A 55,862-nucleotide genomic window follows, 5' to 3' on the forward strand; every position below is an offset into this window, starting at 1 on the left:
GGCCTATCGGCGCTTTTTCGCACGCTTCATTACCGAGCGTGAGCGCATCAATTTCTATCGCGTATTGAACGAGCGGGTCGCGCAGGCATCGGCAGCCGGGGTGGAACTCGACGCCCGTTCTGCACCGATCACTGACGCACCGTTCGTCCACCTGCGCCGGCAATGCCTCGCCAAGATCAGGGATGACGCCAAGGTGCTCGCTGTGCCCACCGATGTCGAAGATGACGAAGACCGCGAAGCGCGTATGCAGGGCTACAAAGAGCTGGGTTTGAATGTGCTGAACGTGGCGGGGGCGTTCGTGCCTGTGCTTGGCGAAGTGCTGCTGGTGGCAAACGCGGTTCAGATTGCTGACGAAGTTTATGAAGGGTATGAAGATTGGCGCATGGGTGACCGCGAAGGGGCGTTGAACCACCTGTTCAACGTTGCCGAAAACGTCGTGGTCGGCGGGATGATCGCAGCCGGCAGCCAAGTGGCCGTGCGTGCCCTTGAGCGTCTGGCCTTCGTGGATGACTTGGCACCGGTGTGCAACTCCGCAGGCAAGGTCAGGCTCATGGCCACGGATCTGCCCGGTTACGATGCCCAACCGTTGCGTGGTGCTGGCGCACAGGAATGGTTATGGCACCTCGATGAGGGGCGTTATCGGGTGATGGAGGATCCGCAGGATGGTCGCTCCAGGATCCTGCACCCTGGTCGTCCCAGGGCCTACCGGCCGGCGATAGAGCAGAATGGCGCCGGTGGCTGGCGCCATGAACTCGAAACTCCACAGTACTGGGAAGGGCGGGCCAACCTGGTGCGCCGCCTGAGTACGCCCCTGGCAGAGCTACCGGAACCGACATGCGACTACCTGCTCCAGGTGACAGGGCTGAGTGAAGCGCAGATTCGCCGTTTACACGTTGAGCACATGGGCGCACCTGCACGGTTGCTCGACGCCCTGGAGCTTTATCAGGCACATGAATTACACCCGGACTTCAGCGCGCCGCGACTGGCGCAGTACGTTGCTGATCGGCAAGTGCAGCCCAATGGCATCGAGCGGATATTGCGGCGCACTTTCCCCGGCCTGTCGGCTCGCTGTACTCGTGAGCTGCTTCAGCAATGCAGCGGTGCGCAGCTCGATACACTCAGCACCGCGCAGCGGATCCCTTTGGCAGTGGCCGAGCGTGCACGATGGTCGCTGCGCGAAAGCCGTCTGGACAGGGCCTGTGCCGGTTTGCGCCTGCCGCGTTGCGTCAATCCGGACACCGAACGCCTGGCTTTGGGCTTGCTCGAGCGTCAGCTGAAATGGCCGGACACCCTGCGCATCGAACTGCGCGAAGGTAGCCCGAGTGGCCGGTATCTGGCCGGTATCGGCGCAGAGTCTGCGCAGGATGTACGGTGTATCGTGCGCCGCGGCGACGGCTATCGCTACGTCGGTCAAGGTACATCCGGCCCCTACCTGGCGGCACTGTTGGCTGCGCTGGACGAGACGCAGACAGCCGATCTCGGCGATGCCGCTGTCAGTCCAGGCGCCCTGGGCTCGTTGCTGATCGAGGCCGCTGCCGGTGATCGTACCCAAGCGGCTGAGCTCTGTGGCATGCCGCGTCTGGGCGTTGGCCTGCGACCCCCGACCCGTTTCGGGGATGGGCGTATCGGGTATGCCTTGAGTGGGCGAGGCGAGAGCAGTCGGCGTGCCATAGGGCGTGGTATTCACCAAGTGTTTCCGACGATGACAGACGGGGAGCTACAAGCCTATCTGCTTGACCTCATGGAGCGGCGAGTAGGGTTGTGGGAGCACTACAGCCAGCTCACGGGGCAGTTGGCGCGCCTGCGTCAGAGCCTGCGCCAGTGGCGAAGGGATGCCAGTAACCCACTGGACGCCCTACGCCGCCGTCGGGTCGCTACTGCCGTACGGCGAAGCTGGCGGCGCAAGATAACCGACGAGGCCGGGGACTACGCGCTGATCATCAGCGGAGAGCGTATCGGGAGTCTGCCCGAATTACCGGAGGGGGTGAGCTTTGATCATGTGCGACGGCTGATCCTCAGTGACCTGGGCCTTGGTGAAATCAATGCGGACTTTCTTCGCCGTTTTCCCAACCTGATTGAACTCGACCTGTCCGGCAATCGCCTGACTGCGATCCCTCACGGCATTGAACATATGCCCCGCCTGCGGCAGCTAAACCTGCGCCGCAACAGCGTGATAATGGATGAGGCCGGTGAATTGCGTCTTGCCGGGATGAGCGCGCTGCGGTACCTGGACCTCAGCCACAACCCGTTGGGAAGGGCGCCGGTACTGACGCGCCTGGGCAATTTGCGTGAAGTCAACTTGCGCTCTGCTGGCCTTGAGGCGTTGCCTGAGCGGATTTCATTTCGTGCCCACATAGACTTGCGAAACAACAACATTCGCACGCTGCGCCGAGAGTTGCAGCAGCTGCGCCTGCAGGTGCACCAGTTGTCCTTGCACGATAATCCACTTGGCGAAGCTGACGCATTACTGCTTGATGAGGCTCGAGGTGTAACCCCAGGACAGTGGGGGTCAGCGTCCGCACGCCATCGCGCCATTGACAGTGACCTGTTCAATACCTGGGCCAACAGCACAGCCGACGCTGAACGTGATCGCCAGCAGGCCATATGGACAGCGCTGCTTGAGGAGCCGCACTCAGATGGAATGTTCCGCTTTCTGGCAGACTTCGTCCACGGCGAGGACTTTGAACAGCACCCTGGGCATTACCGCAGCCGAATCTGGCGGATTCTGGAAACGTGTGAGCAGCACGAGCAGTTGCGTCATCAATTGTTTCTCGAGGCATCTGGCCGGCGCAGTTGTGAGGATCGCCTGCTGCTGTTGCTGGAGCAGATGGAAATTGGGGTTCTGGTGCTGCGCGCCGTCGAAGATGCTCATGGCAGCCGGATGGAAGCTCGTTTGCTAAGCCTGGCGCGTGGTTTGTTTCGCCTGGACGAGGTCGACCGCCACGCGACGTTGCACGTGCAACGCATGCATGCCGAGCACGCCCCACATATCGATGAAATCGAGACAAGGCTTTTTTACCGACAGCGGCTTGCGCGTCCGTTGGGCTTGCCGATCGAGCTCGACGAAATGCACTACCCAAGTTTTGCAAACGTAACCACCAGCGACCTGCTGCGGGTCCAGGACGCGGTTCTGCAAACTGAGTCGACGGATGCCCTGATTGCCTCGTTGGCACAGCGGCCTTTCTGGGAGCAATACGCGCGCGAGTTTCATGCGCAGCGATTTGAAGACCTGGTACAGCCACTGCACCAGCGGATGGAGGCCCTGCAGGCTCAGGTAGATGAGCAAGTGATCAGCGAAAACGAGTTTCTGCAACGCTGTGAAGCACTGAAGGCTGATTTCGATCGCAGCGAGCGGGCATTGCTGGCGCGGTTGGCGCGTGAAGCCTACGAGCGTTGGGCGAATACGCCCCCTTGACGGATCAAGAGGGCTTCACCGTCGGTATCAGGCTGCGCGGCTATTCGCGCGCACCTTGCGGGCTTGCTGCAGATACGCCTCCAGGGCCATCTGCTCCTGTGCAGTCAGCGACAGGCCCAGCTTGGTGCGACGCCAGATAATGTCAGCGGTTTGCTCTGCCCATTCCTCTTCCAGCAGGTAGTCCACCTCGCGGGTGAACAGCCCGGCCCCGATAGCCTGCCCGAGGTCTTCGGGGCCGTGAACGCCATCGAGCAGTCGCCACACACGGCTGCCATAGGTGAGCACCCAGCGTTTGGCCAGGTCTACAGGCAACCAGCCGCAACGTGCCAGTACGGCATCGATCAGCGCCTGTACCGTTGTCATGCCCTCTGCGCCCGGCAGTGGCGCACTGGCGGTCCAGGGGCCGCGCATCTGGGTGAAGAAGGGCTTGAGTTCAGCCATGGCCGATTCGGCCAGCTTGCGGTAGGTGGTGAGCTTGCCACCGAACACCGACAGCAGCGGTGCCTGGCCAGCTTCTGCCGAAAGGGCGAGTGTGTAGTCCCGGGTCACCGCCGAAGGGTTGTCCGACTCGTCGTTGCACAGCGGCCGAACGCCGGAGTAGGTATGCAGGATGTCGGCTTGGCTCAGTTGGTGGTTGAAGTGCTCGTTGACGACCTTCAACAGGTAATGTGTTTCCTGCTCGGTAATGGCGACCGCGGCCGGGTCGCCGCTGTATTCCCGGTCAGTGGTGCCGATCAGGGTAAAGCGGTCCAGGTACGGGATGCAGAAGACGATGCGCTGGTCTTCATTCTGCAGAATGTAGGCATGTTCACCTTCATACAGGCGCGGCACGATAATGTGGCTGCCCTGGATCAGGCGGATGCCGTAAGGCGCATCGAGCTTGAGGTCGTCCTTGATGAAGCTGGCTACCCACGGGCCGGCGGCGTTGACCAGCGCGCGGGTATGGATCGTCTGGAGGCTACCGTCGGCGTGCTGCAGTTCTACCTGCCACAAGCCCTCTACACGTTCGGCGCGCAAGCAGCGGGTGCGGGTGTGGATGTGTGCGCCCAGCTCACGGGCCGCCATGGCGTTGAGTACTACCAGGCGGGCGTCATCGACAGCGCAGTCGGCGTATTCGAAGCCGTGGGTGATTGCCGGCTTCAGCGGGTAGCCCGGGCCGAAGCGCAGGCTACGCGAGGCGCCCAGGCGCTTGCGCTTGCCCAGGTGGTCGTAGAGGAACAGGCCGGCGCGGATCATCCATGCAGGGCGCAGGTGCGGGCGGTGCGGAAGCACGAAGCGCATAGGTTTGACGATGTGCGGGGCCTTGGCCAGCAGCACTTCGCGTTCAGCCAAGGCCTCGCGTACGAGGCGAAACTCGTAGTGCTCCAGGTAGCGCAGGCCACCGTGAATCAGTTTGCTGCTGGCTGATGACGTGTGTTGGGCCAGGTCGTCTTTTTCGCAAAGGAAGACCTTCAAGCCGCGACCAGCGGCGTCGGCAGCGATGCCCACGCCATTGATGCCACCGCCGATCACGACAAGGTCATAGCAGTCGGCTGTTGGGGGCTGGGACGAAACTGGCTGGGACACGGGCAAGGCCTCCTGGGGCTGTTCACATCGAATATGAACATTGATGTTCGTTTGCGAAAATATTAGCGCAACAGAAAGCCGGTCGCCAGTCAGTCTCTATAGAAAAAACTGATCAAATGACAACGAAGTGAACATTTCCGAAAATTTAGGGGGTGGCTTTGGTTATGGGGGGGCGCTGTCTCAGGCATAACTGGCCCGAAACCGATGCAGGCGCGAGCCACGCTCGCGATGCGCCGCGCGGGCCGCACTTGATCTCACGGCCGCCACACATCTGGCGGCATGCACCCACCAGCCCTCAAACCACCTCAAGCCTGATCTTGTTCTGGTTCAACAATTGGGTAAGGGTTGGGGTTGGTGTCTGATCGGTCACCAGGCAGTCGACCAGGTCGATCGAGCCCAGACGCACCATGGCATTGCGCCCGAACTTGCTGGAATCGGCCGCGAGGATCACTTGCCGGGCATTGGCGATGATGGCTTGCGACACCCGCACTTCCTGATAGTCGAAATCGAGCAGGCTGCCATCCTCGTCGATACCGCTGATGCCCACCAGGGCGAAGTCGACCTTGAACTGGTTAATGAAATCGACACTGGCCTGGCCGACGACACCACCATCACGGCGTACCGTGCCACCCGCCACCAGCACTTCGAAATCGTCCTTGGCGGCCAGGATCGCCGCCACGTGCAAGTTGTTGGTGATGACTTTCAGGTGGTTGTGGTTGAGCAGCGCCCGTGCGATCGATTCGGTGGTGGTGCCGATGTTGATGAACAGCGACGCATGGTCGGGAATCTGCCGGGCTACGGCGTCGGCAATGCGCTGCTTTTCGTCGCGCATCTGGTCGGCACGCATGGCGTAGGCGGTGTTCTCGATGCTCGAATCGTAAGCCGCGCCGCCGTGATAACGACGCAGCAGGTTGAGCTCGGCAAGCTGGTTGATGTCGCGTCGGATGGTCTGGGGAGTGACAACGAACAGCTGCGCCATTTCCTCGATACTGACATAGCCGCGTTCGCGTACCAGTTCGAGGATTTGTTGTTGGCGAGGGGGCAGATTCATGGGCGGTCCTTTGGGGCTGCCGGACAAATTCTGCAATGATGCCGTAGGAAGGGGATGACGGCCAGTGGACGATTGGGGCCGCATGGCGGCCCCAACAGCTATCATGCCTCGTGATCTTCCCAGTCACGGGTACGCTCGACCGCCTTCTTCCAGCCGGCATACAGCTTTTCTTTCTGCGTTTCGTCCAACTGCGGGCTGAACTCACGCTCGATGATCGCCTTGTCGCGCAGCTCGTCCAGGCCACTCCAGAAGCCACAGGCCAGGCCTGCCAGATAGGCGGCGCCCAGCGCCGTGGTTTCGCGCATCTGCGGCCGCTCGACGCAGGTGCCGAGGATGTCGGCCTGGAACTGCATGAGGAAGTTGTTGGCCACTGCACCACCGTCCACGCGCAGCTCGGACAAGCGCTGGCCACAGTCCTGCTGCATGGCGTCGAGGACATCGCGGGTCTGGTAGGCGATGGACTCCAGTGCGGCGCGAATGATGTGGTCCACCTTTACACCACGTGTCAGGCCGAACAACGCACCGCGGGCATACGGGTCCCAGTACGGGGCGCCCAGGCCGGTAAAGGCGGGCACCAGGTACACGCCGTTGCTGTCCTTGACCTTGCTGGCGAAGTACTCGGTATCCAGGGCGTCGTTGACGATCTTCAGTTCGTCACGCAGCCATTGCACGGTAGAGCCGCCATTGAATACCGCACCTTCCAGTGCATAGGCCACCTCACCACGCGGGCCGCAGGCAATGGTCGTGAGCAGGCCGTGGGACGACTTCACCGCCTGGTCGCCCGTGTTCATCAACAGGAAGCAGCCGGTGCCGTAGGTATTCTTGGCTTGACCCGGCTCAACGCACATCTGGCCGAACAGTGCCGACTGCTGGTCGCCGGCGATACCGGCAATGGCAATGCCGCTCTTGGTGTGGCCGTACACTTCCGAAGATGGGCGCACCTCAGGCAGCATTTGCCGCGGGATGCCCAGGATTTGCAGCAGCTTGTCGTCCCACTGCAGGCTGTGGATGTTGAACATCAGCGTGCGCGAGGCGTTGGTGTAGTCGGTGACGTGAACCTTGCCACCCGTAAACTTCCAGATCAGCCACGTGTCGATGGTGCCGAACAGCAGTTCGCCACGCTCGGCGCGTTCACGGGCGCCGTCGACATTGTCGAGGATCCACTTCAGCTTGGTGCCGGAGAAATACGGGTCGGTGACCAGGCCGGTGGTTTCACGAATGTAGCCTTCATGGCCGTCACGCTTGAGCTGGGCACAGATTTCGGTGCTGCGGCGGCACTGCCAGACAATGGCGTTGTACACCGGGCGCCCGGTTTCCTTGTCCCACACCACCGTGGTTTCGCGCTGGTTGGTAATGCCCAGCGCGGCGACCTGGGCGTGGCTGATACCCGCCTGGGCCAGGGCCTCGACCATGGTCGCGCTTTGTGTGGCGAAAATCTCCATCGGGTCATGCTCGACCCAGCCCGCCTGCGGGTAATGCTGTGCGAACTCGCGCTGGGAGGTACCTACAACATTGGCGTCACGGTCGAAAATGATCGCCCGTGAGCTGGTGGTACCCTGGTCCAGGGCGATGATGTAGTTCTTATCCTGGGTGTCTGTCATGGTCGTAGGCCTTGCAAGAATAGGGGGTCAGGGCTGTGCGTGATGGCGGCATCAATTGGCTTGAGTATCGCCCTGGCGAATGTCATTTGTCTCAGGGGTCGCGGCAGGCGCCATTGGCAGGTTGCGTGCAATCAGGCCGCGATAGCTCGCTGCACCCAAGCAGGCGCCAAGGATCGGTGCAAATACCGGAACCAGGAAATAGGGAATATCCCGCCCGCCAGTGAAGGCGATTTCGCCCCAACCGGCCAGGAAGGTCATGAGTTTTGGCCCGAAATCGCGGGCCGGGTTCATCGCAAAACCCGTCAATGGGCCCATGGCGCTGCCAATCACTGCAATCAGCAGGCCGATCAGCAGCGGGGCCATGGCGCCGCGCGGCAGGCCGTTGTTGTCGTCGGTCAGGGCCATGATTACGGCCATCAGAATGGCAGTGATCACCACTTCGACCAGAAACGCCTGGCTGGTGGACAGCGACGGGTGCGGGTAGGTGGAGAACACCGAGGCCAGCTCCAGGCTGCCTTCGCTACCGCGCAGCATGGCGTGGGCTTGTTCGAAATCGAAGAACAGGTTGCTGTACAGCGTGTAGACCAGTGCTGCGCCACAGAATGCACCGCATACCTGGGCCAGCATGTAGAAGGGCAGCTTGCGCTTGTCGAACCCTGCGAACAGTGTGAGGGCGATACTCACGGCTGGGTTCAGGTGCGCACCGGAAATACCGGCGGTGAGGTAGATGGCCATGCTGACGCCCACACCCCAGATGATACTGATTTCCCAAAGCCCGAAGCTGGCGCCGGCAACCTTGAGCGCGGCAACGCAGCCGGTGCCGAAGAAGATGAGCAGGGCGGTGCCGAGAAACTCGGCCAGGCATTGGCTGGACAGTGTGGGTTGGCGCAGAGCAGTCGTCATGTATGACCTCGTTTTTTTTGTTGTGAGGCGCGTGGCGCTCGACAGCAAAACCCGGTGTCTATCCCCATTGACCCCGGGTGATGTAGGAAATGCACCTTAAAAGGGCATCGTTTATTCAGAAACGAAAAAATATAGACAAGAAACGCTGATGTCAAAGGTCGAAAGTGAACGGTCAGTCACGATATGGTCGCTAGAATCAGCTGCTGATCCCTGTACTAGACGCGCGCGATTGCGGTGCGGTGGCTGGGATGTGGGAATTGTCCTAAAGTAGCCGCCGAGTCGTCCCTGACTGGAGCCCTTGCATGACCCCCGCCCTAGACTTGTTGAAGAAGCACCGTGCCGAGCATCGTGTGCACAGTTATGAACATGACCCGAAGTCGGCGTCGTATGGCCTGGAGGCGGCAGAAAAGCTCGGGCTCGACCCGCAACAGGTGTTCAAGACGTTGCTGGCAAGCAGCGAGAAAGGGGAATTGCTGGTAGCGGTTGTGCCTGTGGTAGGTACCCTGGACCTCAAGGCCCTGGCCCATGCTGCCGGCGTGAAGAAGTGCGAGATGGCCGACCCGGCGGCGGCGCAGCGGGCGACCGGTTACCTGGTGGGCGGCATCAGCCCGCTGGGGCAGAAGAAGCGCCTGCGGACCTTCATTGATGACTCGGCGCAGAATTTTGCAACTATCCATGTCAGCGCCGGCAGGCGTGGCCTGGAAGTGGAGTTGGCTGCGGCGGTGCTGGCGGAGTATACGCAGGGCACGTTTGCCGGGATTGGTCGAGGCTGAGAGCAGGGGGCCGCCAAGCGGCCCTCTGGTTCTGAAGTCAAGTCGCCGAACTGTATCGACGCACGCCATTCTCCTGGCGTGGCAACTGTGCCGCAACGCTACCCGGTACCGGGAATAGCACGAGGTGATCGGCCTTCACTGCAATCTCCACATTCTCACCGATCTCGTGGTCGTTATGGCTAGGGAAGATCGCTTCGAGCTGGCTACCGGTGGGCAACTGCAGGCGGTAGAGCGTGGATGCCCCAAGGAAACTCTTGCCCACGATGTTCGCCATGAGCGCGCTGCCAGGTGCATGCACGATATCATCCGGGCGCAGCAGTACATCCACCGAGCTGCCCGGCGCCATGATGTAGGCGCGGTTACCGCGCAGCTCACCCACTTCGGTATTGACCGCCTCGTGGCTGCTCATTTGCCCACGGATGAAGTACCCCTGGCCGATGAAACTCGCCACGAATGGCGTCTGCGGTTCGTGGTAAAGGTTGTAGGGCGTATCCCACTGTTCCAGGCGGCCTTCCTTGAAGACGCCAACCTGGTCGCTGACGGCAAAGGCTTCTTCCTGGTCATGGGTGACCAGAATGGCGCTGGTACCGCGGCTTTTGAGAATATCGCGAACCTCATGGCTCAGGCGCCGGCGCAGCTCCACGTCGAGGTTGGAGAATGGCTCGTCAAGCAGCAGCAGTTGCGGCTCGGGCGCCAGCGCCCGGGCCAGGGCAACACGTTGCTGCTGGCCGCCGGACAGCTCATGCGGGTAACGCCCGCCCAGCCCGCCGAGTTTGACCAGCTCCAGCATCTCTTCGATGACGGCGGCCTGGCGTGGGTGTTTGGCGATACCAAAGGCAATGTTCTGCGCCACCGTCAGGTGCGGGAACAGCGCGTAGTCCTGAAATACCATGCCGATGCGGCGCTTTTCCGGGGCCAGGGTGAACCCAGCCCGGGAAATGACCTCACCGGCCAGGTGGATTTCACCTTCGTGCACCGGCTCGAAACCGGCGATGGCACGCAGGGTGGTGGTCTTGCCACAACCGGATGAACCCAGCAGGCAACCGATGTCGCCTGCGTTCAGGTGCAGGTTGAGGTTCTGGACGATGCGCTGGTCGCCATAGCCGCAGGCGAGGTTGCGCAGGTTGAGCAGTAGGGGTTGACTCATGCGTGGTGGTAAGCCGGTTCTACAAGGAATTCGAGAAGCGCCTTCTGTGCATGCAAGCGGTTTTCAGCCTCGTCCCAGGCGACCGAACGTGGGTCGTCGAGCAGGTCCTGGCTGATTTCCTCGCCACGGTGGGCGGGCAGGCAGTGCATGAAGAGGACATCGGGTGCAGCCAGGTCGAGCAGTTCGCGGGTGACCTGGTAAGGCGCGAAATGCGCCAGGCGCCGTGCAGTTTCCTCCTCCTGACCCATGGAAGTCCAGACATCGGTGACCACCAGGTGTGCATCACGCACAGCTTCCCTGGCATCCCGGATGATCTGCACGCGGTCACCGCCCAGTGCCATGAAGCGTTGATCCGGCTCATAGCCTTCGGGGCAGGCGATGCGCAGCTGGAAATCGAACTGCCTGGCGGCTTCGATATAGGAGTTGCACATGTTGAAGCCATCGCCGATCCAGGTCACGGTCTTGCCCTGAATCGAGCCGCGGTGTTCAACGAAGGTCTGCATGTCGGCCAGCAGTTGGCACGGGTGCGATTCGTCGGACAGGCCGTTGATCACGGGCACACGCGACTTGGCGGCGAACTCGGTCAGGGTGCTGTGGGCGTGGGTCCGGATCATCACCACATCAACCATGCTCGACAGCACGATGGCGCTGTCACCAATCGGCTCGCCGCGGCCCAGCTGGGTGTCGCGGGGCGACAGGAAGATGGCCTGGCCGCCGAGCTGGATCATGCCGGCCTCGAACGACACGCGGGTACGGGTCGAGGACTTTTCGAAGATCATGCCCAGCACACGGTTCTTCAGCGGTTCGAACAGCACGCCTCGCTTGCGCAGGTCCTTCAGCTCGATGCCGCGGCGGATCACCCCGAGCAATTCGTCGGTGGTGAAGTCCAGCAGGGAGAGAAAGTGCCTAGCGCTCATGAGTGACTACCTTATCTGCAACGGTATGCAGGTCGACCGTATGGTTTTTTTGACAACGGGGGTGACCTGCGGCGTAAGCCGCACGGGGCGGACGAAATAGGGAAAGGCGCAATACTATAAGTAAATGTCGCCTGAAGCCAAGGGGGGAAAAGCGGGGTGATCGCAAAGGGTATTGCAAAGGGTGTCTTTACCCGTTGGCCCGTGCTGTTCTTTATTTGCTACAGACGGTTGTACACGGCTTGCTGGCAATTTGGCAAATGGCTGTCGTAAATCGTGCGCCTGATGTCGGTGGATTCACGCGGCGAAGCGCACTGGCCGCGGGGCGGGGGGCGGGCGCATAGTCACTGTTCGACAACAACAAGGCAGAGGCGGCCATGACCAAGACCCTGCATCACCGTGCCTGTCACCTGTGCGAAGCGATCTGCGGGCTCAACATCGAAGTCAGCCATGAGGAAGACGGGCGGGCCCTGATCAGCTCGATCAAGGGCGACCCCATGGACCCGTTCAGCCGTGGCCATGTCTGCCCCAAGGCCGTGGCGTTGCAGGACATTCAGAACGACCCGGATCGCCTGCGCCAGCCCCATAAGCGAGTCGGTGAGCATTGGCAGGCCATTGGTTGGGATGAGGCCTTCGCACTGGCTGCCGAAAAATTGTGGGCGGTTCAGCTAGCCCATGGGCGCAATGCCGTGGCGGTCTACCAAGGCAACCCGAGCGTGCACAATTACGGCTTGATGACCCACAGCAACTATTTCCTGGGCCTGCTCAAGACCCGTAACCGTTTCTCTGCCACGTCCGTGGACCAGTTGCCCCAACACCTGGTCAGCCACTTGATGTATGGGCATGGGCTGCTGCTGCCGATTCCGGACATCGACCACACGGGGTTCATGCTGATTCTTGGCGGCAACCCGCTGGCCTCCAATGGCAGCATCATGACTGTTCCGGACGTGGAGAAGCGCCTGAAGGCCCTGCGGGCGCGTGGTGGGCGCCTGGTGGTGGTTGACCCGCGGCGTAGCGAAACGGCGGCAATGGCTGACAGCCATTTGTTCATACGCCCCGGTGGTGATGCAGCCCTGTTGTGCGGCTTGCTCAACACATTGTTCGAAGAAGGCCTGGCACGGGGCTCGCACTTGCCGGTCAACGGCCTGCAGCAGGTGCGCGAGGCCATTGCGCCGTTCAGTGCCGAGGCCGTGAGCGCCCAATGTGGTATTGCTGCAGCGGATATTCGCCAGCTGGCACGCGACTTCGCCGCTGCCGGGCAGGCCGTGTGCTACGGCCGCATGGGCGTCTCGACCCAAGCATTCGGTACCCTTTGCCACTGGCTGGTGCAACTTGTGAACCTGGTGACCGGCAACCTCGACCGCACAGGCGGCGCGTTGTGCACGGAGCCTGCCGTCGACCTGGTGGCAACCACCTCGGGCGGCCATTTCAACGCCTGGCAGAGCCGTGTGTCGGGTTTGCCCGAGTACGGCGGCGAGCTGCCGGTGGCTGCCCTTGCCGAGGAAATGCAAACACCGGGCGAAGGGCAGGTGCGCGCCCTGGTGACCGTTGCCGGCAACCCTGTGTTGTCCACGCCTAACGGCCGCCAGCTGGATACGGCGCTGGAGGGTTTGGAGTTCATGCTCAGTATCGATCTCTACATCAACGAAACCACCCGCCATGCCGACTTGATCCTGCCCTCCACCTCAGCGCTGGAGAACGACCATTACGACAGCACCTTCAACTTGCTGGCAGTGCGCAATGTCACGCGCTTCAACCGGGCGATCCTTGCCAAGCCGGAGGGGGCACTGCATGACTGGGAGATCTTCGTCGGCCTGGCCCAGGCGTTTGCCAAGCGTGCCGAGTTGGCGTTGAAGCCGACCTGGTCGCCTGCGCAGATGATTGATCAAGCCCTGCGCAAAGGGCGCTATGGTGAAGCAACGCCTTGGCAGCTCTCCCTGGCAACACTGGACGATCACCCGCACGGGCTTGACCTGGGGCCTTTACGCAGCAACCTCGCTGGGCGTTTGACGACCGTCAGCAAGGCTGTCGAAGCAGCCCCTCAGGTCTTGCTGGACGACTTGCACCGCCTGGCGCAAATGACGTCCCCAGTGCCGGGCGAGCTGCTGCTGATCGGGCGCCGCCATGTGCGCAGCAACAACTCGTGGATGCACAACTTCCATCGCCTGGTGAAAGGCAAGCCACGGCATCAGTTGTTGATGCACCCGCAAGATTTGCAGCAGCGGCAACTGCAGGATGGCCAGCGCGTGCGCATCCGTTCGCGTACTGGCTCACTGGAGGTCGAGGTGCAGGCCTGCGAGGACATGATGCCCGGTGTGGTCAGCTTGCCCCATGGCTATGGTCATGGTCGTCAGGGCGTGCACCTGCAGATCGCCCAGGCGCAACCCGGCGTGAGTGCCAATGACCTGACCGATGAGCGCTTTCGGGACCAGGTTTCCGGGAACGCTGCGCTCAATGGCGTACCCGTGCAGGTCGAGGCCGCTTGAGGAACGGCAAGGCCGAGCACGGCGCTCGGCTTTCCGATACAATGCGACACCGTGCCGACGACTGTGTCGGATAGTTCAGCCGAGGTGCTACATGGATATCATCGAAACGATCAAAGAGCAGATTGCCAACAACACCATTCTGCTTTACATGAAAGGCTCGCCGAATGCCCCGCAGTGCGGCTTCTCTGCGCGTGCATCGCAGGCCGTGATGGGTTGTGGCGAAAAGTTCGCCTACGTCGACATCCTGCAGAACCCGGAAATTCGCGCCAACCTGCCAAAATACGCCAACTGGCCGACCTTCCCGCAACTGTGGGTAGCCGGTGAGCTGGTTGGCGGCAGCGACATCATGCTGGAAATGTTCGAGAAGGGTGAGCTGCAAACCCTGATCAAGGAAGCGGCTGCCAAGGCCAAGGCTTCTGAAGCCTGATCTTCCGGCAAGCATAAAAAAACCCGCGATCAGCGGGTTTTTTTATGGGGCGAATAGTTACTCTTCGCCCATCTGCGACTGCAGGTAGTTCTCGATACCGATCTTGTCGATCAGCCCCAGTTGGGTTTCCAGCCAGTCGATGTGTTCTTCCTCGGACTCGAGGATATCTTCGAGCACGTCACGCGAGCCGAAGTCGCCAGCGGTTTCACAATGGGCGATGGCGGCCTTCAGGTCGACCAGGCCTTGCTGTTCAATCTTCAGGTCACACTCGAGCATTTCCTTGGTGTGCTCGCCGATCAGCAGTTTGCCCAGGTCCTGAACGTTAGGAATACCTTCGAGGAACAAAATACGCTTGATCAGTTTGTCAGCGTGCTTCATTTCATCGATGGATTCTTTGTACTCGTGCTTGCCGAGTTTGTTCAGCCCCCAATCTTCGTACATGCGTGCGTGCAGGAAGTACTGGTTGATCGCGACCAGCTCGTTTCCGAGGATCTTGTTGAGATGCTGGATGACGCTTACGTCGCCTTTCATGTCGGGTTCCTGCCCTGTAGAAGTGTGTCAATCCACTGAAGTTTGAGCCCGATACTTAGGTGTGTCAAACCTAAGTTCTTGAATACTAAGTGAAAATTAATAGGAATAAGAATGTTTGTGAACCGCGTTGCAACGCTAACTTGTTGAATTGCGGGCATAAAAAAACCGGACACCAGGTCCGGTTCTTGAAATTCTGCGTTCAGGCAGCGGTAAATTCGACGGGGTAGGGCAAGGCCGCCTGGCTGACCTGAAGCTCGGTCAGGGTCTCGCGGACCACCTGCTTGGCCACGCAGGCGCATTTCCCACACTGGCTGGCGACATTGGTGGCGGCTCGCACTTCCTTGTAACTGCAGCATCCTTCATAGATCGCATCGCGGATCTGTCCGTCGGTAACGCCGACACAAAGACACACATACATAAGGGCTGACCATCGCTGGTTGGGTCGATGGGTTGGAGCTTAATGTTAATGAGAATGCTTGTCAAAGATCTTTCTGAGGGTGCTGTGCTTGAGCGACCGGTGGTCGCTTTGTCGACGGAGTCGGCCTGTCATGAGAAGCCGTGTATGATGGTCGGCCTTTGTTGGATGTCGGGCAAGCCCGTCTGGCCCGGCAAACGGTTTTTCACCCTCATCAGGAGATTACAATGAGCGTACTCGTTGGTAAGAAAGCCCCCGATTTCACCGTTCCGGCCGTGCTGGGCAATGGCGAGATCGTCGATAGCTTCAACCTGGCCTCGGCCATCAAGGGCAAGTACGGCCTGGTGTTCTTCTACCCGCTGGACTTCACCTTCGTCTGCCCGTCCGAGCTGATCGCCCTGGACAACCGCATCCCTGACTTCCAGGCGCGCAACGTGGAAGTGATCGGCGTGTCGATCGACTCGCACTTCACCCACAACGCCTGGCGTAACACCCCGGTCAACAACGGCGGCATCGGTCAGGTGAAGTACACCCTGGCTGCCGACATGACCCACGAAATCTGCAAAGCCTACGACGTCGAGTCCGAAGGCGGCGTGGCCTTCCGTGGTGCCTTCCTGATCGATACCAACGGTGTTGTCCGTTCGCAGATCGTCAACGACCTGCCACTGGGTCGTAACATGGACGAGCTGCTGCGTCTGGTTGACGCTCTGCAGTTCCACGAAGAGCACGGCGAAGTCTGCCCTGCCAACTGGAAAAAAGGCGACAAGGGCATGAACGCTTCGCCTGAAGGCGTTGCTGCCTACCTGAGCGAGAACGCTGGCAAGCTGTAATTGCTGCGTGTATGAAAAAACCGGCCTTCGTGGCCGGTTTTTTTATGCCTTCCTGTGCCGGCCTCTTCGCGGGCGCGCCCGCGAATGCCTTTGGCAGATCAATCGTTGAAATCGCGCCAGCCGCCCATTTCTTTCCAGCGGTTGACGATGCCGCAGAACAGCTCAGCGGTTTTCTCGGTGTCATAACGTGCCGAGTGCGCCTCACGCCCGTCGAAGTCGATGTCGGCGCTCTGGCAGGCCCGCGCCAGCACGGTCTGGCCATACGCCAGGCCCGCCAGGGTGGCGGTGTCGAAGCTGGAGAACGGGTGGAACGGGTTGCGCTTCAGGTCATTGCGCGCCACTGCTGCATTGAGGAAACCCAGGTCGAAACTGCTGTTGTGGCCGACCAGAATCGCCCGCTTGCAGCCGTTGGCCTTGAGTGCCTTGCGCACGCCACGGAAGATGTCGGTCATCGCGCTTTCCTCGCTGACCGCCATGCGCAGCGGGTGGTCCAGCTTGATCCCGGTGAACTCAAGTGCGGCCGGCTCGATGTTGGCGCCCTCGAACGGCTCCACTCGGTGGAAGTAGGTATGTTCGGGGAACAGGAAGCCTTTCTCGTCCATGCCGATGGTGACGGCGGCAATTTCCAGCAATGCATCGGTAGCGCTGTTGAAACCACCGGTTTCAACATCCACCACGACCGGCAGATAGCCGCGGAAGCGCTCGGCCATCGGATGGCGAGGACCGCTGCTGCCTTGGGTGTCCAGGTCGTCTTCGTAAAGGTCTTCGCTCACGCGTTTTTCTCCAGCAGGCGCCAGCGCAGTTTTTCGCCAGCGCGCAGCGGGACTACGGTTTGCTCGCCAAATGGCAGGCTTTCCGGAGCGGTCCATTCTTCGCGGACCAGGGTAATGGTGTCGGTGTTCGCCGGCAGGCCATAGAAGGCCGGGCCGTGCAGGCTGGCGAAGCCTTCCAGCTTGTCCAGCGCGTTACGCTGCTCGAACGCTTCGGCGTACATCTCGATGGCCGCATAGGCGGTGTAGCAACCCGCGCAACCGCAGGCTGCTTCCTTGGCGTGACGGGCATGAGGTGCCGAGTCGGTGCCGAGGAAGAACTTCGGATTGCCGCTGGTGGCTGCGTCCAGCAAGGCCACCTGGTGGGTGTTGCGCTTGAGGATCGGCAGGCAGTAGAAGTGCGGGCGAATGCCGCCGACCAGCATGTGGTTGCGGTTGTACAGCAGGTGCTGGGCGGTGATGGTCGCACCGACGTTGGCCGGGGCCTCGGTGACGAACTGCGCGGCGTCGCTGGTGGTGATGTGTTCGAACACCACTTTCAGCGTTGGGAAGCGCTCGACCACACGGCGCATGTGCTCGTCGATGAAGCGCTTCTCGCGGTCGAACACGTCGATCTCGCTGCGGGTCACTTCGCCATGCACCAGCAGCGGCATGCCCACTTCCGCCATTGCCTCTATGGCCGGGAAGATGTTGTCGATGCTGGTCACGCCGGAATCGGAGTTGGTGGTGGCGCCGGCCGGGTACAACTTGGCGGCGTACACGAAACCGCTGGCCTTGGCCGCGCGGATGTCCTCGGGGCTGATGTTGTCGGTGAGGTACAGCACCATCAGCGGCTCGAAGCGGCTGCCGGCCGGGCGGGCAGCCAGAATGCGCTCACGGTAGGCGCCGGCCTCGGCGGCATTGCGCACCGGCGGAACCAGGTTGGGCATGATGATGGCACGGGCGAAGGTACGCGCCACGTCGCCAACGGTGTGGGGCAGGACGGCACCATCGCGCAGATGGATGTGCCAGTCGTCGGGGCGCAGGAGGGTCAGGCGATCGGACATTGGGGATTCCAGGCGGGTCGAACTCAAGCCCCAATCCTACCGGAAAACCCCGGGGCGAGCACGGCTATCAAGTTTTCCGGACAGCGTCCGATAGCCTGCAGGTAAGCCGTCAGAATTTGTGGAGCCGCCCGTGCGCCAGCGTTACCTAGCCCTGTTGACCCTGTTCGCCAGCCTGCCGGCCGGCGCACTGACTTTCCAGACGCGCATGGAGAACATTGCCTGGAAGGTCGAGGGTGACCAGTTCGAGTGCCGTCTGAGCCAGGCGATCGAAGGTTTCGGCAGCGGTACGTTCGTGCGTCGGGCAGGCGAGCAGCCGGTGTTTCAGCTGCGGTCGGACAGCAACGTACTGGGTGCCGGCACCGCCAGCCTGCTGGCTGCGGCAGCGCCGTGGCAACCTGGGCGTGGCGATATCAACCTGGGCAATGTGCGTATGGCCCGCAGTGGCGTGCTGTTCAGCTCCTCCCAAGGGCAGGCCAGCCGGCTGATCAACGGCTTGCTCGACGGGCGTAGCACCGTCGTGCGCAACTACACCGGTGAGGCGGGCAGGCCGATGGAGGTGCGTGTGCTGCCGGTCAGCTTCGCCAAAGCCTACAATGACTATCAGGTCTGTGCTGGCAAGCTGTTGCCGATGAACTACGACCAGGTGCGCCAGACCCAGGTGGGTTTCCCCGGGGGCGGTATCGAGCTGGATGCAGCAGCCAAGGCGCGGCTGGACGTGATCCTCGATTACATGAAAGCCGACCCGACGGTGAATCATGTCGAGCTCAATGGGCATTCCGACAACAGTGGCAACCGCCTGGCCAACCGCGACCTGTCACGCCGCCGCGCATTGGCCGTTGCCGATTACTTCAAGGCTAACGGTGTGCCGGAGGAGCAGATCACTGTGCGCTTCCATGGCGAACGTTATCCGCTCGCGAAGAACAACAGTGCGTCGAATCGGGCGCGTAATCGGCGGGTGAATATCGAGCTGGATCGGGTGGCGGTGGTTGAGAAACCGGTGGAAAAGCCGGTTGAGCAAGCGGCGCCGGCTGTTGCACCTGCCTCGGGCGTCCCGGGGGCGAAGGCGCCCTGAGATCTGGTCGGTGCATGTCATGGGCTCGCATCAAGGCCGCCAGGGGTTCGTCACAACATTTTCAGCGCCTGTGAGATCGAGCGCCGCCCGCGCGGCGCTTCGCGGGTAAACCCGCTCCTACGTTTGTTTCGGGCCAGTCCATCCTGTGCCTGGCGCGCGCGACCGCCTTGTTGGTACGACGCGATATCGAGATAGGCACCAAGGCGTTCGCGCGCGAATCCCACAGGCATAATTGGCCCGAAACAAACGTAGGAGCGGGTTTACCCGCGAAGCGCCGCGCGGGCGGCGCTCGGTCTCACAGGCGCAGAATGTGTCGAGGCGGACACCTGGCGGCGCTCGGTCTCACAGGCGCAGAATGTGTCGAGGCGGACACCTGGCGGCGCTCGATCTCACCGGCGCAGAATGCGTCGAGACGGACACCTGGCGGCGCTCGGTCTCACAGGCGCAGAATGTGTCGAGGCGGACACCTGGCGGCGCTCGATCTCACAGGCGCAGAATGCGTCGAGACGGACACCTGGCGGCGCTCGGTCTCACAGGCGCAGAATGTGTCGAGGCGGACACCTGGCGGCGCTCGGTCTCACAGGCGCAGAATGTGTCGAGGCGGACACCTGGCGGCGCTCGATCTCACAGACGCTGAACTCCTCAAGGCATGCACGCTGCGGCTCGACGCCCCTCCATGGACCTCATGCCACATCCCTCAACCGACCGCCCGTCGCCCCTACGAAAGTTCCTGTCGCTTTGTCGTCAGAAGCTGTCGCCCCACTGTAAATTTATCCGCAACGCCGGTAGAATCGATCCCTTTCCGTACAACCCCGTGGAGTGATGGCATGGCGGACGTAAAAAAGGTCGTACTGGCGTATTCCGGCGGCCTTGATACTTCGGTGATTCTCAAGTGGCTGCAGGATACCTACAACTGCGAAGTGGTGACCTTCACTGCTGACCTGGGGCAGGGCGAAGAGGTCGAACCGGCCCGTGCCAAGGCCCAGGCAATGGGCGTTAAAGAGATCTACATCGACGACCTGCGCGAAGAATTCGTGCGTGATTTCGTGTTCCCGATGTTCCGCGCCAACACCGTCTACGAAGGCGAGTACCTGCTGGGTACTTCCATCGCCCGTCCGCTGATCGCCAAGCGTCTGATCGAAATCGCCAACGAAACCGGCGCTGACGCCATTTCCCATGGCGCCACCGGTAAGGGTAACGACCAGGTGCGCTTCGAGCTGGGTGCCTATGCCCTGAAGCCAGGCGTCAAGGTCATCGCCCCATGGCGTGAGTGGGACCTGCTGTCCCGCGAAAAGCTGATGGACTACGCCGAGAAGCACGGCATCCCGATCGAGCGCCACGGCAAGAAGAAGTCGCCGTACTCGATGGACGCCAACCTGCTGCACATCTCCTACGAAGGCGGTGTCCTGGAAGATACCTGGACCGAGCACGAAGAAGACATGTGGCGCTGGAGTGTCTCGCCTGAGAACGCCCCGGACCAGGCTACCTACATCGAGCTGACCTACCGCAATGGTGACATCGTTGCCATCGACGGCGTCGAGAAATCCCCGGCCACCGTCCTGGCAGACCTGAACCGTATCGGTGGTGCCAACGGCATCGGCCGTCTGGACATCGTCGAAAACCGTTACGTCGGCATGAAGTCGCGCGGTTGCTACGAAACGCCTGGCGGTACCATCATGCTCAAGGCACACCGTGCCATCGAGTCGATCACCCTGGACCGCGAAGTCGCTCACCTGAAAGATGAGCTGATGCCAAAGTATGCCAGCCTGATCTACACCGGCTACTGGTGGAGCCCGGAGCGTCTGATGCTGCAGCAGATGATCGATGCTTCGCAGGTCAACGTGAATGGTGTAGTGCGCCTGAAACTGTACAAGGGCAATGTGACCGTGGTTGGCCGCAAGTCGGACGATTCGCTGTTCGATGCCAACATCGCCACCTTTGAAGAAGATGGTGGTGCCTACAACCAGGCAGATGCTGCTGGCTTCATCAAGCTCAATGCACTGCGTATGCGCATTGCCGCCAACAAGGGCCGTTCGCTGCTCTGATTGCTGGTGTGTGCGAAAACCCCGGCTCAGTCCGGGGTTTTTTTATGCCCGCGCAAAGGTGGGTCGTTCAACTTCGATGGCTCACATCATCGCCCTCAAGTGCGCTGATCGAAAGCTGCGCACATTGACGTCTGTCCAGATTACAAAAGCGCCAGACTCGCGTTGGCTCGGGCGGTTGGGCAAGTGCGTGCAAGAGTTGCTGCTCCATCATGCGATAGGCGTCTGGGCCGGAGAACATGAACGTGACAGGCTCGCCCTGTACCGCCTCACGGGCATCATTGGAAATCGCGGGTGTGGCCACACTGTTCAGTGCTGGCGTGTTGGGCTGTGCTGTGCTGTCGGGTAGCGGGTTGTAGAACGACTTGTAATTGAAGTTGAGCGTCAGAAAGAACAGTGCCGTCAGAAAGAATGGAAAGCCTACCAGGAACCAGGTGTAGAGCTTTTGGCTGGACTCGCCGAGAAATGGCAGTGTGGCAAGGGCGGAGGCTTCGATGATCCCCGCGAAGATGGCAATGATCGTCAGCGGGGCGACAGGTTGTGCTTGGGTCATATGGGCCGTCTCCAGCGGTTTTGTCCATCTTTACCTTACTGCTGTACTCGACTAAAGGCTGGATTGTTTCCCGGGGGAGGAATGATCGTCAGAGAACCTCGTTGTATGGCTTTTTCAACGTGTTTGAATCGGAAGTTTTCCTCTGCTCAAGATCAGTATTCAACTGGTACGTTTATGTCTGTGGGTGGTACCGTTTCTTTCGGTAATAAGTAATTTGTTTGTTACAACCCTAGTCATTATGTGTAGGAAGTTTCTGTAAGTTCTGTAGGCTTTTTCTGTCCATCGCTTTCGCTGGTAAATCGCCGCGCCAGCAAGCGTCCTGTCGGTTATCGTGGCGTGCCAAAGCAACAACAATGTATGGATATCGCATGAATAAAGTGCTTATCGTGGATGATCATCCGGTCATACGCCTGGCCGTACGCATGCTGATGGAGCGGCATGGGTATGACGTTGTGGCGGAGACTGACAATGGGGTAGCTGCGCTGCAGCTGACGCGGCAACACCTGCCGGATATTGTGGTGCTGGATATCGGTATCCCGAAGCTGGATGGCCTGGAGGTGATCGCCCGCATGGCGACATTCAGCCCGGGTAGCAAGGTACTGGTGCTGACGTCGCAGGCCCCCGGCAACTTTTCGATGCGCTGCATGCAGGCAGGGGCGGCGGGTTACGTGTGCAAGCAGCAGGAGCTTACCGAACTGCTCAGCGCTATCAAGGCTGTGTTGTCGGGTTACAGCTACTTCCCCAACCAGGCCTTGCATGCGTCACGTGGCAGGGGGGCGGGCAGCGAGACGGATATGGTGAATCGCCTGTCTGCGCGAGAAATGACGGTGCTGCAACAACTGGCGCGAGGGCGTTCGAACAAGGAGATTGCCGACAGCATGTACCTCAGTAACAAGACGGTCAGTACCTACAAGTCGCGGCTGTTGCTCAAGCTCAATGCACGGTCACTGGTTGACCTGATCGAGCTGGCGCAACGGCAAGGTCTGAACTGATCGCCAAGCCTTGAAGCCTCCAGCCAGGAGGCTTTGCCAAGGCTATCGGTCCCTGACTACGGGACCCGCACTACAGGTCGTAATCGAAATCGGCCAACTGCTTCTGCAGGCGCCGTTCTTCCAGCATGTTGTCGATGGTGCGGCGTTTGCTCAGGTTGGTTTTTGCGGTTTCAACCTGTGGCTCCGCGTCATCGTCTGCGGCAACAAAATCATCATCGATCGACAGGTCGTCTTTATCGGTACTCATGAGTCGCTCCAAGCCAAGGGGCCATTGGCCGTCCTTATAACCAGAAAGCAGACGCTGGTAAAAAAGATTTTTTCAATCGACGTGAGTGGTTTTTGGCAATCGGCTCAATCGTCGGAGGTTTTGTGCTTGTACTCGCACAAATCTTCGATCCTGCAGCTGCCGCACCTTGGCTTGCGCGCCTGGCACACGTAGCGCCCGTGCAGGATCAGCCAGTGGTGGGCGTCGAGCAGGTAATCCTTGGGTACAAACTTGACCAGTTTCTTTTCCACTTCCAGCACCGTTTTGCCTGGCGCGATGCCCGTGCGGTTACTCACCCGGAAGATATGGGTATCCACGGCCATGGCCGGTTGGCGAAACGCCGTGTTAAGCACCACATTGGCGGTTTTGCGGCCGACGCCGGGTAGCGCCTCCAACGCTTCGCGGGTTTGCGGTACCTGGCTGTCGTGGCGCTCGATCAGCAGCCGGCACGCTTCTATGACATTCTTGGCCTTGCTGTTGTAAAGCCCGATGGTCTTGATGTATTCGCTGAGGCCTTCAACGCCCAGGGCATAGATGGCCTCGGGGGTGTTGGCGACGGGGAACAGGCGGGCAGTGGCCTTGTTGACGCCGACGTCGGTGGATTGCGCGGACAGTGTCACGGCGACCAGCAGTTCAAACGGGGTCGTGTAGGCCAGTTCGGTTTTTGGGTCGGGGTTGTCTTCGTGCAGCCTGCGAAAAATCTCCAGGCGTTTGGCGGCATTCATGAAATCAGGGCTTTCCTTGACGATGTGGGTGGGCAGGGCCCGGAAGCAGGCGATTGTACAAGGCCAACAGCAGACCCAGCAGCAGTAGCGCACCGGGGGCGAGGCTGGCCAGGTGCAGCTCGGCATGGTCAGCCAGCCATTGGCGGCTGGCGCCCAGCAGCAGGCAAATGGCAAAGACAGCGCCGAGGTGCGTTGCGAGCAGGCGCCAGCGGCGTTGGTCAGGCAGCAGGTGGTCACTGGCCAGGCATTGCAGGCACAACAATGCGGGATAGTGGCCCAGGGCAATGGCCAGCGGTAGCAGCCAGGCCCGCATGGCCAACTGCAGGCAACTGGCCAAGGCTGCCAGCAGCAGCAGGCTAGCCAGTACATAGGCCCAGCTGGCCATGTGTTTACGCAGTGGCGCCAGCAACAGTTGGTGCAGGCACCCCATCACTACTGCGCACAGGCCGATGGCCGCGCCTTCAGCCAGCGTTCGGGTGGCGCCCAGCAGTGGCGCCAGGCTCATGGCCAGCAGGCAGAACCTATTCATGGGTGGCGCCCTCCAGCAATACACTACGCTGCTCGTCGAAATAGCTCAGCGCATCCTGCAATGCGGCGATCACCGCTCGCGAGGTCACGGTTGCGCCGGCCAATTGGTCAAAGTCACCCTGGTCCCGTTTCAGCGCCCAGTGATCGCCCTGATCGCGGTTGTTGAACTGACTCAGCCAGTGCAATCGCGGATCCCCCAGGCGATCGCCCAGCCCGGGGCTTTCCTGTTGTTCGACAACCTGGCTGCCGATCAGCCGGCCGTCCGTGGCGATGGCGACGCTCAGCACGATCGGCCCGGCATACCCCTGGGCCTGTGTGATCAGGATAATGGCGCTTGGCTTACCTGCCACAGTGGCACGGTAAGCCGCCAGGATACGGCTGTTGGGCCGCTGTGCGGCGGGCCTTGGCAGCGGGCTTTCCAGGGGCTGGTTGTCATAGCTACCGTCGGGCAGCACGGCCAGCCGCTGGCGGCTTTGCAGCTGCTTTTCAGCGCCGGCGATGGCCGGACCGGTCCACTGCCGCCAGGCCAGGGTGGCAGATACTGCCAATACTCCCGTCAGCAGCAACAGGCCCACATCCCGAACCCCGCGCTTCATCGGGCTGCCTGCTGACGCTGCGCAGCCATGCGCTCGAGTGCCGGTGCCAAAAGGTTCATCAGCAGGACGGCGAACGCGGTGCCATCCGGATAGCTGCCCCAGGTACGAATCAGGTAGATGAGCACCCCTGTCCCCACGCCGAAGCACAGCTTGGCCCAGTCGTCTCTGGGGCCGGACACTGGCTCGGTCGCAATGAAGAAGGCTGCCAGCATGGTCGAGCCGGAAAACAGGTGCAGCAAAGGCGAGCCATTGGAGTCCGACCCCGAACCGTTCCAGCCCAACAGGCTGAATACCACTAGCCCTGCCAGCAAACCTGCCGGCGCATGCCAACTGATCACCTTGCGTTGCATCAAGAACAGGCCGCCAAGCAGGAATGCCAGGTTGACCCATTCGCTGCCTGCCCCGCCAATGTTGCCAAAGCCTGGATGGCTGGCGAACAGCTCGTCGATGGTCAGGCTGCGGTTGTGGCGCAAGCCGTCGAGCAATGTCGGACGGGCCCAGGCATCGATCTGTTCGCCCCCAGCGAACACCTGCTGCACGCTGTCGAGCAGGCCTGGGGCCTGCCCAGGCCAATGGTTCATCTGCAACGGGAAGCTGAGCAGCACGAAGGCATAACCCACCATGGCCGGATTGAACAGATTTCGCCCGACCCCACCGTAGGCCTGCTTGCCGATACCGATCGCGACACTTGCCGCGATGACCGGCAGCCACCATGGCGCCAAGGTGGGCAGGGCGGCCGCCAGCAGCACGGCGGTCACCAGTGCGCTGCCGTCGTTTAGCGTCTGGCTCAGTGATTGGCTGCGCAGTGCCAGCAGCAATGCCTCGCACAGCAGCGCGGCGCTGGCGCACAGCAACAGGTTCAGCATCATGCCCCAGCCATGCAGCCAAAACAGCGCCAGCAGTCCAGGCGTGCAGGCGAGCAAGACCAGGCGCATGCTGGTGCGTAGGCGCGGATCGGGACTGCTCATTGGCCAAACATTCCGTTGAAACCGGAAAGCGCCATGGCCATCACCCCGGCACCAATCAATTCGATGGGCAGGCCGCGCAGCGCGTTGGGGATATCGGCGTGGGCGCTGCGCTGGCGCAGGTCGGCGAACACCATCAGCGCCAGCCAGAAGCCGCCACCCGTCAGCAAGCCTTGGAGCAGCATGGTTGGCCAGGTGCCGTCGTCGCTTGTCTGTTGCAGGGCCAGCCCAAGCACTGCTGCATTGCTCAACAGCAGCGCTGGCAGCCCCACTACAGGCCAGGCCGGGCGCCACTTGGCCAATAGCCAGGGCAGGCCCCAGGCGAGCAAAGCCAGCCAGGGCAATAGCAGAAACAGGGCAAGATCGTGGATGTGCAACGGGGCAAGTACCGCGTGCACCAGCAACTGCGCGCCGATTACGCCCAGGGCGATGCACAGGGCGCAGGCCAGGCCGTGCACCTGCAGTTGCAGCCCGGAGAGTGGCTGTCGGAGCAGGCACAGGTGATTGATCAGTGCGGCGCTGATCAGGACCAGGATGTAGTCATTCATGAGATGACGATAGCCGGGAATCGGGGCGATTGTCCGGGTTTGGCATGAAGGGGCCTGCGTAATTGTGGGAGCGGGCAGGCCGCTCCCACAATGGCCCGCAGGGCGGTTACTTGATGCGCTGGCCTGGCTTGGCGCCGCTGTCCGGGCTCAGCAGGTAGATTTCTTCACCGCCAGGGCCGGCAGCCATGACCATGCCTTCGGACACGCCAAAGCGCATCTTCCGGGGTTTGAGGTTGGCTACCATCATGGTCAGGCGGCCTTCCAGCTTGGATGGGTCTGGGTAGGCTGACTTGATGCCGGAGAACACGTTGCGGCGCTCGTCACCAATGTCCAGGGTCAGTTGCAGCAACTTGTCGGCACCCGCCACGGCTTCAGCCTTGACGATCAGCGCCACACGCAAGTCAACGGCAGCAAAGGTATCGAACTCGATCTCTGCCGACAGCGGGTCCTTGGCCAGCTCGCCATTGCCCGCCGGGGCCTTGGCTTCGGCAGCCAGCAGGTCTTCCTTGCTGGCAGCGACCATGGCTTCGACCTTGGCCGGCTCGATACGGCTCATCAAGGCCTTGAACGGGTTAAGCGGGTGGTTTTCCAGGCGTGTCAGGTGGTCGTTCCAGGTCAGCGGGGCCACGTTGAGGAAAGCCTCGGCGTCAGCGGCCAGCACCGGCAGTACCGGTTTGAGGAAGATCACCAGCTGGCGGAACAGGTTGATGCCTTGGGCGCAAATGGCCTGGACTTCATCCTGCTTGCCTTCCTGTTTGGCCAGTGACCACGGTGCCTTGTCGGCGATCCAGGCGTTGGCGCGGTCGGCCAGTGCCATGATTTCGCGCATGGCGCGGCCAAAATCACGGGCTTCATAGGCTTCGGCGATGGAGGGGGCGGCAGCCAGGAAGGCTTCGGTCAGCTCAGGCGCGGCATCACCGCTGACCATCACGCCTTCGTTGCCCTTGTGGATGAAGCCGGCGCAGCGGCTGGCAATGTTGACGACCTTGCCGACCAGGTCGGAGTTGACCTTCTGCACGAAGTCTTCCAGGTTCAGGTCCAGGTCGTCGACGCCACGCCCCAGCTTGGCCGCATAGTAGTAACGCAGGTATTCCGGCTGCAGGTGATCCAGGTAGGTGCGGGCCTTGATGAAGGTGCCGCGCGACTTGGACATCTTGGCGCCGTTGACCGTCAGGTAGCCGTGCACGTTGACCGCGGTCGGCTTGCGGAAGCCGGCGCCTTCGAGCATGGCAGGCCAGAACAGGGCGTGGAAGTTGACGATGTCCTTGCCGATGAAGTGGTACAGCTCGGCCTTGGAGCCTTCGTTCCAGAAGGCGTCGAAGTCCAGCTCCGGGCGGCGTGCGCAGAGGTTCTTGAAGCTGGCCATGTAGCCGATTGGCGCATCCAGCCATACGTAGAAGTATTTGCCAGGCTCACCCGGGATCTCGAAGCCGAAGTACGGCGCGTCGCGGGAGATATCCCACTCCTGCAGGCCGGAGTCCAGCCATTCCGCCAGTTTGTTGGCTACCGCGTCCTGCAGGGTGCCGCTTCGGGTCCACTGCTGCAGCATGGCCTGGAAGTCTGGCAGCTTGAAGAAGAAGTGCTGGGAATCACGCAGTACCGGGGTGGCACCGGAGATCGCTGACTTGGGGTTCTTCAGCTCGGTGGGTGCATAGGTGGCGCCGCATTTTTCGCAGTTGTCGCCGTACTGGTCTTCGGCCGCGCACTTCGGGCAGGTGCCCTTGATGAAGCGGTCGGCAAGGAACATGCCTTTTTCCGGGTCGAAGTACTGGGTCACCGAACGGGTGGCGATGTGCCCGGCTTCACGCAGGCGCGAGTAGATCAGGCTCGACAGCTCGCGGTTCTCTTCGCTGTGGGTGGAATGGAAGTTGTCGAAGTCCACCAGGAAGTCGGCGAAATCGCTGCTGTGCTCGGCCTGGACGTTGGCGATCAGCTGTTCCGGGGTGATGCCTTCCTTTTCGGCGCGCAGCATGATGGCCGAACCGTGGGCGTCGTCGGCGCAGACATAGATGCACTGGTTGCCGCGCAGCTTCTGGAAGCGCACCCACATGTCCGTCTGGATGTACTCCAGCATATGGCCGAGATGGATCGATCCATTGGCATAGGGCAGGGCGCTGGTGACGAGAATCTGGCGTGGCTCGGACATGGTGGCTCGGCTACTTATCTGGCTACGGGGTAAAAATGAGGGTGATCGGCCACTATAAAGGGCTGGCGAAGATATTTCACCCCGCAAGCGCATCTGCTGACGATTGACGGGTTAGGATAGGCGACTGTTTTACATTCAGTTTGCCAATGGGAGTCTCCATGAGTGCCGTCACCCGTGCCGCCGTTGAAGGCGTGCTTCGCCAGTACACCGACCCCTACCTGAACCAGGACCCGGTCAGCGCCGGCTGCGTGCGCGCCATCGATATCCAGGGCGGGCAGGTCAGCGTGCAGTTGCAGTTGGGTTATGCCGCAGGGCTGTTCAAGAACGGCTGGGCCCAGGTGCTGCAGACCGCCATTGGCAGCCTCGAGGGTGTCACTGGCGCCCAGGTTTCGATCGATTGCGTGGTGGCTGCGCACAAGGCCCAGGCCCAGGTGCCAGCCATGGCCAACGTCAAGAACATCATCGCCGTGGCCTCGGGCAAGGGCGGTGTGGGCAAGTCGACCACCGCTGCCAACCTGGCCTTGGCCCTCGCACGCGAAGGCGCACGGGTAGGTATTCTCGATGCCGATATCTACGGCCCCAGTCAGGGGGTGATGTTCGGCATCGCCGAGGGTACCCGTCCACAGATTCGTGAGCAGAAGTGGTTCGTGCCGATCAAGGCCCACGGCGTGGAAGTCATGTCCATGGCCTTCCTCACCGACGACAACACGCCGATGGTATGGCGTGGCCCGATGGTGTCTGGCGCGCTGCTGCAACTGGTCACCCAGACCGCCTGGGATGACCTGGATTACCTGGTGATCGATATGCCGCCTGGTACCGGTGACATCCAGCTGACCCTGGCACAAAAGGTGCCGGTGGTCGGTTCGGTGATCGTCACCACGCCACAGGACCTGGCGCTGCTGGATGCCAAGAAGGGCGTGGAAATGTTCCGCAAGGTCAACATTCCGGTGCTGGGTGTGGTCGAGAACATGGCCGTGCATATCTGCTCGAATTGCGGCCATGCCGAACACCTGTTCGGTGAAGGTGGCGGCGAGAAGCTGGCCAGCCAGTATGGCGTCGACCTGCTGGCGTCGCTGCCGTTGTCGATGCTGATACGTGAGCAGGCCGACAGCGGCAAGCCGACGGCGATCGCCGAGCCGGAAAGCCAGATTGCCATGGTTTACCAGGAACTGGCCCGCCAGGTGGGCGCGCGGATCGTGCTGCAGGAAGCTGCGGCGCCGGCAATGCCCAGCATTACCATCAGCGAAGACTGACGCATTCCCTGTGGGGGCAACTGTCTTGCTCAATTTCTAAAAGCTGGCGCGATCCCTGTGGGAGCGGCCTGGCGTCGCGAAAGGGCCGCGCAGCGGCCCCAGGATCTCGGCATAATGCATAGATTGCTGGGGCCGCTTTGCGGCCCTTTCGCGACACAAGGCTCCACACACTTGCAATGCATGGCCTTCAGACAGGCATAAAAAAACCCGCCAGAAGGCGGGTTTTTTTGAAAGCTAGGAAGCTAGATCGACTTAGGCGATCTGAACTTCTTCAGCCTGCATGCCTTTCTGGCCGCGGGTAGCGACGAAAGTAACAGCCTGGCCTTCTTTCAGGGTTTTGAAGCCGTCAGCTTGGATGGCTTTGAAGTGCACGAACAGGTCGTCGCCCGACTGAGGGGTGATGAAGCCGTAGCCTTTCTCATCGTTGAACCACTTAACAACACCGGATTGACGGTTGGACATTTTTCTGTCTCCTTGGACAATTTGATAACGGTCAGGAAAAACCCTGCCCGGGACTGAGCGCAAAGAGAGCAGAAAATTCAGCGATGGGCCGATCAGGATCGTGCATCAAACTAGAGATTCTCGGTGTCACGTGCAGCACAGTGGCAACACCTTACCCCACTTTCCGCAACCTGCCAATGGTCAGAAGACGCTTTAGGCAAATTCGGATCGGCGGCGGCTGCAGCCCCCACCCGGCGCGGGATGAGGGATGGAACTTTAACCTGGGCGCCGGGACCGGTAATATGCGCGTCACGATTTTCACCTCGCAACTCTTCAGGACACCCCGCCATGAGCATCAAATCGGACAAGTGGATTCGCCGCATGGCGCAGGAACACGGCATGATCGAGCCGTTCGTCGAGCGCCAGGTGCGCGGCGAGCAGGACAACCGCGTGATCTCCTTCGGCGTCTCCAGCTATGGATACGACGTACGCTGCGCCGACGAATTCAAGGTGTTCACCAACATCAACTCGGCCACCGTCGACCCGAAAAATTTCGATGCTGGCAGCTTCGTCGATATCAAGAGCGACGTGTGCATCATCCCGCCAAACTCTTTCGCCCTGGCGCGCACTGTCGAATATTTCCGCATTCCTCGTGACGTGCTGACCATTTGCCTGGGCAAGAGCACCTACGCCCGTTGCGGCATCATCGTCAACGTCACGCCGCTCGAGCCCGAGTGGGAAGGCCACGTGACGTTGGAGTTCTCCAACACCACCACGCTGCCGGCAAAGATCTACGCCAACGAAGGCGTGGCGCAGATGCTGTTCTTGCAGTCCGACGAAGAGTGCGAAGTGTCGTACAAGGACCGTGGCGGCAAATACCAGGGCCAGCGCGGCGTCACGCTGCCGCGTACCTGAGCCGACAAGCGCGGGGAATTACCCGCGCCTTTGGCACTCCAACGAAGTAACGCCGGTGTGCATGATGTACATCGGCTTTCGTCAGGAGCAGCCAATGAAACTCCATCCCGCAATCAGTGCCAAGCTGGCAGGCCTGCAGCCCAATCACGTAGGGTTGTTGCCCTGGTCACTGCTGGCGCACCCGCTGCCCATGCAAGCGGGGGGCGTGCCCCATCAACCTGACCCCGATACCCCGCAACCGCCGGAACCCGGTGAGACGCCTCCCATGGAGCCGGGTGAACCGACCTTGCCGGACGAGCCGCCTCCCGCCCCTGTCGCTTAAGCGTCGCTAAAGCGGCCAGACGCGGTCAGCGCCAACCAGGTACAGCCGGCTGGCGCTGGCGGGGGTGATTTCCCATCCTCCGGTGAACTCACCGAATGCAGGTAGCAGGCTGACTTGCTCATCGATCACGAAGCAAGGCAGGCGCAAGCGCTGACGGGCCTTGCCGCGCAGGACGAAGACGGGGTGTACGTGGCCCGCCAGTACCGGGTGTGTGTGGTGGGGCTGCGGCTCGTGCTGCAGGGCAAAGGGCTCCAGAACCCAAGGCTCGTCCACGACCTGAATATCGAGCGAGGCGGGTGGATCGCCGGCGTTGCGGTCATGATTGCCGCGTATCAGCACTATTTTCAGTTCATTGTGCCGCTTGCGCCAATCATCCACTTTGGCCAGCGTTGCCGGTGCACGGGCCGCGCGGGCATGCAGAAAGTCGCCCAGGATGATCAGTTGCTCACAGTCCTGTGCGGCCAGCAGGCGATCGAGCCTGGCGAGTGTCGCCTCAGTCGTTCCACGTGGCACCGGTTGATGCAGGGCGCGGTAGCTGGCGGCCTTTCCGATGTGCACGTCGGCCACCAGCAAGGCGCGGCGGGCGGGCCAGTAGATGGCTTTGTCGGCGAGCAGCCAGAGCACCTGCCCCCGGTGTTCGATGGGTTGGTAATTCATCCCGCGTTCGCCGCTTGTTCCAGTTCCGCCACCATCCGCGCAATGCGGTCTGCCAGCTTCTCGGTGCTCAATGTCTCGCGCATGCCTTCCACCAACAAGGCAAACGCCAGGGGCCCTGGCCGCTTCAACGCCCGCAGGTCCAGTTGCAACTCACTCATTTTCAGCAGTTGCCGATGCAGCCGTTCGATTTCCAACTCTTCGCTCAATACTTCATCCCGCGCCTGGCCAAGCAGCAAATTCCCCGCGTCATGCTTGCGAAACACCTCATAGAACAGCCCGCTGGAGGCCTGGATTTGCCGCGTGCTCTTCTGCGCGGCGGGATAGCCACCAAACACCAGCCCGGCAATCTGGGCAATTTCGCGAAAGCGCCGCAGTGCCATTTCCCCGGCATTCAGGCTGGCCAGCACATCTTCCAGCAGGTCCGCGGTGCCGAGCGCTTGCGGCAGGTGACTGGCCCAGTCCACCTGGGCAGGGCTGAGGAGTTCGAATCCGTAATCGTTGACGGCAATCGACACCGACAGCGGCTGTGCGCGGCTAACCCGCCAGGCAATCAGATTGGCCAAGCCCAGGTTGGCCATGCGCCCGGCAAAGGGATACAGGAACAGGTGCCAGCCCTGGCGTGACTTGAAGGTCTCGGCCAGCAGCGTGCCTGTGGTGGGTAAGGCTGACCACTGCGCCTGAAGCGCAAGCAGCGGGCGTACTGCCCGCATTTCCGGCCCGTCAAAGCGTTCATGGGCGGCAGCATCGAGTTGCTCGACCAGCGCCTCGGCCAGTTCGCTCGAGAGCGGCATACGCCCGCCGTTCCAGCGCGCTACCGCAGCCTTTCGCGCCGTGCTGCGACGCACATAGGCCGTCATGTTTTCCACGCGCACCAGCTCCAGTACCCGCCCGGCAAATACCAGCGTATCGCCGGGGCGCAGGCGGGCGATGAACGCTTCTTCAACACTGCCCAGCGTTTTCCCGCCGCCGCCCTTGCTCCAGTATTTCAGTTGCAGGTTGGCATCGCTGACGATAGTGCCGATGCCCATGCGGTGGCGCCGTGCCAAGCGTTCGCTGGTAACCCGATAAACACCGTCGGCCTGGCGCTCGACGCGCTGGTAGTCCGGATAGGCGGTCAGTGAGCTGCCGCCTTGGCAGACGAAGTCCAGCGCCCATTGCCATTGGCTGTCGCGCAACTGGCGAAAGGCCCAGGTGCTTCGCACTTCGGCGAGCAGTTGCTCCGGGCGAAAACCGCTGCCCAAGGCCATGCTGACCAGGTGCTGTACCAGCACGTCCATGCACAGGCGCGGTGAAAAGCGGGCTTCGATGTGGCCGGCTATCAGCGCCTGCCGGGCCGCCGCCGCTTCCACCAGTTCCAGGCTATGGGTGGGCACCAGGGTGACCCTGGAGCGTCGCCCAGGCGCGTGTCCTGAGCGACCCGCCCGCTGCATCAGGCGGGCGATGCCCTTGGCCGAGCCGATTTGCAGCACCCGTTCCACGGGCAGAAAGTCCACGCCCAGGTCCAGGCTGGAGGTGCAGATCACCGCCTTGAGGCTGCCTTGCTTGAGGCTGCGCTCGACCCAGTCGCGGGTATCGCGGGCCAGCGAGGCGTGGTGCAGGGCGATCAGCCCGGCCCAGTCCGGGCGGGCCTCAAGCAGGGCCTGATACCAGATTTCTGCCTGGGCACGGGTGTTGGTGAACACCAGGCTACTGGCACTGGCGTCGACCTCATGACTGACCTGGTCGAGCATCTTCAGGCCCATGTGTCCAGCCCAAGGGAAGCGCTCGATCGCTGTTGGCAGCAGGGTGTCGACTTGCAGCGCCTTGTCTTGCCGGCCTTGCACCAGCAGGCCGCCCTGGGGCAGCAAGACATCCCGTGCGTGTTGCAGATTGCCGAGCGTTGCCGACAAGCCCCAGGTCGGTAGGCCTGGGTGCCAATGCCGCAGGCGCGCCAAGGCCAGCTGCAGTTGTACCCCGCGCTTGTTGCCAAGCAGCTCGTGCCATTCATCCACTACCACCAGTTGCAGCGTGGCGAAATCCTCATGTGCCTGTGCCCGGGTCAGCAGCAGGGTCAGGCTTTCGGGGGTGGTGATCAGCACACTGGGTAGCCGCCGGGCCTGTCGGGCGCGCTCGGCACTGTTGGTGTCGCCGCTGCGCACCCCTACGCTCCAAGGTAGCTGGAGCTCATCAAGCGGCGCTTGCAACGCACGTGCGGTGTCGGCGGCCAGGGCACGCATGGGCGTCACCCACACCACCTGTATGGGGGCCAACTGGCGGCCCTGGGGTCTGGGCTTGAACGCACGTAGTGCAGCGAGCCAGACCGCATAGGTCTTGCCGGCACCGGTACTGGCATGCAGCAAACCGGACTCGCCCCGTTCGACGGCAGCCCATACGCGCCGTTGGAAAGCGAAGGGCTTCCAGCCGCGCTTGGCAAACCAGGCATTGGCGAGGTCGGTAGCAGCAGGCATGAGGCAGATGGCCCTCCGAAGGCTGTGCTTCTACAGACCACTTGCCGGCTGCAATGGTTTTACCGGATCAATTGGCCAACAGATAGCCGCTGCGGCATACCTGTTCGCCGGCCACATGGGCGATGACCATGCCAGCCGTGGCCATGCGCCGTACGCTACGCGCATACAGCAGGCCTGGCTGGCTGTTGCGCAGGGCGGTGACTCGGTCACTGAGTGGGTCGATGACTTCGGCGATCAGTTGGCCGGCCTCCAGGTGCTGGCCCGGTTTGGCGTGGTAAACCAGCAACCCACCCAGTGGCGTTGCCACGGGTTCCACGGCGGCCAACGGCGTGGCGTGGCGTAACAGCGCGGGCAGGGCGGCGCTGGTGCCTTCGATGACACCTGCATGGGTCAGGAAGTCAAGGATCGCCTGGCAGTCCTTGCTGGCCAGATCATGGCTGACATCCGCCTGGCCACGCAGCTCGACGGTGACCGAGCAGCAGCCCAGCGGAATCGGGAAGCGTTTGCCGAAACGTTGCTGCAATTGCCACCAGACCAGGCTGAAACATTCATCGAACGACTGCCCGCCCGAGTCGGTTGCCAGCAGGCTGGCCTGGGCGCCCAGGTAACGGGCCAAGGGTTCGATCTGGGGCCAGGCATCGGGTGTGGTGTACAGGTGCTCGACTGCTTCGAAGTCGCAGTGCAGGTCCAGCACCATATCGGCATCGCAGGCCAGGCGCTGCAGTATCAGGCGCTGGGCCTGCAGGGGGGTGCGGACCGGGTGTGCGTCCAGGCCGCGGCGCAGGTATTCGCGGATCAGTGCAAGGTTGTGCGTCGGGTCCTGGGTGAGGTGTTCTTCGATCAGGTCGCCGATGCTGTCCGACAGGTCGACGAAGTTGCGATTGAAGTTCTCGCCGCTTTGCAGTTCAAAACGCCCCAATGGCGCATCCAGCAGCACTTGCTCCAGGCCCACCGGGTTGGCCACCGGCACCAGAATGATCTCGCGCTGCAGTCGGCCTTGCTGTTCCAGCTCGACCAGACGGCGCTTGAGGTGCCAGGCTACCAGCATGCCCGGCAGTTCGTCGGCGTGCAGCGAGGCCTGGATATAGACTTTGCCACCACTGCGGGGGCCGAAGTGGAAGCTGTGCAGTTGGCGGGTGATCCCCGGTACGGGGGAGAGCAGGTCATGGGTTGAATGGTGCATGTTGGTCCTGGCTGCGTGGCGAAAACGGTCTGCGACACGGGTCGGCTCAAAAATAGAAGCATAGTTTCAGCGAATGCGCCTCATCCTGCAGCAGTCAGGCACCGCAAACTTTTTCAGGCTAGTAGCGCCTGCAGGGTGGCCAGGTCATCTGCTTCTTCCACCGGCTTGTCCAGCCGCCAGCGCAGCATGCGCGGAAAGCGCACGGCAATACCGCTTTTGTGGCGCCGGGACAGGGCGATGCCTTCGAAGCCCAGCTCGAACACCAACGTTGGGGTCACACTGCGCACCGGCCCGAACGTTTCCACCGTGGTCTTGCGGATGATGGCGTCGACCTTGCGCATTTCTTCGTCACTGAGCCCTGAATAGGCCTTGGCAAAGGGCACCAACGCCCGACCAGGGGTACCTGCCGGTGCATCCCATACGGCAAAGGTGTAGTCGCTGTACAGACTGGCCCTGCGGCCGTGGCCGCGTTGGGCGTAGATCAGCACCGCATCGACGCTGAAAGGGTCGATCTTCCACTTCCACCAGATGCCCATGTCCTTGGTGCGCCCCACGCCGTACAGGGCCTCGCGTTGCTTCAGCATCAGCCCTTCCACGCCCAGGCTGCGTGACTGTTCGCGCTGGCGGGCAAGGTCGGCCCAGTCCGGGCCTTGCAGCAGAGGCGACAACAGCACGGGGGCAAGTGGGTGTTCATCCACCAGGCGTTCCAGCTGGCTTCGGCGTTCGTGCTGTGGTCGGCTGCGCCAGTCCTCGCCCTGCCACTCCAACAGGTCGTAGGCCTGCAACACCACCGGCGCATCGTTCAGCAGTTTTTTGCCCAGCGTTTTAGCGACCGATACGCTGTTGCAGCAAGGCAAAAGGCTGCACGGCCAGTTCCGCCTCGGTTTCACCAGGTTTCCAGACCAGGATCTCGCCATCGAGCACCACGCCATCGGGCAACGTCTGTGCCAGGCCATGCAGTTCGGGGAAACGCTCGGTAACCAGTTCTTCGCCGCGTGACCACACCCATAGCAGGCCATCGCGCTTCACCACTTGCGCCCGAATGCCGTCCCACTTCCATTCGATTTGCCAATCGCTTGGTGGCCCGAGCAGGGTATCGAATTGATCGCTGGACACTTGCAGCGGATGGGCCAGGAAGAAAGGGTAGGGCTGGCCGCCACGCTGGTTGTGTTCATCGGCGGACTCTGGGGCGATCAGCCTCTGGTAACTGGCTGCAGTCGGGCGATGGCCTATATCGGTGTAGCCGACCAGGCGCTGGGCCACGCGTTTGGCGTCCAGCCCGGCCAGTTGCGCCAGGGCGCGGGTGACCAACAGCTTTGACACGCCCACGCGAAAGCTGCCAGTGATCAGCTTCAGGCATAGCATCAGGCTGGCGCGGTCCAACCGGGCCCAGAGCGGCGGCAGGCGCTGGCGGACTTGCTCAGGCGCCAGCCCGCGCAGGGGCAGCAAATGCTGTTCCACCCAGGTGGCCAGGCCTTCCTCGTTGCCATCGGCGTGCAGCGGCAGCAGCAGCGAAATGGTCTCGGCCAGGTCGCCCACGGCCTGATAGCTTTCTTCGAAAAGCCAGTCCGGCAGGCCAGCCAGTGCCGTTGCCAGTTCACGTAGAAGGCGGGTGGGCACCAGCTGGCGTGGGCGCCCGCCGGCCAGGAAATACACCGCCCAGGCAGCATCGTCGGCGGGCGCCATGTCGAAGTAGTCGCGCAGCGCCTCCAGCTTGGCATTGCTGGAGGTGGTCGCGTCCAGGCGCAGGAACAGCGTAGCGAAGGCTTTCATGGCGAGGGGGCGGTGTTGGGCACATCGTCTTCGTCGCCATACTCGGTGACAAAGGCGCGGGCATCCAGGCCTTGTTCGGTGAGGTAGCGCACCAGTACCTCGACCGAGCCGTGAGTGACCATCACCCGTTGGGCACCGGTCTGGCCAATGGCCCAGAGCAGGCCAGGCCAGTCGGCGTGGTCGGACAGCACAAAGCCCCGGTCCACGCCGCGCCGCCGGCGGGCGCCGCGTAGCAGCATCCAGCCGCTGGCGAAGGCATCACTGTAATCGCCAAAACGGCGCATCCAGCTACTGCCGCCAGCTGACGGGGGCGCCAGGACCAGTGCCTGGCGCAGCAGTGGATCGTTGCGCGGAATATCGCCTGCGTAGCGGGTTTCCGGCAGGCGGATGCCGGCATCCCGGTACACCCGGTTGAGCGGCTCCATGGCGCCATGCACGAGGATCGGGCCGATGCTGGCATCCAGCCCATGCAGAATCCGCTGGGCCTTTCCGAAGGCATAGCAGAACAGCACGCTGGCCTTGCCCTGTTCACTGTTGGCCCGCCACCAGGCATTGATGCTGGCGAAGATCTCGCTTTGGCTTGGCCAGCGGTAGATCGGCAGGCCGAAGGTCGACTCGGTGATGAAGGTGTGGCACGCCACCGGTTCGAAGGGCGTACAGGTGCCATCGGGTTCTACCTTGTAGTCACCGGATGCAACCCAGACTTCACCTCGGTACTCCAGGCGCACCTGTGCCGAACCCAGCACGTGCCCGGCCGGGTGCAGGCTCAACGTCACACCTTGGTGCAGCAGGCGCTCACCGTAGGGCAGGGTCTGCAGATTGATCTCCTGGCCCAGGCGGCTGCGCAGAATGCCGGCACCGGGGCTGGCGGTCAGATAATGGCCATTGCCGGTGCGTGCGTGGTCGCCGTGGCCGTGGGTAATGACAGCCCGGTCCACGGGCCGCCAGGGGTCAATGTAGAAATCTCCGGGTGGGCAGTACAGGCCTTCGGGGCGGGCGATGACAAGGTCCATGGCACGGGCACTGGTTCTGGGGTTACCCGTTAAGAGGCATGGTGCCAGACGTTAGTTCGGATGGATTTGGGAGGGCGCTGCTGAAAAACTTCATCAAGCCCCCTCATGCGCCCCTGAAGAATGCCGTTACCGCCCCGGTACCAATGTAAGCCGCTGGTTGCCATACGCCCTGCCGAAGTTCTGCTGTTGCAGTGGCAGGCTCATGAAGCGCCCTTTGAACCAGGCATCCAGCCCGTCGCGGTAATGCGCGCTGGCCGGGTTGCCGGACTGGCCGCTGCTGGTCAGTATCTGCAACGGTTCGGCCTGGCCGAAGTCGACGATCATCCGTGCCGAGGCTGGCAGATGCGTGTCGAAGTCGCTGCCCCAGGCGAATGGTGTGAGGGCCAGGGTAGTGAAGTCGCCGCCTGCGGCAAGCGGTGCACGGCTGATCGCATCACCCAGGCCATGGTAGGCCGGTGCCGGCCAGCGGTACTGGTGCAGCTTGCCCCACTGCCAGGTGCGTCGGTCGGCCCCCAGCTGTGCGATACCGGCCTCCATTGCGCCCGCCAGGCTGCGGGCGAGGATGGCGGGCTTGTCTTCTTTCTGCGGCGTGTTGCGGTCATCCCAGAAGGGGCTGTCATCGCGGCCCAGCAGATGATCGGCCTGCGCCGAGAACGACAAACGTGCATTGCTGACGAATGCCTGCCAGGCCGGGCCGGACTCCGGGCCCAGGTCATCGAGGAAGGTCTGGCGAGCGACCTCCTGCAAGAACAACTCGTACAGCGCGGCATCGGCCGACACCGGGCTCAGGCGGCCATCGAAGGCCTTGAGCCGGGCCAGCGTGTCGCGGGCCTTGTCGCGCTGCCCGGCGGGGAGGGCGTCGATTGCCTGCTTCAGTGGCTGGGCCATGCCGGGTGCGTCGAACATCTGCTTGAGCTTGTTGGCCAGCAAGGTCACCTGGTCGTTCTGCAGGGCCATCAGGCTGCGACTGTCGTGGCGACCGTTGCCGGCCAGCTGTGCCAGGCGTTCGGCACGTTCGGGGTAATACCAGGTGCTGGACAGCTGCATGCCATAGCCGCGCGGCAGGCTGCGCTGGTTGGCGTGGCCGATCCAGCCTGCGGGCGGGTCCTGGTCGTACGGGTGCAGCATCGGGTCGGCATAGCCGTCCCAGTCATAACGCCCGTCCCAGCCCGGCGAGGGCAGCAGGCCCTGGCCTTCGCGGCGATTGGGGTAGCGGCCACTGACTTGCCAGCCGATGTGCTCAGGCTCGGCGAAAACGAAGTTGACGGCAGCAGCCGTCACTTCACGTGTGCTGTCGAAGGCCCGCTCCACGTTCTTGGCCCGCGTCAGGTCGAACAGAGCATCCAGGCTGCGATCACCTTTGAACTGGGGCAGGTTCAGCGCCAGGCCCAGGCTGGCGTTTTCTGGCTGGGCCAGCAGGGTGCCGTGGCGGGTGTCGTACACCACTTCGCGCACGGGTCGCTGGCCACGTACAAAGTAGGTTTCGCTGCGGGCGCGGGCCTGCAGCCATTTGCCATCGGCCAGGTAGCTCAGCTGATTGCCTTGGCGGCGCAGCTGCTCGAGGAACAGGTCCTGATTGTCGGCCATGACCGCGCTGCTGCTCCAGGCCAGCTTGCCATTGTAGCCGGCCAGCACAATTGGCAGGCCCGGCAAGGACAGGCCGGCAACCTGGTACTTGCTGGTATTGATTTGTACCGGGCTCAAGGCCCAGGCGGCGCGGCTGTCGCTGGCCAGCAGGCTCTTGCCGCTGCGGCTGCGCTGCGGGCCCAGGGCCAGGTTGGCCGACCCCGGGCTACCGAGCAGGTCGAGGTCGGCGAGCTTCTGGCTGGCAGCCGCCAGGGCTGGCAGCCCCGGCAACTGGCTGGCCAGGTTCAGGCCCTTGAGCTTGTCCACTTCCATTTCGGCCAACGGCTCGTCCGGGGCCCCGGGCAGCAACCAGGCCAGCTTGTCGCTACCGGCTTTCTGCGCCAGGGTCAGGGCGCTGAGTTCCTCTTGCAGGTTGACCGACTGGCTGAACGCGTACAGGCAGAAGATCAGCGCCGAGTCTTCAGGCTTCCAGTATTCGGGGCGATAGCCACTACTGGCCAGGCCTGCTGGCAGCTTGTCGCGGTAGCGGAACAGGTAGGCGTTGACTCCGCGCGCGTACACTTCGAAGAAGCGCTTGAGCCGTGGCGATGCGTCGGCGTATTGCTGGGCGGCACTCTGCTTGAGGTTGGCGGCGCGCATGAGGCGGTCGATATCCAGCGCCTCGCTGCCGGCCAGTTCGGCCAGACGGCCTTGGGCGAGCAGGCGCATGGCGACCATCTGTTCGATGCGGTCGCCGGCGTGCACATAGCCCAGGCTGAACAGCGCATCATGGAAGCTGCTGCTTTCGATCAGCGGCGCGCCCATGGCATTGCGCCGTACCGAAACATTCTGTGCCAGGCCTTTGAGCGGCTGCACGCCGCTGGTCGGTGGCACGCTGTCCTGGTAGCCGCCCGTCTGGCAGCCGGCCAGCCCGAGCATGCTGAGCAGGGTAGCAGCGGTTGCGAACCGCAGGCGGAAAGGAGGAAAGGCGGGGGCGGCCATGGCAAGGGCTCCTGCAAGGCGAGGCTGGTTTGGAAAGGCGCTAAGGTAGTAAGCGCGCAGGCGCCATGCAAGGTCCCAGGTCGGTTTATTTGATCGCGCCGGGTCAAACCTCGAAGTGCTCGGCCAAGGCGTCGGAAAAATGCGTGCAATTGATGCGCGTGTAGCGTTGGTAGTCACGGCTCACCGCGAATGCAGAGCCCGGCATCAGCAGGATCTTGTGTTGCTCCAGTTTCCGCATGAAAGGTTGCAGGTCGGGCAGGTCCGGGTGGTAGACCCAAAGGAACATACCCCCTTGCGGCGCAATATCGAACTGCCAGCCGCGCTCGAGCAGCAAGCGTTGGGTTTGCACTTGCTGGCGGATCAGGCGCTGCTGCACGTCTTTCATGTGCCGGGCATACGTGCCATCCGACAATATGGTGTTGACGAAGCGTTCGCAAAACGCGGGGACGGCGACGCAGGTCAGCAGTTTAAGGCGTGTGAGCGGTTCGATCAGGTCTTGCGAGCAGGCAATGAACCCCACGCGCAGCGAGGCCGACAGGCATTTGGAGAAGCTGCCGATGTAGATAACCCGGTCAAGGTTGTCCAGCTCGGCGAAGGTCTGGCGCACAGCTGGGCTGAAGTCCCCATAGACATCGTCCTCGACCACGAAGAACTCGTGCTCCACCGCCAGGCGCAGGACGCTGAAGGCGTTGTGCGGGCTGATGTTGCTGCCGGTCGGGTTGTGGAAGGTGCTGTTGCAGAAAAACGCCTTGACCTTGTGCTTGGTCAGGTGGCTTCTCATTTCTTCCACGTCCGGCCCGTCCTGGGTCCGCCGAATGCCGACGACGTGCCCGCCAGCCAGTTGGATCAGCTTGATCAGGTTGCCGTTGCCCGGCTCGTCGACGAAAACGTGGTCGCCCGGTTTGATCAGCAACCGTGCAACCAGGTCCAGGCCTTGCGTGGCACCCAGTGTGGTCAGCAACTGGTTGGGGCGGGCTTCGACACGGGTCAGCCGTTTCATGTGCACGCACAGCTGTTTGCGCATGGGCAGGTACCCCTGGATGTCGCCGTACTCTGCCAGCGAGCTCTGCTCCAGCCGCGCCGTGCGACGAATCGCCTTGGCCAGCAGTTCGGTGTCGCGCCACGCTGGGGGCAGCCAGCCGCTGCCCAGCTTGGTGAAGTGCTGGCCGCCCTGCAGCAGCCGGAACAGCGGGTCGCCGGCCATGCATTCGGGTTCACGGATCACACTGGTTTGCCGGGCGCGGTTTGCCACGAAGTAGCCTCGCCCGGGTGATGCCGTCAACACACCTTCGCTGACCAGCTGGGCATAGGCCGACACGACGTCGTGGTAACTGAAGTCCACTGCAGCGGTCAGCTTGCGGATGGAGGGCATGCGTTGCCCGGGCAACCACTCGCCTGCATCCAGGCGTTGTTTCAAAAGGTGATGAAGGCTGCAGGGGATCATGGCAGGTCCGAAACCGTTAGAAAAAAAAGCCTAACAGTTAACGGAAATGCTTGTCGACTGTTCGTTTTCAAATGGCCAGCACATGCCAATATCCCCGTGTCGGAACTTTCGGCTGCCAACAAAGGCGGCACTTTTAGCGTCTGTGCAGACCAGACAACTGGATATCAAGCCCATGCACCCTATGGACATGCAATCAGCCGTCATTGCCAGGCTTCCTGTCCCTGACGAACTGGAGTCATTCAAAGTTGTAAAGAATCTTGTGACCTCGGCGTTATTGGAGTGTTGTTCAATCGTCGAGTTCGAAGCACTGAAAGAAACACCGCTCATAGAACATGTGACTGAACAGGCACATGCCGATTTACAGGCATTTGCCATGAAAGATCCGGCTGCCGGCCGCGACCTGGTATTCATTGCAAAAACCTACACCTCTTATTCTGCGGTTTTGCATTATCGGCTTGCCCATTGGATTTACAACAATAGCGCCGCGACCTACGGCGCCGGCGGTCAATGCCTGGCCGCCATGATCTCCAGGCGCGGAAAAATGCTTTCGGGGGCGGAGATCCATTTCCGCAGCCGCATTGGTGCGCGCTTCATCATCGATCACGGCATGGGCACCGTCATTGGTGAAACGTCGACCATTGGTGACGATTGCTACGTGCTTGGCGGCGTAACCCTGGGCGCCCGCGGTATCAGTGACAACCCCTCGAGCCCCAGGCATCCGACGTTGGGTAACCGGGTGCAGATCGGTGCTTTCGCCAGTGTGCTGGGCGCTATTCATGTCGGTGATGGTGCGTTTATCGGGCCGGGCTGCATTGTTACCAAAGACATCCCGGCCGCTGCCCGGGTACAGGTTAAAACATCATTGCAGGTGGTATTGGAATCATGAACGCTCTGAACTATGAAGTATTAAGAAATACCGAGAAACTGTATTACAAAGACCAGTACCTGGCGGGCGCGAATACGCAAGTAGCGCGGGTGCACAGTGACGGCATCGAGTTGCTGAGCACGGTGGCCTATCCGGAAGGAGGCGGCCAGGAAGCGGACTTTGGCACCATTGAATTACCGGTGGGTACCGTGCGGTTCGTCTGGGTTAAAAAACTCTACGGTAGCCCTATTCGCCTGGACGGTTTCAAAGGCGGAAAACTGGGCGGCATCATTATTCACAGCCTGCACCCTGATGATTTGCACTTGCTGGATGAAGTCACCGTGGGCATGCCGGCCCGCGTCACTATCGATATTGAACGGCGCGAACGGCTGACGTTGTCTCACAGTGCCAGCCACTTCCTGTATGCCGCCGCCATCGGGCTGCGTGAAGAATTGAAGCAATGGACGATCGGCTGCCATATCAAGGAGGACACGGCACGTTTCGACTTCCTGGTCGAGGACGCTTTCACGGCTGAAGACGTACTTGAAATAGAACGACGGGCGAATGAACTGATTGGCTGCGATGCGCCGATCGAGCACTACGCGGTTCAAGGCCTGGAAGACGCGCGTTTGTGGACCTACAACGGCATCGAAATCCCGTGCGGTGGTACGCACCTCGATTCGCCTCGGCGCATCGGGCGCCTTAGCGTCAAGCGCAAACGCCTGGGTAAAGGCAAGGAACGGCTGATCTGCGTGTTCCCCGAGGCCGAAATCGACTTGTCCACTTATCACGAGCACGCACTATGAACAGCACGTTACCGCGGCGCACGTACCTGTACTTCACCGCACAGTCGATCAACCTGACGACTGCCGTGATGTCGGTGACGATGGCCGCCATTGTCGGGGCTGCGCTGGCGCCTGATGCCGCATGGTCCACGGTGCCGTACGGGTTCCAGTTTCTGTGCCTGATGTTGGCAACTTATCCGGTCTCCAGGCTGATGAGCCGTATCGGCCGTAAAAAGGCGTTCATGCTGGGCGCGATTCCCCTGGCGGTGTCTGGCGTCAGCGGCTTTCTGGCGGTGGAGCACCAGCATTTTCCAACGCTGGTCCTCAGCCACTCTGCATTGGGTGTGTACATCGCGTTCGCCAACTTCAACCGGTTCGCGGCAACCGACAATCTTTCCCAGGCCTTGAAGCCCAAGGCGCTTTCGCTGGTCGTGGCGGGCGGGGTCATCGCGGCTGTCGTCGGGCCGACGCTTACCGAGTGGCTGCGTGACGTGGGTGGCTACCCACTGTTTTCGCTGTGTTATGCCGCGTTTGTCGGCCTGGCGTTGCTTTCATTGTTGATTGCGCTTTGCCTGCCCAACGATGCCGGTATGGCCAGCGCGGTCAACAGCGCAGCAAAGCCGGCCAGTGTCCGTGCCGAGCCGGCAGGCCCGAGCGTGGTTGTGGCAATGGCTGTCGCTGCGTTGGGCTACGGGATCATGAACCTGCTGATGATCCAGGCCTCGATGCACATGAAACACATGCACGAGGACTTCACTGACGTCCGCCTGGCGATCCAGTGGCATGTGATTGCCATGTTTGCCCCGTCGTTCTTCACCGGCGCCATCATCCAGCGGCTGGGTATCAAGACCACCATTTGCGCGGGCCTGGCCCTGTTGATCGGTTGCTCGGCGATGAATATCTGGTCGCACAGCTACGCCATGATGACCCTGGCACTGATTGCCCTCGGGCTGGGCTGGAACCTCACTTACGTAGGCGGAGGCGCCTTGCTGGCCCAGTCACTGCAGAACAGCCCGGCAGCGATGCAGATGCAGGGCAAGAACGACCTGGCGATTGCCATTTTTGCCACCCTCGGCGCATTCAGCCCCTCGTTGTTGCTGAGCTCGGTTGGCTGGGACGGTACCAACGCCATCTGCATGGTCCTCTGCCTGGGGCTGCTGGTTGCCACCGCCAGCCTGCTGCAGAACAAGGCCTGCCTGCAAACGTCAATGGAAGGTAGCCGCAAATGAGCGAGCTCATCAGTGTCAGCGATCGTATCTACACCAAGCTGGAAATGAACAACCCGGGCGGTAGCCACAAATACCGGGCGGCGCGGCGGATCGTCGAACATGCCGTGCGCAAGGGTGAGATCATTCCCGGGGTGACGACCGTCATCGAAAAAACCGGTGGTAGCTTCGGCTTTGGCTTGCTGGCGGCCTGCCACAAGTACCAGGTCGCCGTAGAGCTGGCGGTCGGGCTGAGCTTCAGCCAGACCAAGCGGGATCTGCTGGAGTGTTTCGGTGCCCGACTGATCGGCAAGGAAATGCTGATGGCCGGTGCCACACCCAAGGACGTGGTGATGCATCACCTGGATAACCAGGCCGCGCTGGGCAAGTCATACTTCTACACCGACCAGTTCAACAACCCGGTGGGCATCGAGGCCCATCGTTATCAGACCGCCAGTGAACTGGCCGTGCAACTGACCAACGCCGGGGCAGGGCGGCAGATCCTGTTCGTGGGCTGTGCGGGTACTGGTGCCAGTTTTACGGGTATCACCCTGGGGCTGAAGGACCATGGCTTCGAGGTGTCGACGGTGCTGGTCGACCCCAATGGCTGTGATTCGAGGGCTGGCGTGTTCACCGATCATCGTTTTGAAGGCATGGCCGTGGGCGTTTGCCCGCCGTTCATGGACTGGTCGCTGGTGGACGAGCGGGCTCAGGTGCAACATGCAGAAATGCTCGCCGCACAGCGCTGGTTCTACATGCAGAGTGGCATTTTCGTCGGTAATACAGCCGCTGCCTGCCTGGCGGTTGCCCAGCGCATGGCCCAGCACCCGCGGTATGTCGAGACCACCCTGGTGACCATCGCCTATGATGCCGGCCTCTGGTACCAGGATCTGCTGGGGGCTAACCGGCGAAAGGCCGCGTAGCCTCCTGTGTCAGGCTCATGATCCAGAGGCTGGCACGCTACCTGGGGAGCGGGCAAGCACGCGAAGCATGCGACGCGGTGTATGGCACGGGCTTCGCCCGTGTTCGCGGGCGCGCCCGCTCCCACAGTGTTCGAGCCATCTCTCAGATTTTTATGGCGTCAGTCGATCAGGCGCCGTGGCACTTCTTGTACTTCTTCTCGCTACCGCACGGGCACGGGTCGTTACGGCCAACGTCCTTCAGGGCGTTGCGTACCGGCTCCTGGTGGCCGTGGTTGCAGTGCGGGCCGTGTACATGGCCGTGGTCGTGGTGGTGATCATGGTCATGGTTGCAGTCAGGGCCATGAACGTGGGGTTGTTGGGACATTGCAGGGTTACTCCGGTATGTAATCGTCGGGGATTATCTCACCACTGCGCGAGATGTGCAGGTCCCGATGGATGAGCAACCCGGTCGCCAGTTCGCCCTGCAGGGTGTAATGCAGCGGCTGCTTGCTTCTGAGCAGCTTGGCCAGTGGCTTCAGGTGCTGCCACAGGTTGGTTCGTGCGGTGATCTTGAAAGTGCGCCGTGCATGCCCGCCCACGCTGCGCCATACGCTGGCTTCATCCTGCACCAGTAGCAGGTCATTGAGGCGTATTGCGTACGACACGTTGCGAATGAACAGGCGGCTGTCATTGGGGTTGTCGACCCGCAGGTGCAACACGAACTCCTGTTCCAGCAACCTGGCCTTGACCGTTTCGACCTCGACCAGATGCACTTCGGGCTCGCGCCAGTCCTCACCCCAACTGGCACAGCCCGTCAGCCATGCCAGTAGCGCACCGAGCAGTAGCAGACGGGTGCGCTTGATCATGTTCAGCTCCCTACGTAGCTGGCGCAGCATTTCTTGAATTTGTGCCCGCTGGCGCAGGGGCAGGGGTCGTTGCGCCCGGCCTTCAGCCCGACCATTGGGTCGATGAAATACCAGCGGCCGGCATGCTGGACGAACGCCGAGCGTTCGCGGTGCTGATGATCGCCGTCTTGGTCGTGCCAGCGCGCGGTGAAGGTGACGAAGCTGTGCTCGGGTTGGCCGCCCAGCACTTCTGCGCTCTCCACCTCCAGGCCCAGCCAGGTGCTCTGTGCACTCCAGTCGGCCATGGCAGCACGGTCCAGGCCGGCTTGCTGGGCCGGTAGAGTGGTGGCTACCAGGTAGTCGACAAGGCCCAGCACGTAGGCACTGTAGCGTGAGCGCATCAGGGCCTGGGCATCCGGTGCCGGGGTACCGGCATGGTAATGCCCGCAGCAGGCGTCAAGCAGGTTGCCACTGCCACAAGGGCAGACCGAGACACTCATCATCACCACCAGTACTTGCCGAAGTTTTCAGGGTTGGCCCAGAACCTGGCATTGAGCCAGTCCGGGACCTGCTTATAGTCATGTAGATCATAGGTGAACAGGCTCAAAACCTGTTGGTCACGGCAGAATTTCTCGCTGGCCGACATGGCCAGGGCGAAAAAGTCGGTGTCCTGCCAGCCGCAGGCAGCCAGGTCGGCCAGCACTGCAACCCGGCTGGCATTGAGGTTGCGAATACCGCCTAGCAGCTCCAGGCCGGTGCGCTTGGGCAAGTGTTCCAGGCAGTCCACCAGTACCGCCAGGTCAAAGCGCTTGGCGGCCAGTTCGGCCGGCAGCGGGCCAGGGGCGGCGGTGTCGATGGTGACCTGGGGGTGTGCCTGGGCGAAGGCGTCCAGCGCTGGGAAGCGCGTACCTACCAGCAGCAGCCGTTGTGGAGTGAAGCGCTCGAGCAGGGCTGCCAGGGCCTGTTGCGGGGTGCGTTTGGAGAAACCTTCGGTCATTGCCATTCCTCGTTCAAGTCATCCAAGACTAGCGGGCTGCGGCGTGCGGGCAAAGAGGCATGTGACCGTGTCGTAGCTTATTGCTGGCAGGGTTGGAATGCGCGGTCTTTACTCCCAGAGATCGGCCTTATGCCGATTCCCCCTAGGAGAAGCAATGAAATGAGCATAGTACGCACAGCGTTACCCCTGGTACTGCTCACCAGTGTGTTGACTGGTTGTGCAGGTTTGCAAAAAACCGACTGGCCGAAATGTGCCGCCGTCGGGGGTGTAGGCGGCGCCGCCCTGGGCGCCATCGAAAGCTCCAGCTGGGCTGGCTGGGGTGCGTTGCTGGGCGGTGGCCTGGCGGCGGGCTATTGCTGGGCCCATGGCGATGGCGACGAGGATGGCGACGGCGTGCCAGACAGCCGTGACAAGTGCCCTGGCACCCCGCGTGGTGTGCAGGTCGATGCCAACGGATGCCCGCCTGAGCCGGTTGCGGTGGTCGAAGAAGTGGTGGTGCAGAAGGAAGAAGTCATTGTCATCCGCGACGTGCACTTCGAGTTCGATTCTGCGCGCCTGACGGCCAGTGACAAAGAGCGCCTCAATACCATTGCCACGCGCCTGAAGCAGGAAGCGCCCTCTGCCCGCCTTAGCGTCAGCGGCCATACCGACAGCGTCGGTTCCGACAGCTACAACCAGAAACTGTCCGAGCGACGTGCCCATTCGGTGACCGATTACCTGGTCGAGAGCGGTGTACCGCGCAGCAGCTTCGTTTCGGTGGTCGGCGCGGGTGAAACCCAGCCGGTGGCAGACAACGCCACGGCCGAAGGGCGTGCCATGAACCGTCGTACCGAGATCAAGATCCAGCGGTAAGACGGCGGGCGCCCGTGCCTCGAGCAGTGGCACGGGCGCGTCTTCATGCCGGCCAGCCGTTTGTGGCCAATGACACAGGAGCATTCAGCATGAGTGTGACGTCGAAGGCGGCATTGCCGCTGTTGGTGGCTGCCAGCCTGCTCGCGGGTTGCGCTACGCACAGCGATGGCAGCGCGCCCCTCAATCAAAGGACCTGGCCCATCTGCAGCCTGCTGGGCGGCTTGGTCGGTGGTGGCCTTGGGGCCATCGAGAGTTCTTCCTGGGCTGCCGGTGGCGGCGCCTTGGGCGCCATCGCCGGCGGGCTGATTTGTTACGCCCAGGACGGTGACGAAGATGGTGACGGCATTTTCGACCGGCGCGATCACTGCCCCGAGACCCCGGCCAACACGGCGGTCGATCACATGGGCTGCCCACTGAAACAGTACCCGGCCGCGCCACCTGCCAGTGCACCCGAACCCTCGCCAGAGGTGATCACCCTCGATGACAACGGCGCGGTGATGTTCGCCTTCGACTCCGCCGAACTGACGCCGGCGGCCCAGCAACGCCTGCAAGGCCTGGTGGAGAAGCTCAATTCACCGACGGTGGCCAAGGTTCGTGTGATCGGGCACACCGACAGTGTGGGCTCCGACAGCTACAACCAGGCACTTTCCGAACGCCGCGCCAGTAGCGTTGCCGAGTACCTGATCGGCCAGGGCCTGGAGATGGGCAAGGTCACCAGCCAGGGCCGTGGGGAAAGCGAACCGGTTACCGACAACGAAACCGAGGAGGGCCGCGCGCGCAACCGACGGGTGGAGCTGCACCTCAACTGAGTGGTGCTGGTGCCTGTCTTGGCATTGCCGTTAATGTTGTTCGCACGGTTTGCTCGATCAGGCCACCTCGACATGACAACTCTCTATAGGGGCGTGGTATGAAGTTCATCCTGGGCCTAGGCAAGGTCCTGACGGTCGCTTTCTGGGGGGTGGTGCTGTTCAATCAGCTGATGCCACAACCCTTGCCCTTCAATCTGCTGATCAATGCCGCAGGCATCGTCTTGTTTGGCCTGCACCTGCTTGAAGTGCTGTTTTTCAATCGCAGCCTGCGCGGGCGCAGTCACCGTTGGTTTGACCGTTTGCAAATCCTGTTGACGGGAATCTTCCATGTCATGTCCATTCCCCGTCCGCGGGAGGCGCCGCGGGTGAACTGATCTTGCAGCGCCTCTGATGCTCACTGCGACCCCTTGCCGGAGCGGGCTTGCCCACGAACACCGGCAACGCCGGCGCCATGCACCGTGGCACCGGCTTCGCTGCAGGTTGCACGCAGCGCCTGTCAGATGACCAGTCGCGAACTGGCCACCGCAACCACTGCCAGCCCCAGCAGCAGATTGATCCCCACCATCCGCCGAATGCGCCCCAGCACCGCCGCACCCGTCGGCCAGTCCTCGGCCTGCACCGCTGCCTTCAATTCCGGCAGCAGCAACGCCTGAATGCGCATGAACAAGGCAAACATGGCGATCCCGCCACCGATCATCACGTGCACGTACCGGGGCGCCGTCTCGAAACCGCTGAAGCGCATGTGCAACATGCCGATACCACTTATCGCCAAAATCGCCACCGCCAGCCAGACCCAGCCGAAGAAGCGTCGGAAAACTTCCACCCACAAGCGCAGGCGGGCAGGCCCTTCAAGGGCTGCAACCGTTGCCGGGCGCAGCACCAGCCAGGCGAAGAACATGCCGCCGACCCATACGAGTGCGGCCAGAACATGCAGGGTGTAGGGCAGGGCAAAGGCGAGCATTCGGATCTCCATGCGGCAGAAAGGGCAATAGCGGGGTATGATAGCCGCCCCATGTGAAACACTGAAAATATATCCAGCCCTTCGGGCGCCTGCAGACCATGATCAGCAACGAACTCAAAGCCACTATCCAGGGCGCCTATTCGCGTTTTCTCGAAGCCAAGAGCCTCAAGCCGCGCTATGGCCAGCGCCTGATGATCGCCGAAGTGGCCAAGGTGCTTGGCGACATTGCCTGCGACGATGAAGGCCGCCGCGCTGGCGAGCCTGCCGTGGTGGCCGTGGAAGCGGGCACCGGTACCGGCAAGACGGTAGCCTACAGCCTGGCAGCGATCCCGGCGGCCAAGGCCGCCGGCAAACGCCTGGTGATCGCCACGGCCACCGTGGCCCTGCAGGAACAGATCGTCTTCAAGGACCTGCCCGACCTGATGCGCAGCAGCGGCCTCAACTTCAGTTTCGCCCTGGCCAAGGGCCGTGGCCGCTATCTGTGCCTGTCCAAGCTCGACATCCTGTTGCAGGAAGGCCACGCCCAGTCAGCCACGGCTCAGTTGTTCGAGGAAGAAGGCTTCCGCATCGAAGTCGACGAGCGCAGCCAGAAGCTGTTCAACAGCATGATCGAGAAGCTTGCCGGCAACCGCTGGGACGGTGACCGTGACAGCTGGCCAGAGGCCCTGGAAGACCAGGACTGGGCACGGCTGACCACCGACCACAGCCAGTGCACCGGCCGCCACTGCCCCAACTTCCAGCAGTGCGTGTTTTACAAGGCCCGCGAAGGCATGGGCAAGGTCGATGTGATCGTCACCAACCACGACATGGTCCTGGCCGACCTGGCCCTGGGTGGCGGAGCGGTGTTACCCGACCCGCGCGATACCATGTACGTGTTCGACGAAGGCCATCATCTGCCAGACAAGGCCATCGGCCATTTCGCCCACTATTCGCGGCTGCGTTCCACCGCCGACTGGTTGGAGCAGACCGCCAAGAACCTGACCAAATTGCTGGCCCAGCATCCGCTGCCCGGCGACCTGGGCAAGTACATCGAGCAGGTGCCGGAGCTGGCGCGAGAAGTACGCACCCAGCAGCAGTTCATGTTCACCCTTTGTGAACAGGTGGCTGACTTCCGTCCCAGCGAGGACACCGAAGGCCGTGAGCGCCCGCGTTACCGTTTCGAGGGTGGGGTGGTGCCGGAGCAGATTCGTGAAGTGGGCATCGAACTGAAAAAGGGCTTTGCCCGCCTCAACGATCTGTTCACCCGCCTGGCTGACCTGCTCAAGGAAGGCATGGACGGTGAGGTCAATATCGGCATCGCCAGCCACCAGGCCGAAGAGTGGTATCCGCTGTTTGGCAGCCTGGTCACCCGTGCCCAGGGTAACTGGGAGCTGTGGACGGCCTTCACCGCCGAAGACCCGGAAGACAGCCCGCCCATGGCGCGCTGGCTGACCTTGGCCGAAAGTGGCGCGCTGTTCGACATCGAAGTCAATGCCAGCCCCATCCTCGCCGCCGACATGCTGCGGCGCAGCCTGTGGAGCGTGGCCCACGGCGCGCTGGTGACCTCGGCGACATTGACCGCGCTGGGCAAGTTCGACCGTTTCCGCATGCGTTCGGGGTTGCCGCGCGACGCAGTCACCTGCGTGGTGCCCAGCCCGTTCGTGCATGGCGATGCCGGCCTGTTGCGGGTCCCCGACCTGCAGGCCGACCCACGCGATGCAGCAGCGCACACCGCGGCGATCATCCGCGAACTGCCGAACATCGTCGAAGATGCCCGTGGCGCGCTGGTGTTGTTCTCGTCACGCAAGCAGATGCAGGATGTGTTTGACGGTCTGGACCGTGACTGGCGCAAGCTGGTGCTCATCCAGGGCAACCTTTCAAAGCAGGAAACACTGAACAAGCACAAGGCGCGGGTCGACGATGGCCAGCACAGCGTGCTGTTCGGCCTTGCCAGCTTTGCCGAGGGTGTCGACCTGCCGGGCGCGTATTGCGAGCACGTGGTCATCGCCAAGATTCCCTTTGCTGTGCCCGACGACCCGGTCGAAGCTGCGCTGGCCGAGTGGATCGAGGCACGTGGCGGCAACCCTTTCATGGAAATTGCCGTGCCTGACGCCTCGTTGAAGCTGATCCAGGCCTGCGGCCGCCTTCTGCGTACCGAGCAGGATCGCGGCGTTATCACCTTGCTTGACCGGCGCTTGGTCACGCAGCGCTACGGCAAGGCTATTCTCAATGCGCTGCCGCCGTTCCGGCGGGAAATTTCCTGACCGCCGGAGCACTTGCGCCGGCGCATTGTCCATTACTCGTCTTGGGCCCATCAGGGTCCTGAAGGAGAGCCCCAGCCTTATGATCCGCCGCACCCTGCCCGCCGTATTCGCCTTGTTGTGCAGTTCACCCTTGCTGGCCGGGCAGCAAACGCTGTTCAGCTTCGTGCGCCCGGCTTCGGTGGTCAATGTGGCGACGGTGGATGCCGGCATGCCGCAGTACAACGCGGAACAAACGGCCGAGGGCGAGGTGTTGCGGCGTGTGGTGTTCAACCCGGCCCAGCAGCCGACCCTACGCCTGAGCCCGCAGAGTGGGGTGTGGGACTGGTCCGCTGGGCAGTTCCTGACCTTGCGCCTGCAAAGTGCCATGGACTGGGCATTGACCGTGGATGTCACCGTGCAAGGCAGCGATGGCCGCACCTTGACCAGCCGTATCGACCTGCCCGCGGGGCCCGCGCAAACCGTGCTGGTGCCCCTGACGGCCAGTTCGCCGCTGGACCAGGGCATGCGCGCCGGCCCGCCGATGCCCTGGAACCATGGTGGTCAGCGCCTCCTTTTGACCAGCAGTGCCGGTGCAGTCGACCTCAAGCAGGTGACCTCGGTCAGCCTGAGCATCCCCAGCCCCAAGGTGGCGCAGAGCCTGCTGATCGAGCGTGTCGGTATCCAGGATGACGACCAGGCGTACAGGGCGGCCTACCACGAGCTGATTGATGCTTATGGCCAGTCGACTCGCGGTAACTGGCCCGAGAAGGTATCCAGTGACGAGCAGCTCAAGGCGGCCGATACCCGTGAACAGCAACAGCTCAAGGGCTGGTTGGCAGAGCGCGGCAAGCAGCAGCTGGACGCTTACGGTGGCCTGGTGGGCGGTCCGGCCTTTGCAGCCAAGGGCTTCTTTCGCACTGAAAAGCGTGATGGCCGCTGGTACCTGGTAACGCCGGATGGGCACCCGTTCTATTCCCTGGGTGTGAACGCCGTGGCGGCAGACGGCGGGCGTACGTATGTCGCCGGGCGCGAAGGCATGTTCAAGGCCTTGCCCGCTGAGGGCGATGCACTGGCCGCGTTCTATGGCGAAAGCAACAATGACGATGGCAATGCCTCGTCGCAAGGGCGCAATTTCAAGCAGGGGCGCTGGTTCGACTTCTACGCCGCCAACCTGCAGCGTACCTATGGCAAACCCTGTCCGCCCGCAGTGGAGGGCCAGCCAGCCGATTGCGCGCCGCCGGTGCTGGATGCCGACCGCTGGCAGGCGCATGCGCTTGATCGCCTTCAGGCCTGGGGGTTCAACACTGTTGGCAACTGGAGCGAGCCGACGCTTGGCCAAGCCAGACGCATGCCGTATACCTTGCCGCTGTCGATCGTAGGCGACTACGCCAGCATCAGCACTGGCATGGACTGGTGGGGCCGCATGCCCGACCCGTTCGACCCGCGTTTTGCCATGGCCACCGAACGTGCCGTGGCCATCGCCGCGCGTGATCACCGTGACGACCCTTGGCTCATCGGCTACTTCGCCGATAACGAACTGGCCTGGGCCGCTCCTGGAAGCGACCCCAAGAGCCGTTATGGCCTGGCCTACGGCACCTTGCGCCTGACCACCGACGTGCCAGCCAAACGCGCATTCCTCAAGCAGTTGCGCGACAAGTATCGCAACCAGGAAGGGTTGTCCAAGGCCTGGGGCATCGAACTGACCGCCTGGGAACTCATGGAAGATCCTGGCTTCGAGGCGCCGTTGCCTGACCCGGAGCACCCGGAAATCGAACGGGACTACCAGCACTTCCAGCGGGTATTTGCCGAGACCTACTTCAAGACCATTTCCGATTCGTTGAAGTGGCATGCGCCCAATCACATGCTCCTGGGTGGCCGCTATGCGGTCAGCACACCGGAGGCGGTCAAGGCCTGCGCCGAGTTCTGCGATGTTCTGAGCTTCAACTTCTATACCCTCAAGCCGCAGGACGGCTACGACTTTGCCCGCCTGGCGGAGCTGGACAAGCCGGTGCTGGTGTCCGAGTTCCAGTTCGGCTCGCGTGATCGCGGGCCGTTCTGGCCGGGGCCATTGGAGCTGGCGCGGGAAGAGGATCGCGGCCCGGCCTATGCAAACTTCCTCAAGGCCGCCATGGCGCAGCCGATGATCGTTGGCGCGCACTGGTTCCAGTACCTCGACCAACCGGCCAGCGGTCGCCTGCTCGATGGTGAGAACGGCCACCTCGGGTTGGTGGCGATTACCGATATGCCCTATCCAGGGTTTGTCGATGCCGTGCGCAAAAGCAATCTGCAAACCATGAACCAACTGCGTGCCGAGCTGGAAAAACCGGCCCCCTGAGATCAGGCAGATGCAGTCAACCCAGGTGAGAGCGGCCTTGTGTCGCGACCACTTGGCCCAAGCCTGTTTGCAAAACACCCAACTACTGAAACAATGCACACCTTTTTGGATATGGTCGTACGGAGAGCAGCGGGTGCAGATCCAGGGTCACTATGAGCTGAAGTTCGAAGCTGTGCGCGAAGCTTTTGCCGCACTGTTCGATGATCCCCAGGAGCGTGGCGCCGCGCTGTGCATCCAGGTGGGTGGCGAAACCGTCGTTGACCTGTGGGCCGGCAGTGCCGACAAGGACGGCCAGCAGGCCTGGCACAGCGATACCATCGCCAACCTGTTCTCCTGCACCAAGACCTTTGCGGCCGTTACCGCCCTGCAGCTGGTCGGCGAGGGCAAGCTGGCCCTCGATGCCCCGGTGGCCAACTACTGGCCCGAGTTCGCCCAGGCGGGTAAGCAGTCGATCACCTTGCGTCAGCTACTCAGCCACCGTGCCGGCTTACCGGCCATACGCAAGCTGTTGCCGGCTGAAGCCTTGTATGACTGGCAGTTCATGGTCGATGCCCTGGCAGCCGAGACACCGTGGTGGACGCCAGGCACAGAACACGGCTATGCCGCCATCACCTATGGCTGGCTGATCGGCGAGCTGATTCGCCGTGCCGACGGCCGTGGCCCTGGCGACTCGATCGTGGCCCGCACCGCCCGCCCATTGGGGCTGGATTTCCATGTTGGCCTGGCCGACGAAGAGTTCCACCGCGTGGCGCATATCGCCC

The 55,862-nt window shown here is 62.0% G+C and carries 51 protein-coding genes and 1 pseudogene (2 of these 52 only partly in view); 21 read left to right on the plus strand and 31 right to left on the minus strand.

Features of this window, described 5'->3' with window-relative positions; all coding sequences use genetic code 11:
• Positions 1–3,415: the 3' portion of an NEL-type E3 ubiquitin ligase domain-containing protein gene (locus tag ACZ889_RS09580; RefSeq protein ID WP_476257333.1), read on the plus strand. 908 nt of this gene lie to the left of the window's left edge; only the last 3,415 of its 4,323 coding nucleotides appear in the window; the start codon falls outside the window, past its left edge; the stop codon is at positions 3,413–3,415.
• A 27-nt stretch (positions 3,416–3,442) separates the two neighbouring features.
• Here ACZ889_RS09580 and glpD read toward each other — a convergent pair whose 3' ends face one another.
• From glpD to ACZ889_RS09600, 4 genes are all read right to left on the minus strand, one after another.
• Positions 3,443–4,981, minus strand: a complete 1,539-nt coding sequence (gene glpD / locus ACZ889_RS09585) for a glycerol-3-phosphate dehydrogenase (RefSeq protein WP_476257334.1) — start codon at positions 4,979–4,981, stop codon at positions 3,443–3,445.
• 295 nt (positions 4,982–5,276) lie between these two features.
• Entirely contained in the window at positions 5,277–6,032 is a 756-nt protein-coding gene (gene glpR, locus ACZ889_RS09590; RefSeq protein WP_003254962.1) for a DNA-binding transcriptional repressor GlpR, read from the minus strand.
• 101 nt (positions 6,033–6,133) lie between these two features.
• The gene (glpK, locus tag ACZ889_RS09595; protein WP_004575666.1) at positions 6,134–7,633 is read right to left on the minus strand and encodes a glycerol kinase GlpK; all 1,500 of its coding nucleotides are present in this window, start codon (positions 7,631–7,633) and stop codon (positions 6,134–6,136) included.
• Between the two features lie 51 nt (positions 7,634–7,684).
• Entirely contained in the window at positions 7,685–8,536 is an 852-nt protein-coding gene (locus ACZ889_RS09600) for an MIP/aquaporin family protein (RefSeq protein WP_003254959.1), read from the minus strand.
• Positions 8,537–8,838: 302 nt separating this feature from the next.
• Between ACZ889_RS09600 and ybaK the strand changes: the two genes are divergently transcribed.
• Positions 8,839–9,309, plus strand: coding sequence for a Cys-tRNA(Pro) deacylase (gene ybaK / locus ACZ889_RS09605; RefSeq protein WP_003254957.1), 471 nt, complete (start codon positions 8,839–8,841; stop codon positions 9,307–9,309).
• Between the two features lie 37 nt (positions 9,310–9,346).
• Here the strand turns inward: ybaK and ACZ889_RS09610 are convergent, their stop codons facing one another.
• The gene (locus tag ACZ889_RS09610; RefSeq protein WP_010952248.1) at positions 9,347–10,456 is read right to left on the minus strand and encodes an ABC transporter ATP-binding protein; all 1,110 of its coding nucleotides are present in this window, start codon (positions 10,454–10,456) and stop codon (positions 9,347–9,349) included.
• Positions 10,453–11,373 (minus strand): ornithine carbamoyltransferase, encoded by a 921-nt coding sequence (argF, locus tag ACZ889_RS09615; protein WP_003254953.1) that lies wholly within the window; start codon positions 11,371–11,373, stop codon positions 10,453–10,455. The genes ACZ889_RS09610 and argF overlap by 4 nt, the downstream gene beginning before the upstream one ends.
• A gap of 374 nt (positions 11,374–11,747) precedes the next feature.
• Here argF and ACZ889_RS09620 point away from each other — a divergent pair, with 374 nt between their 5' ends.
• Both ACZ889_RS09620 and grxD read left to right on the plus strand, forming a co-directional pair.
• Positions 11,748–13,856: a molybdopterin-dependent oxidoreductase gene (locus tag ACZ889_RS09620; protein ID WP_476257335.1), complete on the plus strand. Its 2,109-nt coding sequence runs from the start codon at positions 11,748–11,750 to the stop codon at positions 13,854–13,856.
• 91 nt (positions 13,857–13,947) lie between these two features.
• Positions 13,948–14,283 (plus strand): Grx4 family monothiol glutaredoxin, encoded by a 336-nt coding sequence (gene grxD / locus ACZ889_RS09625; protein ID WP_003254949.1) that lies wholly within the window; start codon positions 13,948–13,950, stop codon positions 14,281–14,283.
• Between the two features lie 57 nt (positions 14,284–14,340).
• Here grxD and bfr read toward each other — a convergent pair whose 3' ends face one another.
• Both bfr and ACZ889_RS09635 read right to left on the minus strand, forming a co-directional pair.
• Positions 14,341–14,814, minus strand: a complete 474-nt coding sequence (gene bfr / locus ACZ889_RS09630; RefSeq protein WP_003254948.1) for a bacterioferritin — start codon at positions 14,812–14,814, stop codon at positions 14,341–14,343.
• Positions 14,815–15,013: 199 nt separating this feature from the next.
• A complete protein-coding gene (locus ACZ889_RS09635; RefSeq protein WP_003254947.1) occupies positions 15,014–15,232 on the minus strand; it encodes a bacterioferritin-associated ferredoxin in 219 nt (72 codons plus the stop codon).
• A gap of 224 nt (positions 15,233–15,456) precedes the next feature.
• Here ACZ889_RS09635 and ACZ889_RS09640 point away from each other — a divergent pair, with 224 nt between their 5' ends.
• Positions 15,457–16,059, plus strand: a complete 603-nt coding sequence (locus ACZ889_RS09640; RefSeq protein ID WP_003254945.1) for a peroxiredoxin — start codon at positions 15,457–15,459, stop codon at positions 16,057–16,059.
• Positions 16,060–16,157: 98 nt separating this feature from the next.
• Here the strand turns inward: ACZ889_RS09640 and rnt are convergent, their stop codons facing one another.
• Entirely contained in the window at positions 16,158–16,769 is a 612-nt protein-coding gene (gene rnt / locus ACZ889_RS09645; RefSeq protein WP_010952252.1) for a ribonuclease T, read from the minus strand.
• Between the two features lie 59 nt (positions 16,770–16,828).
• The gene (pyrC, locus tag ACZ889_RS09650; protein WP_180688750.1) at positions 16,829–17,875 is read right to left on the minus strand and encodes a dihydroorotase; all 1,047 of its coding nucleotides are present in this window, start codon (positions 17,873–17,875) and stop codon (positions 16,829–16,831) included.
• Between the two features lie 130 nt (positions 17,876–18,005).
• Between pyrC and ACZ889_RS09655 the strand changes: the two genes are divergently transcribed.
• A complete protein-coding gene (locus ACZ889_RS09655) occupies positions 18,006–18,947 on the plus strand; it encodes a flagellar protein MotY (RefSeq protein ID WP_192907541.1) in 942 nt (313 codons plus the stop codon).
• Positions 18,948–19,774: 827 nt separating this feature from the next.
• Positions 19,775–20,992: an argininosuccinate synthase gene (locus tag ACZ889_RS09660; protein WP_003254941.1), complete on the plus strand. Its 1,218-nt coding sequence runs from the start codon at positions 19,775–19,777 to the stop codon at positions 20,990–20,992.
• A gap of 67 nt (positions 20,993–21,059) precedes the next feature.
• Here ACZ889_RS09660 and ACZ889_RS09665 read toward each other — a convergent pair whose 3' ends face one another.
• A complete protein-coding gene (locus ACZ889_RS09665; protein WP_014860061.1) occupies positions 21,060–21,542 on the minus strand; it encodes a hypothetical protein in 483 nt (160 codons plus the stop codon).
• 368 nt (positions 21,543–21,910) lie between these two features.
• Here ACZ889_RS09665 and ACZ889_RS09670 point away from each other — a divergent pair, with 368 nt between their 5' ends.
• The gene (locus ACZ889_RS09670) at positions 21,911–22,534 is read left to right on the plus strand and encodes a response regulator transcription factor (RefSeq protein ID WP_003254939.1); all 624 of its coding nucleotides are present in this window, start codon (positions 21,911–21,913) and stop codon (positions 22,532–22,534) included.
• Positions 22,535–22,604: 70 nt separating this feature from the next.
• On the opposite strand, the gene ACZ889_RS09675 is transcribed toward ACZ889_RS09670, so the two are convergent.
• The 7 genes from ACZ889_RS09675 to metG all read right to left on the minus strand — a co-directional run bounded on the left by ACZ889_RS09675 (position 22,605) and on the right by metG (position 28,307).
• Positions 22,605–22,781, minus strand: a complete 177-nt coding sequence (locus tag ACZ889_RS09675; RefSeq protein WP_003254937.1) for a PA3496 family putative envelope integrity protein — start codon at positions 22,779–22,781, stop codon at positions 22,605–22,607.
• A 104-nt stretch (positions 22,782–22,885) separates the two neighbouring features.
• Positions 22,886–23,524: an endonuclease III gene (gene nth / locus ACZ889_RS09680; RefSeq protein ID WP_003254935.1), complete on the minus strand. Its 639-nt coding sequence runs from the start codon at positions 23,522–23,524 to the stop codon at positions 22,886–22,888.
• A gap of 4 nt (positions 23,525–23,528) precedes the next feature.
• Positions 23,529–24,053: an Rnf-Nqr domain containing protein gene (locus tag ACZ889_RS09685; protein WP_180688748.1), complete on the minus strand. Its 525-nt coding sequence runs from the start codon at positions 24,051–24,053 to the stop codon at positions 23,529–23,531.
• Positions 24,046–24,648: an RnfABCDGE type electron transport complex subunit G gene (locus ACZ889_RS09690; RefSeq protein WP_180688747.1), complete on the minus strand. Its 603-nt coding sequence runs from the start codon at positions 24,646–24,648 to the stop codon at positions 24,046–24,048. The genes ACZ889_RS09685 and ACZ889_RS09690 overlap by 8 nt, the downstream gene beginning before the upstream one ends.
• Entirely contained in the window at positions 24,645–25,616 is a 972-nt protein-coding gene (locus ACZ889_RS09695; protein WP_180688746.1) for an RnfABCDGE type electron transport complex subunit D, read from the minus strand. The genes ACZ889_RS09690 and ACZ889_RS09695 overlap by 4 nt, the downstream gene beginning before the upstream one ends.
• The gene (locus ACZ889_RS09700; protein WP_014755521.1) at positions 25,613–26,161 is read right to left on the minus strand and encodes an Rnf-Nqr domain containing protein; all 549 of its coding nucleotides are present in this window, start codon (positions 26,159–26,161) and stop codon (positions 25,613–25,615) included. Before ACZ889_RS09700 ends, ACZ889_RS09695 begins: the two co-directional genes overlap by 4 nt.
• A gap of 106 nt (positions 26,162–26,267) precedes the next feature.
• A complete protein-coding gene (gene metG / locus ACZ889_RS09705; RefSeq protein WP_014589921.1) occupies positions 26,268–28,307 on the minus strand; it encodes a methionine--tRNA ligase in 2,040 nt (679 codons plus the stop codon).
• A 158-nt stretch (positions 28,308–28,465) separates the two neighbouring features.
• On the opposite strand from metG, the gene apbC reads away from it, so the two are divergent.
• Complete coding sequence (gene apbC / locus ACZ889_RS09710; RefSeq protein ID WP_003254924.1) at positions 28,466–29,560, plus strand: iron-sulfur cluster carrier protein ApbC; 1,095 nt, start codon at positions 28,466–28,468, stop codon at positions 29,558–29,560.
• 252 nt (positions 29,561–29,812) lie between these two features.
• On the opposite strand, the gene ACZ889_RS09715 is transcribed toward apbC, so the two are convergent.
• Positions 29,813–30,022, minus strand: coding sequence for a cold-shock protein (locus ACZ889_RS09715; protein ID WP_003254922.1), 210 nt, complete (start codon positions 30,020–30,022; stop codon positions 29,813–29,815).
• Positions 30,023–30,349: 327 nt separating this feature from the next.
• Here ACZ889_RS09715 and dcd point away from each other — a divergent pair, with 327 nt between their 5' ends.
• Together dcd and ACZ889_RS09725 are read left to right on the plus strand one after the other, a co-directional pair.
• On the plus strand, positions 30,350–30,916 hold the full coding sequence (dcd, locus tag ACZ889_RS09720) for a dCTP deaminase (RefSeq protein WP_003254920.1): 567 nt from the start codon (positions 30,350–30,352) through the stop codon (positions 30,914–30,916).
• A 94-nt stretch (positions 30,917–31,010) separates the two neighbouring features.
• Positions 31,011–31,238, plus strand: coding sequence for a hypothetical protein (locus tag ACZ889_RS09725; protein WP_003254918.1), 228 nt, complete (start codon positions 31,011–31,013; stop codon positions 31,236–31,238).
• A 6-nt stretch (positions 31,239–31,244) separates the two neighbouring features.
• On the opposite strand, the gene pdeM is transcribed toward ACZ889_RS09725, so the two are convergent.
• From pdeM to ACZ889_RS09760, 7 genes and pseudogenes are all read right to left on the minus strand, one after another.
• Positions 31,245–31,895: a ligase-associated DNA damage response endonuclease PdeM gene (pdeM, locus tag ACZ889_RS09730; protein WP_476257336.1), complete on the minus strand. Its 651-nt coding sequence runs from the start codon at positions 31,893–31,895 to the stop codon at positions 31,245–31,247.
• On the minus strand, positions 31,892–34,342 hold the full coding sequence (locus ACZ889_RS09735; RefSeq protein ID WP_476257337.1) for a ligase-associated DNA damage response DEXH box helicase: 2,451 nt from the start codon (positions 34,340–34,342) through the stop codon (positions 31,892–31,894). The genes pdeM and ACZ889_RS09735 overlap by 4 nt, the downstream gene beginning before the upstream one ends.
• 67 nt (positions 34,343–34,409) lie before the next feature.
• Positions 34,410–35,525 (minus strand): succinylglutamate desuccinylase/aspartoacylase family protein, encoded by a 1,116-nt coding sequence (locus ACZ889_RS09740; protein ID WP_047605039.1) that lies wholly within the window; start codon positions 35,523–35,525, stop codon positions 34,410–34,412.
• Positions 35,526–35,638: 113 nt separating this feature from the next.
• Positions 35,639–37,298, minus strand: a pseudogene (locus ACZ889_RS09745) (ATP-dependent DNA ligase).
• Positions 37,295–38,311 carry a ligase-associated DNA damage response exonuclease gene (locus ACZ889_RS09750; RefSeq protein WP_476257338.1) on the minus strand — a complete coding sequence of 339 codons (1,017 nt, stop codon included), beginning with the start codon at positions 38,309–38,311 and terminating at the stop codon, positions 37,295–37,297. The pseudogene ACZ889_RS09745 and the gene ACZ889_RS09750 overlap by 4 nt, the downstream one beginning before the upstream one ends.
• A 126-nt stretch (positions 38,312–38,437) precedes the next feature.
• Positions 38,438–40,879 carry a penicillin acylase family protein gene (locus ACZ889_RS09755; protein WP_476257339.1) on the minus strand — a complete coding sequence of 814 codons (2,442 nt, stop codon included), beginning with the start codon at positions 40,877–40,879 and terminating at the stop codon, positions 38,438–38,440.
• A 103-nt stretch (positions 40,880–40,982) separates the two neighbouring features.
• On the minus strand, positions 40,983–42,323 hold the full coding sequence (locus ACZ889_RS09760; RefSeq protein ID WP_476257340.1) for an aminotransferase-like domain-containing protein: 1,341 nt from the start codon (positions 42,321–42,323) through the stop codon (positions 40,983–40,985).
• A gap of 172 nt (positions 42,324–42,495) precedes the next feature.
• Here ACZ889_RS09760 and ACZ889_RS09765 point away from each other — a divergent pair, with 172 nt between their 5' ends.
• From ACZ889_RS09765 to ACZ889_RS09780, 4 genes are read left to right on the plus strand one after another with little or no spacing between them, the layout of a single operon-like run.
• On the plus strand, positions 42,496–43,209 hold the full coding sequence (locus ACZ889_RS09765; RefSeq protein ID WP_180688738.1) for a serine O-acetyltransferase: 714 nt from the start codon (positions 42,496–42,498) through the stop codon (positions 43,207–43,209).
• Positions 43,206–43,994, plus strand: coding sequence for an alanyl-tRNA editing protein (locus tag ACZ889_RS09770; RefSeq protein ID WP_143494688.1), 789 nt, complete (start codon positions 43,206–43,208; stop codon positions 43,992–43,994). Before ACZ889_RS09765 ends, ACZ889_RS09770 begins: the two co-directional genes overlap by 4 nt.
• Positions 43,991–45,202 (plus strand): MFS transporter, encoded by a 1,212-nt coding sequence (locus ACZ889_RS09775; protein ID WP_476257341.1) that lies wholly within the window; start codon positions 43,991–43,993, stop codon positions 45,200–45,202. Before ACZ889_RS09770 ends, ACZ889_RS09775 begins: the two co-directional genes overlap by 4 nt.
• Positions 45,199–46,101: a pyridoxal-phosphate dependent enzyme gene (locus tag ACZ889_RS09780; RefSeq protein ID WP_476257342.1), complete on the plus strand. Its 903-nt coding sequence runs from the start codon at positions 45,199–45,201 to the stop codon at positions 46,099–46,101. The genes ACZ889_RS09775 and ACZ889_RS09780 overlap by 4 nt, the downstream gene beginning before the upstream one ends.
• A gap of 166 nt (positions 46,102–46,267) precedes the next feature.
• Here ACZ889_RS09780 and ACZ889_RS09785 read toward each other — a convergent pair whose 3' ends face one another.
• Genes ACZ889_RS09785 through ACZ889_RS09800 form a run of 4 tightly spaced genes read right to left on the minus strand, consistent with a single transcriptional unit; the run spans position 46,268 to position 47,922 of the window.
• On the minus strand, positions 46,268–46,465 hold the full coding sequence (locus tag ACZ889_RS09785) for an SEC-C metal-binding domain-containing protein (RefSeq protein WP_003254900.1): 198 nt from the start codon (positions 46,463–46,465) through the stop codon (positions 46,268–46,270).
• 7 nt (positions 46,466–46,472) lie between these two features.
• Positions 46,473–46,946 (minus strand): LEA/WHy family protein, encoded by a 474-nt coding sequence (locus ACZ889_RS09790; RefSeq protein ID WP_104960928.1) that lies wholly within the window; start codon positions 46,944–46,946, stop codon positions 46,473–46,475.
• Positions 46,947–46,948: 2 nt separating this feature from the next.
• Positions 46,949–47,425 carry a YchJ family protein gene (locus ACZ889_RS09795; RefSeq protein ID WP_180688734.1) on the minus strand — a complete coding sequence of 159 codons (477 nt, stop codon included), beginning with the start codon at positions 47,423–47,425 and terminating at the stop codon, positions 46,949–46,951.
• A 2-nt stretch (positions 47,426–47,427) separates the two neighbouring features.
• Complete coding sequence (locus tag ACZ889_RS09800) at positions 47,428–47,922, minus strand: DUF6231 family protein (RefSeq protein ID WP_020191311.1); 495 nt, start codon at positions 47,920–47,922, stop codon at positions 47,428–47,430.
• A 159-nt stretch (positions 47,923–48,081) separates the two neighbouring features.
• Here ACZ889_RS09800 and ACZ889_RS09805 point away from each other — a divergent pair, with 159 nt between their 5' ends.
• The 3 genes from ACZ889_RS09805 (at position 48,082) to ACZ889_RS09815 (ending at position 49,957) form a co-directional block, all read left to right on the plus strand.
• On the plus strand, positions 48,082–48,774 hold the full coding sequence (locus tag ACZ889_RS09805) for a PA1041 family peptidoglycan-binding anchor lipoprotein (RefSeq protein ID WP_010952284.1): 693 nt from the start codon (positions 48,082–48,084) through the stop codon (positions 48,772–48,774).
• Between the two features lie 89 nt (positions 48,775–48,863).
• Positions 48,864–49,583, plus strand: coding sequence for a PA1041 family peptidoglycan-binding anchor lipoprotein (locus ACZ889_RS09810; protein ID WP_476257343.1), 720 nt, complete (start codon positions 48,864–48,866; stop codon positions 49,581–49,583).
• A gap of 98 nt (positions 49,584–49,681) precedes the next feature.
• Entirely contained in the window at positions 49,682–49,957 is a 276-nt protein-coding gene (locus ACZ889_RS09815; protein ID WP_003254892.1) for a DUF1145 domain-containing protein, read from the plus strand.
• Between the two features lie 122 nt (positions 49,958–50,079).
• Here the strand turns inward: ACZ889_RS09815 and ACZ889_RS09820 are convergent, their stop codons facing one another.
• Entirely contained in the window at positions 50,080–50,544 is a 465-nt protein-coding gene (locus tag ACZ889_RS09820) for a CopD family protein (RefSeq protein ID WP_003254890.1), read from the minus strand.
• 98 nt (positions 50,545–50,642) lie between these two features.
• Between ACZ889_RS09820 and dinG the strand changes: the two genes are divergently transcribed.
• The 3 genes from dinG to ACZ889_RS09835 all read left to right on the plus strand — a co-directional run.
• Positions 50,643–52,787: an ATP-dependent DNA helicase DinG gene (gene dinG, locus ACZ889_RS09825; protein WP_003254889.1), complete on the plus strand. Its 2,145-nt coding sequence runs from the start codon at positions 50,643–50,645 to the stop codon at positions 52,785–52,787.
• A gap of 79 nt (positions 52,788–52,866) precedes the next feature.
• Positions 52,867–55,101 (plus strand): beta-galactosidase, encoded by a 2,235-nt coding sequence (locus ACZ889_RS09830; RefSeq protein WP_230064923.1) that lies wholly within the window; start codon positions 52,867–52,869, stop codon positions 55,099–55,101.
• Between the two features lie 133 nt (positions 55,102–55,234).
• A protein-coding gene (locus ACZ889_RS09835; protein ID WP_004576208.1) for an EstA family serine hydrolase crosses the window boundary here: on the plus strand, positions 55,235–55,862 show its 5' portion. Its footprint extends 518 nt past the window's final position; 628 of the gene's 1,146 nt are visible here — the first part of the coding sequence; the start codon lies at positions 55,235–55,237; the stop codon falls past the right edge of the window.

This window comes from Pseudomonas sp. TE3895 (assembly GCF_056278855.1).

Excerpts from the sequence above, each read along its gene's own strand:
- glpR (WP_003254962.1), bottom strand. The coding sequence starts at position 6,032 with ATGAATCTGCCCCCTCGCCAACAACAAATCCTCGAACTGGTACGCGAA.
- glpK (WP_004575666.1), bottom strand. The coding sequence starts at position 7,633 with ATGACAGACACCCAGGATAAGAACTACATCATCGCCCTGGACCAGGGT.
- ACZ889_RS09600 (WP_003254959.1), bottom strand. The coding sequence starts at position 8,536 with ATGACGACTGCTCTGCGCCAACCCACACTGTCCAGCCAATGCCTGGCC.
- ybaK (WP_003254957.1), top strand. The coding sequence starts at position 8,839 with ATGACCCCCGCCCTAGACTTGTTGAAGAAGCACCGTGCCGAGCATCGT.
- ACZ889_RS09610 (WP_010952248.1), bottom strand. The coding sequence starts at position 10,456 with ATGAGTCAACCCCTACTGCTCAACCTGCGCAACCTCGCCTGCGGCTAT.
- argF (WP_003254953.1), bottom strand. The coding sequence starts at position 11,373 with ATGAGCGCTAGGCACTTTCTCTCCCTGCTGGACTTCACCACCGACGAA.
- ACZ889_RS09620 (WP_476257335.1), top strand. The coding sequence starts at position 11,748 with ATGACCAAGACCCTGCATCACCGTGCCTGTCACCTGTGCGAAGCGATC.
- grxD (WP_003254949.1), top strand. The coding sequence starts at position 13,948 with ATGGATATCATCGAAACGATCAAAGAGCAGATTGCCAACAACACCATT.
- bfr (WP_003254948.1), bottom strand. The coding sequence starts at position 14,814 with ATGAAAGGCGACGTAAGCGTCATCCAGCATCTCAACAAGATCCTCGGA.
- ACZ889_RS09635 (WP_003254947.1), bottom strand. The coding sequence starts at position 15,232 with ATGTATGTGTGTCTTTGTGTCGGCGTTACCGACGGACAGATCCGCGAT.
- ACZ889_RS09640 (WP_003254945.1), top strand. The coding sequence starts at position 15,457 with ATGAGCGTACTCGTTGGTAAGAAAGCCCCCGATTTCACCGTTCCGGCC.
- rnt (WP_010952252.1), bottom strand. The coding sequence starts at position 16,769 with ATGGCCGAGCGCTTCCGCGGCTATCTGCCGGTCGTGGTGGATGTTGAA.
- pyrC (WP_180688750.1), bottom strand. The coding sequence starts at position 17,875 with ATGTCCGATCGCCTGACCCTCCTGCGCCCCGACGACTGGCACATCCAT.
- ACZ889_RS09660 (WP_003254941.1), top strand. The coding sequence starts at position 19,775 with ATGGCGGACGTAAAAAAGGTCGTACTGGCGTATTCCGGCGGCCTTGAT.
- ACZ889_RS09665 (WP_014860061.1), bottom strand. The coding sequence starts at position 21,542 with ATGACCCAAGCACAACCTGTCGCCCCGCTGACGATCATTGCCATCTTC.
- ACZ889_RS09670 (WP_003254939.1), top strand. The coding sequence starts at position 21,911 with ATGAATAAAGTGCTTATCGTGGATGATCATCCGGTCATACGCCTGGCC.
- ACZ889_RS09675 (WP_003254937.1), bottom strand. The coding sequence starts at position 22,781 with ATGAGTACCGATAAAGACGACCTGTCGATCGATGATGATTTTGTTGCC.
- nth (WP_003254935.1), bottom strand. The coding sequence starts at position 23,524 with ATGAATGCCGCCAAACGCCTGGAGATTTTTCGCAGGCTGCACGAAGAC.
- ACZ889_RS09685 (WP_180688748.1), bottom strand. The coding sequence starts at position 24,053 with ATGAATAGGTTCTGCCTGCTGGCCATGAGCCTGGCGCCACTGCTGGGC.
- ACZ889_RS09690 (WP_180688747.1), bottom strand. The coding sequence starts at position 24,648 with ATGAAGCGCGGGGTTCGGGATGTGGGCCTGTTGCTGCTGACGGGAGTA.
- ACZ889_RS09695 (WP_180688746.1), bottom strand. The coding sequence starts at position 25,616 with ATGAGCAGTCCCGATCCGCGCCTACGCACCAGCATGCGCCTGGTCTTG.
- ACZ889_RS09700 (WP_014755521.1), bottom strand. The coding sequence starts at position 26,161 with ATGAATGACTACATCCTGGTCCTGATCAGCGCCGCACTGATCAATCAC.
- metG (WP_014589921.1), bottom strand. The coding sequence starts at position 28,307 with ATGTCCGAGCCACGCCAGATTCTCGTCACCAGCGCCCTGCCCTATGCC.
- apbC (WP_003254924.1), top strand. The coding sequence starts at position 28,466 with ATGAGTGCCGTCACCCGTGCCGCCGTTGAAGGCGTGCTTCGCCAGTAC.
- ACZ889_RS09715 (WP_003254922.1), bottom strand. The coding sequence starts at position 30,022 with ATGTCCAACCGTCAATCCGGTGTTGTTAAGTGGTTCAACGATGAGAAA.
- dcd (WP_003254920.1), top strand. The coding sequence starts at position 30,350 with ATGAGCATCAAATCGGACAAGTGGATTCGCCGCATGGCGCAGGAACAC.
- ACZ889_RS09725 (WP_003254918.1), top strand. The coding sequence starts at position 31,011 with ATGAAACTCCATCCCGCAATCAGTGCCAAGCTGGCAGGCCTGCAGCCC.
- pdeM (WP_476257336.1), bottom strand. The coding sequence starts at position 31,895 with ATGAATTACCAACCCATCGAACACCGGGGGCAGGTGCTCTGGCTGCTC.
- ACZ889_RS09735 (WP_476257337.1), bottom strand. The coding sequence starts at position 34,342 with ATGCCTGCTGCTACCGACCTCGCCAATGCCTGGTTTGCCAAGCGCGGC.
- ACZ889_RS09740 (WP_047605039.1), bottom strand. The coding sequence starts at position 35,525 with ATGCACCATTCAACCCATGACCTGCTCTCCCCCGTACCGGGGATCACC.
- ACZ889_RS09750 (WP_476257338.1), bottom strand. The coding sequence starts at position 38,311 with ATGGACCTTGTCATCGCCCGCCCCGAAGGCCTGTACTGCCCACCCGGA.
- ACZ889_RS09755 (WP_476257339.1), bottom strand. The coding sequence starts at position 40,879 with ATGGCCGCCCCCGCCTTTCCTCCTTTCCGCCTGCGGTTCGCAACCGCT.
- ACZ889_RS09760 (WP_476257340.1), bottom strand. The coding sequence starts at position 42,323 with ATGATCCCCTGCAGCCTTCATCACCTTTTGAAACAACGCCTGGATGCA.
- ACZ889_RS09765 (WP_180688738.1), top strand. The coding sequence starts at position 42,496 with ATGCACCCTATGGACATGCAATCAGCCGTCATTGCCAGGCTTCCTGTC.
- ACZ889_RS09770 (WP_143494688.1), top strand. The coding sequence starts at position 43,206 with ATGAACGCTCTGAACTATGAAGTATTAAGAAATACCGAGAAACTGTAT.
- ACZ889_RS09775 (WP_476257341.1), top strand. The coding sequence starts at position 43,991 with ATGAACAGCACGTTACCGCGGCGCACGTACCTGTACTTCACCGCACAG.
- ACZ889_RS09780 (WP_476257342.1), top strand. The coding sequence starts at position 45,199 with ATGAGCGAGCTCATCAGTGTCAGCGATCGTATCTACACCAAGCTGGAA.
- ACZ889_RS09785 (WP_003254900.1), bottom strand. The coding sequence starts at position 46,465 with ATGTCCCAACAACCCCACGTTCATGGCCCTGACTGCAACCATGACCAT.
- ACZ889_RS09790 (WP_104960928.1), bottom strand. The coding sequence starts at position 46,946 with ATGATCAAGCGCACCCGTCTGCTACTGCTCGGTGCGCTACTGGCATGG.
- ACZ889_RS09795 (WP_180688734.1), bottom strand. The coding sequence starts at position 47,425 with ATGAGTGTCTCGGTCTGCCCTTGTGGCAGTGGCAACCTGCTTGACGCC.
- ACZ889_RS09800 (WP_020191311.1), bottom strand. The coding sequence starts at position 47,922 with ATGACCGAAGGTTTCTCCAAACGCACCCCGCAACAGGCCCTGGCAGCC.
- ACZ889_RS09805 (WP_010952284.1), top strand. The coding sequence starts at position 48,082 with ATGAGCATAGTACGCACAGCGTTACCCCTGGTACTGCTCACCAGTGTG.
- ACZ889_RS09810 (WP_476257343.1), top strand. The coding sequence starts at position 48,864 with ATGAGTGTGACGTCGAAGGCGGCATTGCCGCTGTTGGTGGCTGCCAGC.
- ACZ889_RS09815 (WP_003254892.1), top strand. The coding sequence starts at position 49,682 with ATGAAGTTCATCCTGGGCCTAGGCAAGGTCCTGACGGTCGCTTTCTGG.
- ACZ889_RS09820 (WP_003254890.1), bottom strand. The coding sequence starts at position 50,544 with ATGCTCGCCTTTGCCCTGCCCTACACCCTGCATGTTCTGGCCGCACTC.
- dinG (WP_003254889.1), top strand. The coding sequence starts at position 50,643 with ATGATCAGCAACGAACTCAAAGCCACTATCCAGGGCGCCTATTCGCGT.
- ACZ889_RS09830 (WP_230064923.1), top strand. The coding sequence starts at position 52,867 with ATGATCCGCCGCACCCTGCCCGCCGTATTCGCCTTGTTGTGCAGTTCA.